Annotated in this window: 56 protein-coding genes (2 of these 56 running past the window's edge); 24 read left to right on the top strand and 32 right to left on the bottom strand. The window is 62.8% G+C overall.

Annotation, left to right across the window (positions count from 1 at the left end; translation table 11 throughout):
- The 3 genes from O0881_RS24420 to O0881_RS24410 form a co-directional block, all read right to left on the bottom strand.
- Positions 1 to 335: the 5' portion of an AAA family ATPase gene (locus tag O0881_RS24420; RefSeq protein ID WP_289913408.1), read on the bottom strand. 1,300 nt of this gene lie to the left of the window's left edge; the window shows 335 of its 1,635 coding nt (coding positions 1-335); it begins with the start codon at positions 333 to 335; its stop codon lies off the left edge, out of view.
- 51 nt (positions 336 to 386) lie between these two features.
- The gene (locus O0881_RS24415; RefSeq protein WP_289913407.1) at positions 387 to 911 is read right to left on the bottom strand and encodes a hypothetical protein; all 525 of its coding nucleotides are present in this window, start codon (positions 909 to 911) and stop codon (positions 387 to 389) included.
- Positions 912 to 1,141: 230 nt separating this feature from the next.
- The gene (locus O0881_RS24410; protein ID WP_289913406.1) at positions 1,142 to 1,429 is read right to left on the bottom strand and encodes a hypothetical protein; all 288 of its coding nucleotides are present in this window, start codon (positions 1,427 to 1,429) and stop codon (positions 1,142 to 1,144) included.
- Positions 1,430 to 1,777: 348 nt separating this feature from the next.
- Here O0881_RS24410 and O0881_RS24405 point away from each other — a divergent pair, with 348 nt between their 5' ends.
- From O0881_RS24405 to O0881_RS24355, 11 genes are all read left to right on the top strand, one after another.
- Positions 1,778 to 2,650 (top strand): BadF/BadG/BcrA/BcrD ATPase family protein, encoded by an 873-nt coding sequence (locus O0881_RS24405; protein WP_289913405.1) that lies wholly within the window; start codon positions 1,778 to 1,780, stop codon positions 2,648 to 2,650.
- Between the two features lie 2 nt (positions 2,651 to 2,652).
- Entirely contained in the window at positions 2,653 to 3,387 is a 735-nt protein-coding gene (locus tag O0881_RS24400; RefSeq protein ID WP_070282815.1) for a GntR family transcriptional regulator, read from the top strand.
- Positions 3,384 to 4,496: an N-acetylglucosamine-6-phosphate deacetylase gene (gene nagA / locus O0881_RS24395; protein WP_289913404.1), complete on the top strand. Its 1,113-nt coding sequence runs from the start codon at positions 3,384 to 3,386 to the stop codon at positions 4,494 to 4,496. The genes O0881_RS24400 and nagA overlap by 4 nt, the downstream gene beginning before the upstream one ends.
- Complete coding sequence (locus tag O0881_RS24390) at positions 4,486 to 5,499, top strand: SIS domain-containing protein (RefSeq protein WP_071079063.1); 1,014 nt, start codon at positions 4,486 to 4,488, stop codon at positions 5,497 to 5,499. The genes nagA and O0881_RS24390 overlap by 11 nt, the downstream gene beginning before the upstream one ends.
- A 132-nt stretch (positions 5,500 to 5,631) precedes the next feature.
- Positions 5,632 to 6,891: an extracellular solute-binding protein gene (locus tag O0881_RS24385; RefSeq protein ID WP_289913403.1), complete on the top strand. Its 1,260-nt coding sequence runs from the start codon at positions 5,632 to 5,634 to the stop codon at positions 6,889 to 6,891.
- A 7-nt stretch (positions 6,892 to 6,898) separates the two neighbouring features.
- Positions 6,899 to 7,768, top strand: a complete 870-nt coding sequence (locus O0881_RS24380; RefSeq protein WP_099665202.1) for a sugar ABC transporter permease — start codon at positions 6,899 to 6,901, stop codon at positions 7,766 to 7,768.
- Positions 7,769 to 7,780: 12 nt separating this feature from the next.
- Entirely contained in the window at positions 7,781 to 8,617 is an 837-nt protein-coding gene (locus tag O0881_RS24375) for a carbohydrate ABC transporter permease (protein WP_289913402.1), read from the top strand.
- 26 nt (positions 8,618 to 8,643) lie between these two features.
- Complete coding sequence (locus O0881_RS24370) at positions 8,644 to 9,966, top strand: MFS transporter (RefSeq protein WP_289913401.1); 1,323 nt, start codon at positions 8,644 to 8,646, stop codon at positions 9,964 to 9,966.
- 14 nt (positions 9,967 to 9,980) lie between these two features.
- Positions 9,981 to 11,114, top strand: a complete 1,134-nt coding sequence (ugpC, locus tag O0881_RS24365; protein ID WP_289913400.1) for a sn-glycerol-3-phosphate ABC transporter ATP-binding protein UgpC — start codon at positions 9,981 to 9,983, stop codon at positions 11,112 to 11,114.
- 161 nt (positions 11,115 to 11,275) lie between these two features.
- Positions 11,276 to 12,592 (top strand): hypothetical protein, encoded by a 1,317-nt coding sequence (locus O0881_RS24360; RefSeq protein ID WP_289913399.1) that lies wholly within the window; start codon positions 11,276 to 11,278, stop codon positions 12,590 to 12,592.
- An 81-nt stretch (positions 12,593 to 12,673) separates the two neighbouring features.
- Positions 12,674 to 13,867 carry a DUF5009 domain-containing protein gene (locus O0881_RS24355; protein WP_289913398.1) on the top strand — a complete coding sequence of 398 codons (1,194 nt, stop codon included), beginning with the start codon at positions 12,674 to 12,676 and terminating at the stop codon, positions 13,865 to 13,867.
- Here O0881_RS24355 and O0881_RS24350 read toward each other — a convergent pair.
- On the bottom strand, positions 13,864 to 14,985 hold the full coding sequence (locus O0881_RS24350) for a heparan-alpha-glucosaminide N-acetyltransferase domain-containing protein (protein ID WP_289913397.1): 1,122 nt from the start codon (positions 14,983 to 14,985) through the stop codon (positions 13,864 to 13,866). The two genes, O0881_RS24355 and O0881_RS24350, sit on opposite strands and share 4 nt — an antisense overlap.
- 249 nt (positions 14,986 to 15,234) lie before the next feature.
- The gene (locus O0881_RS24345; RefSeq protein ID WP_289913396.1) at positions 15,235 to 17,913 is read right to left on the bottom strand and encodes a TonB-dependent receptor; all 2,679 of its coding nucleotides are present in this window, start codon (positions 17,911 to 17,913) and stop codon (positions 15,235 to 15,237) included.
- A gap of 388 nt (positions 17,914 to 18,301) precedes the next feature.
- Here O0881_RS24345 and O0881_RS24340 point away from each other — a divergent pair, with 388 nt between their 5' ends.
- On the top strand, positions 18,302 to 19,042 hold the full coding sequence (locus O0881_RS24340) for a GntR family transcriptional regulator (protein ID WP_034781815.1): 741 nt from the start codon (positions 18,302 to 18,304) through the stop codon (positions 19,040 to 19,042).
- Positions 19,043 to 19,235: 193 nt separating this feature from the next.
- Here the strand turns inward: O0881_RS24340 and O0881_RS24335 are convergent, their stop codons facing one another.
- The 10 genes from O0881_RS24335 to rpsP all read right to left on the bottom strand — a co-directional run bounded on the left by O0881_RS24335 (position 19,236) and on the right by rpsP (position 26,645).
- Positions 19,236 to 20,705, bottom strand: coding sequence for a carbon-nitrogen hydrolase family protein (locus O0881_RS24335; RefSeq protein WP_289913395.1), 1,470 nt, complete (start codon positions 20,703 to 20,705; stop codon positions 19,236 to 19,238).
- Positions 20,702 to 21,520, bottom strand: coding sequence for an AraC family transcriptional regulator (locus tag O0881_RS24330; RefSeq protein ID WP_289913394.1), 819 nt, complete (start codon positions 21,518 to 21,520; stop codon positions 20,702 to 20,704). The genes O0881_RS24335 and O0881_RS24330 overlap by 4 nt, the downstream gene beginning before the upstream one ends.
- A gap of 100 nt (positions 21,521 to 21,620) precedes the next feature.
- On the bottom strand, positions 21,621 to 22,070 hold the full coding sequence (locus O0881_RS24325; protein ID WP_289913393.1) for a CBS domain-containing protein: 450 nt from the start codon (positions 22,068 to 22,070) through the stop codon (positions 21,621 to 21,623).
- A gap of 81 nt (positions 22,071 to 22,151) precedes the next feature.
- Positions 22,152 to 22,487 carry a DUF3579 domain-containing protein gene (locus O0881_RS24320; RefSeq protein WP_029496213.1) on the bottom strand — a complete coding sequence of 112 codons (336 nt, stop codon included), beginning with the start codon at positions 22,485 to 22,487 and terminating at the stop codon, positions 22,152 to 22,154.
- Positions 22,488 to 22,712: 225 nt separating this feature from the next.
- The gene (locus O0881_RS24315) at positions 22,713 to 23,672 is read right to left on the bottom strand and encodes a CobD/CbiB family protein (protein ID WP_099665209.1); all 960 of its coding nucleotides are present in this window, start codon (positions 23,670 to 23,672) and stop codon (positions 22,713 to 22,715) included.
- 97 nt (positions 23,673 to 23,769) lie between these two features.
- Positions 23,770 to 24,429, bottom strand: coding sequence for a CoA pyrophosphatase (locus O0881_RS24310; RefSeq protein ID WP_289913392.1), 660 nt, complete (start codon positions 24,427 to 24,429; stop codon positions 23,770 to 23,772).
- A gap of 78 nt (positions 24,430 to 24,507) precedes the next feature.
- Positions 24,508 to 24,891 (bottom strand): 50S ribosomal protein L19, encoded by a 384-nt coding sequence (rplS, locus tag O0881_RS24305; RefSeq protein ID WP_035825414.1) that lies wholly within the window; start codon positions 24,889 to 24,891, stop codon positions 24,508 to 24,510.
- A gap of 134 nt (positions 24,892 to 25,025) precedes the next feature.
- Positions 25,026 to 25,772 carry a tRNA (guanosine(37)-N1)-methyltransferase TrmD gene (gene trmD, locus O0881_RS24300; protein ID WP_251349893.1) on the bottom strand — a complete coding sequence of 249 codons (747 nt, stop codon included), beginning with the start codon at positions 25,770 to 25,772 and terminating at the stop codon, positions 25,026 to 25,028.
- A gap of 50 nt (positions 25,773 to 25,822) precedes the next feature.
- Entirely contained in the window at positions 25,823 to 26,380 is a 558-nt protein-coding gene (rimM, locus tag O0881_RS24295; protein ID WP_077400554.1) for a ribosome maturation factor RimM, read from the bottom strand.
- Between the two features lie 13 nt (positions 26,381 to 26,393).
- The gene (gene rpsP / locus O0881_RS24290) at positions 26,394 to 26,645 is read right to left on the bottom strand and encodes a 30S ribosomal protein S16 (protein WP_010395524.1); all 252 of its coding nucleotides are present in this window, start codon (positions 26,643 to 26,645) and stop codon (positions 26,394 to 26,396) included.
- A gap of 288 nt (positions 26,646 to 26,933) precedes the next feature.
- Here rpsP and O0881_RS24285 point away from each other — a divergent pair, with 288 nt between their 5' ends.
- Together O0881_RS24285 and O0881_RS24280 are read left to right on the top strand one after the other, a co-directional pair.
- Positions 26,934 to 27,368: an NINE protein gene (locus O0881_RS24285; RefSeq protein WP_289913391.1), complete on the top strand. Its 435-nt coding sequence runs from the start codon at positions 26,934 to 26,936 to the stop codon at positions 27,366 to 27,368.
- A 136-nt stretch (positions 27,369 to 27,504) separates the two neighbouring features.
- Positions 27,505 to 28,131: a glycine zipper 2TM domain-containing protein gene (locus O0881_RS24280; protein WP_099665213.1), complete on the top strand. Its 627-nt coding sequence runs from the start codon at positions 27,505 to 27,507 to the stop codon at positions 28,129 to 28,131.
- A gap of 86 nt (positions 28,132 to 28,217) precedes the next feature.
- Here O0881_RS24280 and O0881_RS24275 read toward each other — a convergent pair whose 3' ends face one another.
- The 6 genes from O0881_RS24275 to O0881_RS24250 all read right to left on the bottom strand — a co-directional run bounded on the left by O0881_RS24275 (position 28,218) and on the right by O0881_RS24250 (position 35,733).
- Positions 28,218 to 30,008, bottom strand: a complete 1,791-nt coding sequence (locus O0881_RS24275; RefSeq protein WP_289913390.1) for an acyl-CoA dehydrogenase — start codon at positions 30,006 to 30,008, stop codon at positions 28,218 to 28,220.
- 92 nt (positions 30,009 to 30,100) lie between these two features.
- Complete coding sequence (locus O0881_RS24270) at positions 30,101 to 31,033, bottom strand: FAD-binding protein (protein WP_077400542.1); 933 nt, start codon at positions 31,031 to 31,033, stop codon at positions 30,101 to 30,103.
- Between the two features lie 40 nt (positions 31,034 to 31,073).
- Positions 31,074 to 31,823: an electron transfer flavoprotein subunit beta/FixA family protein gene (locus O0881_RS24265; RefSeq protein ID WP_034759884.1), complete on the bottom strand. Its 750-nt coding sequence runs from the start codon at positions 31,821 to 31,823 to the stop codon at positions 31,074 to 31,076.
- Between the two features lie 256 nt (positions 31,824 to 32,079).
- A complete protein-coding gene (locus tag O0881_RS24260) occupies positions 32,080 to 32,307 on the bottom strand; it encodes a sulfurtransferase TusA family protein (protein ID WP_010395510.1) in 228 nt (75 codons plus the stop codon).
- A gap of 235 nt (positions 32,308 to 32,542) precedes the next feature.
- Positions 32,543 to 35,155: an alanine--tRNA ligase gene (gene alaS, locus O0881_RS24255; RefSeq protein WP_099665215.1), complete on the bottom strand. Its 2,613-nt coding sequence runs from the start codon at positions 35,153 to 35,155 to the stop codon at positions 32,543 to 32,545.
- Positions 35,156 to 35,274: 119 nt separating this feature from the next.
- A complete protein-coding gene (locus O0881_RS24250; protein ID WP_289899931.1) occupies positions 35,275 to 35,733 on the bottom strand; it encodes a transcriptional repressor in 459 nt (152 codons plus the stop codon).
- Positions 35,734 to 35,891: 158 nt separating this feature from the next.
- Between O0881_RS24250 and O0881_RS24245 the strand changes: the two genes are divergently transcribed.
- Positions 35,892 to 37,949 (top strand): TonB-dependent receptor, encoded by a 2,058-nt coding sequence (locus O0881_RS24245; RefSeq protein WP_289913389.1) that lies wholly within the window; start codon positions 35,892 to 35,894, stop codon positions 37,947 to 37,949.
- 137 nt (positions 37,950 to 38,086) lie between these two features.
- On the opposite strand, the gene ugpQ is transcribed toward O0881_RS24245, so the two are convergent.
- Positions 38,087 to 38,827, bottom strand: a complete 741-nt coding sequence (gene ugpQ, locus O0881_RS24240) for a glycerophosphodiester phosphodiesterase (protein ID WP_289913388.1) — start codon at positions 38,825 to 38,827, stop codon at positions 38,087 to 38,089.
- 197 nt (positions 38,828 to 39,024) lie between these two features.
- On the opposite strand from ugpQ, the gene O0881_RS24235 reads away from it, so the two are divergent.
- Both O0881_RS24235 and O0881_RS24230 read left to right on the top strand, forming a co-directional pair.
- Entirely contained in the window at positions 39,025 to 40,155 is a 1,131-nt protein-coding gene (locus tag O0881_RS24235; protein WP_289913387.1) for a histidine kinase, read from the top strand.
- Positions 40,152 to 41,033, top strand: a complete 882-nt coding sequence (locus O0881_RS24230) for a LytTR family DNA-binding domain-containing protein (protein WP_289913386.1) — start codon at positions 40,152 to 40,154, stop codon at positions 41,031 to 41,033. The genes O0881_RS24235 and O0881_RS24230 overlap by 4 nt, the downstream gene beginning before the upstream one ends.
- 5 nt (positions 41,034 to 41,038) lie before the next feature.
- Here O0881_RS24230 and O0881_RS24225 read toward each other — a convergent pair whose 3' ends face one another.
- Entirely contained in the window at positions 41,039 to 41,365 is a 327-nt protein-coding gene (locus O0881_RS24225; RefSeq protein ID WP_070257487.1) for a hypothetical protein, read from the bottom strand.
- Between the two features lie 168 nt (positions 41,366 to 41,533).
- Here O0881_RS24225 and O0881_RS24220 point away from each other — a divergent pair, with 168 nt between their 5' ends.
- Positions 41,534 to 42,187, top strand: a complete 654-nt coding sequence (locus O0881_RS24220; RefSeq protein WP_289913385.1) for a hypothetical protein — start codon at positions 41,534 to 41,536, stop codon at positions 42,185 to 42,187.
- A gap of 4 nt (positions 42,188 to 42,191) precedes the next feature.
- Here O0881_RS24220 and O0881_RS24215 read toward each other — a convergent pair whose 3' ends face one another.
- Positions 42,192 to 43,466: an MFS transporter gene (locus O0881_RS24215; RefSeq protein ID WP_289913384.1), complete on the bottom strand. Its 1,275-nt coding sequence runs from the start codon at positions 43,464 to 43,466 to the stop codon at positions 42,192 to 42,194.
- A 107-nt stretch (positions 43,467 to 43,573) separates the two neighbouring features.
- Here O0881_RS24215 and O0881_RS24210 point away from each other — a divergent pair, with 107 nt between their 5' ends.
- Positions 43,574 to 44,476 carry a LysR family transcriptional regulator gene (locus O0881_RS24210; RefSeq protein WP_077400521.1) on the top strand — a complete coding sequence of 301 codons (903 nt, stop codon included), beginning with the start codon at positions 43,574 to 43,576 and terminating at the stop codon, positions 44,474 to 44,476.
- Positions 44,477 to 44,504: 28 nt separating this feature from the next.
- Here the strand turns inward: O0881_RS24210 and O0881_RS24205 are convergent, their stop codons facing one another.
- From O0881_RS24205 to O0881_RS24190, 4 genes are all read right to left on the bottom strand, one after another.
- Complete coding sequence (locus O0881_RS24205; RefSeq protein ID WP_077400518.1) at positions 44,505 to 45,377, bottom strand: hypothetical protein; 873 nt, start codon at positions 45,375 to 45,377, stop codon at positions 44,505 to 44,507.
- Between the two features lie 19 nt (positions 45,378 to 45,396).
- Complete coding sequence (locus O0881_RS24200) at positions 45,397 to 46,197, bottom strand: hypothetical protein (protein ID WP_034781755.1); 801 nt, start codon at positions 46,195 to 46,197, stop codon at positions 45,397 to 45,399.
- Positions 46,187 to 46,699, bottom strand: a complete 513-nt coding sequence (locus tag O0881_RS24195) for a hypothetical protein (RefSeq protein ID WP_034781751.1) — start codon at positions 46,697 to 46,699, stop codon at positions 46,187 to 46,189. Before O0881_RS24195 ends, O0881_RS24200 begins: the two co-directional genes overlap by 11 nt.
- A gap of 96 nt (positions 46,700 to 46,795) precedes the next feature.
- Positions 46,796 to 47,089 carry a DnaJ domain-containing protein gene (locus O0881_RS24190; protein WP_010395442.1) on the bottom strand — a complete coding sequence of 98 codons (294 nt, stop codon included), beginning with the start codon at positions 47,087 to 47,089 and terminating at the stop codon, positions 46,796 to 46,798.
- Between the two features lie 161 nt (positions 47,090 to 47,250).
- Here O0881_RS24190 and O0881_RS24185 point away from each other — a divergent pair, with 161 nt between their 5' ends.
- The 3 genes from O0881_RS24185 (at position 47,251) to O0881_RS24175 (ending at position 52,014) form a co-directional block, all read left to right on the top strand.
- Positions 47,251 to 49,017 (top strand): glutamine--tRNA ligase/YqeY domain fusion protein, encoded by a 1,767-nt coding sequence (locus O0881_RS24185; protein WP_289913383.1) that lies wholly within the window; start codon positions 47,251 to 47,253, stop codon positions 49,015 to 49,017.
- A gap of 201 nt (positions 49,018 to 49,218) precedes the next feature.
- Positions 49,219 to 51,078 carry a CHASE domain-containing protein gene (locus O0881_RS24180; RefSeq protein ID WP_289913382.1) on the top strand — a complete coding sequence of 620 codons (1,860 nt, stop codon included), beginning with the start codon at positions 49,219 to 49,221 and terminating at the stop codon, positions 51,076 to 51,078.
- A 189-nt stretch (positions 51,079 to 51,267) separates the two neighbouring features.
- The gene (locus O0881_RS24175; protein WP_289913381.1) at positions 51,268 to 52,014 is read left to right on the top strand and encodes a hypothetical protein; all 747 of its coding nucleotides are present in this window, start codon (positions 51,268 to 51,270) and stop codon (positions 52,012 to 52,014) included.
- An 87-nt stretch (positions 52,015 to 52,101) separates the two neighbouring features.
- Here the strand turns inward: O0881_RS24175 and O0881_RS24170 are convergent, their stop codons facing one another.
- The 4 genes from O0881_RS24170 to O0881_RS24155 form a co-directional block, all read right to left on the bottom strand.
- A complete protein-coding gene (locus tag O0881_RS24170) occupies positions 52,102 to 52,341 on the bottom strand; it encodes a hypothetical protein (RefSeq protein WP_029496207.1) in 240 nt (79 codons plus the stop codon).
- 242 nt (positions 52,342 to 52,583) lie between these two features.
- Positions 52,584 to 52,808 (bottom strand): hypothetical protein, encoded by a 225-nt coding sequence (locus O0881_RS24165; RefSeq protein ID WP_251349881.1) that lies wholly within the window; start codon positions 52,806 to 52,808, stop codon positions 52,584 to 52,586.
- A 235-nt stretch (positions 52,809 to 53,043) separates the two neighbouring features.
- Complete coding sequence (locus O0881_RS24160; RefSeq protein WP_034759943.1) at positions 53,044 to 53,304, bottom strand: hypothetical protein; 261 nt, start codon at positions 53,302 to 53,304, stop codon at positions 53,044 to 53,046.
- A gap of 83 nt (positions 53,305 to 53,387) precedes the next feature.
- The gene (locus O0881_RS24155) at positions 53,388 to 54,305 is read right to left on the bottom strand and encodes an SDR family oxidoreductase (RefSeq protein ID WP_289913380.1); all 918 of its coding nucleotides are present in this window, start codon (positions 54,303 to 54,305) and stop codon (positions 53,388 to 53,390) included.
- A 12-nt stretch (positions 54,306 to 54,317) separates the two neighbouring features.
- Here O0881_RS24155 and O0881_RS24150 point away from each other — a divergent pair, with 12 nt between their 5' ends.
- Positions 54,318 to 55,343, top strand: a complete 1,026-nt coding sequence (locus O0881_RS24150; protein WP_251349880.1) for a CDP-6-deoxy-delta-3,4-glucoseen reductase — start codon at positions 54,318 to 54,320, stop codon at positions 55,341 to 55,343.
- Between the two features lie 77 nt (positions 55,344 to 55,420).
- On the top strand, positions 55,421 to 55,953 hold the 5' end (the start) of the coding sequence (locus O0881_RS24145) for an MFS transporter (RefSeq protein ID WP_289913378.1). 739 nt of this gene lie beyond the right edge of the window; only the first 533 of its 1,272 coding nucleotides appear in the window; its start codon is at positions 55,421 to 55,423; its stop codon lies off the right edge, out of view.

Genomic DNA, 55,953 nt, shown 5'->3' with positions numbered 1-55,953 from the left:
ATGGCGTCGACATAGCCTTTCACGCTGGCCACGCCGGGCGCCAGGGCGATGCGGAATTCCTCGCAGATCGACAGCAGCAACTCCTCGACGGACAGTTTCGGATTGAAGATGTAGGCGAGCTGGCAATTTTCCGGAATCTGTTCCATGAAGCAGCGGCACACGGTGGTCTTGCCTGCGCCGATTTCTCCCGTCAGCAGCACGAAGCCGCCGCCGCTGCCCACGCCATACAGCAGGTGCGCCAGCGCTTCGCGGTGGCGTTCGCTCATGAACAGGTAGCGCGGATCGGGGGCGATCGAAAACGGCGATTGCTTGAGCTGGAAATAATGCGTGTACATGGAGACCCTGCGGATGAAACGATCAAAATGCGCGGCGGCAAGCCGAACCCCTCATCGGGTGCGGGCGGGCGGCAACGGCTTGTATTTGGCGCAATACACTTTCGCCTTGCTGCGGAAGTAGACGATTTTACTGCCAGGCACGGAACCACGGACGGGAAAGGCGGAATTGTCGAGCTTACTGAAGCGCAGGCCCGAGACGCCGCGAATGGCCGGTTCCAGCTTTTCCGGCGTCGCGTCCGCCACCACGCCCATGAAGACGAGGGGACTGGTGTCGTCGCTGACGATCACGTCGGTAATCGGCGCGCCCCACAAGGTGGCGTCCGTGCGGAACCAGTAAGCGCCCCCTTCATGCTTGTAGGCGGGGCCGAAGGCCGTCAGCAGATACGCATAGAAAGCCTTGTTGTCGATCTGGTCGATGCACAGCACGGCATTGCCCACCACTTGCCCGAACGTGGATGGCGGCGGCTTTTGCTGCGCCAGCACGCCGGACACGGGCGTGCCCACGGCCAGCAGGGCGAACGCCGCCAGCAGGGCCGGCGCACGCCACGGGCGCGACAGTAAGCGACGCAGGCGCATGATCAGCGCTTGCGCTCTTCTTTCTTGACCTTCTTGGCTTCCTTCTTTTCCTTCATGGTCTTGGCCGGTTCCTTCTTGGCTTCCTTCTTGCTGTCCTGTGCCTTGCTCATTATCTACTCCATACCTGGGCGGAAATGCCTGGGCCATTATGACACTCCCCCATGAAAATGCCACCCGAAAAGCAAAACGGCCGCACAAGGCGGCCGTTCCAGTCGCGCGTCAGCGCACCATCAGTGCAGGCACAGGCGGCGGCGCGTCTTTTCGATCAGCGCCGCATCGTAGGGATACAGGTTTTCGATGAAGAACAATTCCGTTTCCGCTTCGTCGTCCAGGCACATTTCGATCATGACCGGGCCATCGCTTTCGCGGCCCAGGAAATCCTTCGGCCAGCGGTTCTTGCGGTGCGTGCGCATCATTTCCATGCCCAGCGCAGCCAGCGGCGCCGACACGCCAGCGGCCAGCGCCTCTTGCTGCCAGTCGTCCCAGTAATCGCTCTTTGCTGCCTTGTCGTTCATCATGCTCTTCCAACTCAGGTGTAAAAGGCGGACTTTACTCTTCATGGCGTCCCTTGCCAAGCATGCGCGGAAGCAACACTACCGCGCGCGGCACAGACCAGTCTGAAAAAATTGGCATTAAACAAGGCCAATTTCAATACCATTCGGCAAGTATAAAAATCCCTTTATTAACAATCACTTGCAATCACACCCTCGGGCATGCCGCGACAGCGCGCAACGCATTTGCTAATACCACTTAAATACCTGTTGACAAGCCATCGGGGCGACAATATAGTGCCTTCAGCTTTTTCGCCGCCCGACAAATAAAAGAACCGAGACAGGCGCAATCAACCAAACGCGGGACTGCACAACATGATCGAATACATAATCGGCGTCGACGGCGGGGGCAGCGGAACCCGCGTACGCCTGGCGCGCCTCGACGGCCAGGAACTGGCGCAGGGACAAAGCGGCCCATCCGGCCTGGGACTGGGCATCGAACGGGCCTGGACGTCCGTCGCGCATGCCGTCACCCTGGCCTTCCGCGCCGCCGCACTGGAACAGCCGCCGCTGCAGCGCATGGCCATCGGCCTGGGCCTGGCCGGCGTGCACAACAAGCAGTGGGCCGCCAGCTTCATCGAACACAATCCCGGCTATGCCGCCGTCGCGCTCGAATCGGACGCCCTGACCACCCTGCTGGGCGCGCATGCGGGCCAGCCGGGCGCCATCGTGGCCATCGGCACGGGCAGCGTGGGGGAAGTGCTGCACGCGGACGGCAGCCGCCATGAAGTGGGCGGCTGGGGCTTCCCCTCCGGCGACGAAGCGGGCGGCGCCTGGATCGGCATGCGCGCCATCAACCATGCGCAGCAGGTGGCCGACGGCCGCGTGCCCGGCAGCGCCTTCGCCACGGCCATCATCGATGCCTGCGGCGGCCAGCGCGACGCCATGCAGGTGTGGCTAGCGGCCGCCAGCCAGACCAATTTCGCGCAACTGGCGCGCTTGGTGCTCGAACACGCAGCCACCAATGCGGTGGCGCGCGCCATCCTGGTGGACGCGGGCCAGCAGATCGCCCTCATCGCCAGGGCCCTCGACCCGGCCGGTGCCTTGCCCGTGGCCCTGTGCGGCGGCCTGGCGGCGCCCTTGTCGAGCTACCTGCCGGCGGCACTGTTGCAACTGGTCGTGCCGGCACAGGGCGACTCGGCCGCAGGCGGCCTACGCCTGATACGCAAGCACTTGCAGGAGCAATGACCATGCTGGCCAAACTGTCCGCCTTCAAACCCAATCCGGCCAGCGACACGCCGCTCTATATGCAGCTGGCGAACATGCTGTCGGACGGCATCGCCAGCGGCGACTGGCGCGCCAACCAGGCCTTGCCTTCCGAGCGCGTGCTGTCGGACATCCTGGAAATCTCGCGCGTCACGGCGCGCAAGGCCATCGACATGCTGTGCGACCGGGGCATGCTGACGCGCAAGCGCGGCTCGGGCACTTATATCACGCCCAAGCTGGAGCAACCGCTGTCGCGCCTGACGAGTTTTTCGGAAGAATTGCGCCAGCGGGGCTTCACGGCCGGCTCGCGCTGGCTGCAGCGCGACATCGGCGCGGCCGCGCCGCTGGAACTGCTGTCGCTGGGACTGTCGCCGCACATGCCGGTGGCGCGTTTGCGCCGCCTGCGCACGGCCGACGAAGTGGTGATGGCGATCGAAACGACCACCATCCCCGCCCTGTACATGCCGGACCCGCAGCAGGTCACCGATTCGCTGTACGGCTACCTGGAGTCGCGCGGCACCATCCCGATGCGCGCGCTGCAGCATATCCGCGCCGTCAACGCCACGGCGGAACAGGCCAAGCTGGCCAATATCAAGACGGGTGAAGCCATGCTGCACATCACCCGTGTCAGTTATCTCGACAACGGCGCAGCGGTGGAACTGACCCACTCGTATTGCCGCAGTGATTATTATGAATTCGTAGCGGAGTCGCGCAGATGAGCAGCACTATCAAAGGCAATATCCTTACCCCCGGCGGCTGGATCCACGGCGCCATCGCCTTCGGCGAGCGGGTCGACAGCATCACGGGCGATTCGCTCCACCCGTCGGGCAACAGCGACGATTACATCCTGCCCGGCTTTATCGACCTGCACGTGCATGGCGGCGCCGGCAAGGACATCATGGAAGGCGGCGAAGCCGTCTACACCATCGCGGGCATCCATGCGCGCCACGGCACCACCAGCCTGCTGGCCACCACCATGACGGCGCCGCCGGAAGACATCGACATGGCCCTGACGGCCATCGGCATCGCCGCCAACCACCGCCGCCCGAACACGGCGCGCGTGCTGGGCGCCCACCTGGAAGGCCCGTACATCAATTCCGGCAAGCTGGGGGCGCAGCCGAACTACGCGCGCGCCGCCACCCTGGCTGAAATCGAGCGCCTGCAAACCCTGGCCAAGCTGCGCGTCATCACCGTAGCGCCGGAAATCGCCGGCCACCTGGAGCTGGTGCGCTCGCTGGCCGACGCCGGCGTGCGCGTGCAGATCGGCCACACGCTCGGTTCGTATGAAGACGGCGTGGCCGCGCTGGAACACGGCGCCATGGGTTTCACGCATTTGTTCAACGCCATGAGCGGCCTGCATCACCGCGAGCCGGGCATGGTCGGCGCCGCCCTGGCGCACGCCGAATACGCGGAACTGATCCCCGACCTGCTGCACGTGCATCCGGGCGCCATCAAGGTGGCCCTGCGCGCCATCCCGCGCCTGTACTGTGTCACCGATTCCACCGCCGCCACCGGCATGCCGGACGGCGAATACATGCTGGGCCGCCACGCCGTGCAGAAATGCATGGGCGGCGTGCGCCTGCCCGACGGCACGCTGGCGGGCAGCACCCTGACCCTGGACCAGGCGCTGCGCAATCTGGTGGGACTGGGACTGGACCTGGCCGACGCGTCCAAGCGCGTGTCGACCAACGCCGCCGATTACCTGGGCCTGGAAGAACGCGGCCGGCTGGCCCCCGGTACTTACGCCGATCTGGTGGTACTCGATCGCGATCTCAAACTCAAAGCTGTGTATATAGAAGGAGAAATCTGTGACCTCAATGATGCTTAAAGAAGCCATTTCCGCCGCCGAATGCGTCGCCCTGCAACTGGCCAGCGACACGGAACGCTACGCGGAACTGGGCCGCAAATTGAGGAGCACCTCGTTCTCGACCGCGCTGACCATCGCGCGCGGCAGCTCGGACCACGCCTGCAACTACGTCGCCTACCTGATCATGGCACGCCTGGGCCGTGTCGTCGCATCCCTGCCGATGTCGCTGGTGACCCTGAACAAGTCGCCGCTGGTGACGCGCGACACGCTGGCCATCTCGATCTCGCAATCGGGCCAAAGCCCTGACGTGGTCGAGCCGATCCGCTACTTCCGCGACGGCGGCGCCACCACCGTGGCCCTCGTCAACGACATCGATTCGCCGCTGGCGCACGCCGCCGAGTGGGCCATGCCCCTGCGCGCGGGCAAGGAACAAAGCGTCGCCGCCACCAAGAGCTTCATCACCAGCCTCGTTGCCGGCGCGCGCATGGTGGCGCAGTGGCAGAACGACCCCGAACTGCAGGCGGGCCTGGAAGCGCTGCCCGAAGCGCTGCTCGAAGCGACCCGCGTCGACTGGTCGCCCGCCATCGACGTACTGGCGCCGGCCCGCAACATCATGGTCGTCGGCCGCGGCATCAGCTTCCCCGTGGCGCTGGAAGCGGCGCTGAAATTCAAGGAAACCTCGGCCCTGCAGGCGGAAGCCTTCAGCGGCGCCGAAATCAAGCACGGCCCGATGGCCCTGATCGAAGACGGCTACCCGCTGCTCATTTTCGCCACGCGCGGCCCGACCCAGGCCGGCCTGCTGCAACTGGCAACCGAGATGCGCGGCCGCGGCGCCAAGGTCTTGCTGGCGGCCCCCGCCGACGTGGCCGAACGCGACCTGACCCTGCCCGTGGCGGCCACGCCGGACCTCGATCCGATCGTCGCCATCCAGTCCTTCTACGTGATGGCGGCCAAACTGTCGGCCGCGCGCGGCATGGACCCTGATGCGCCGCGTCACCTGAGCAAGGTCACCAAAACCAATTAAGCAGCAAGCGGCAGCTGCGCCCCCGGCACGGGGCGCAGCTGCCGTCCGTAGCACCCGAATATAAGCGACGGCAAGGGCATGTACCCGCGCCGCGGACTCATGGACATTGGAGCCTCGCGCTCCAGGATAAAAATGACGATCAAGAGACTGTTGGCGGTTGTTGCCTGCGCGGGCCTGCTCGCGCCGCAGGCATGGGCTGCCGAGAAAATCGAATTCTGGACCTTCAGCATGAAGCCCAAGTTCACGCCGTATTTCAATGCGGTGGTGGCGCGCTATGAGGCGCAGAATCCCGGCGTCAAGATCGAATGGATCGACTTCCCGTGGGACGTCATCCAGACCAAGCTGGTCACGCGCATCGTGGCCGGCACGCCGCCCGCGCTGGTCAGCCTGAACGTGCCCTGGGCCGACGAATTCGCGCGCGACGGCTTGCTCACGCCCGTCGATGGCCTGATCGCAGAGGCGCGCGCCAGCTACATTCCCAGCGCCCTGGCGGACTTGCGCTTCAAGGGCGGCACCTACGGTTTCCCCATGTACAGCAATGTCGCGGTGATCGCCTTCAATACCGCCATTTTCAAGCAGGCGGGCCTCACGCGCGGCCCCGCCAGCCTCGATGAACAGCTGGCGTTCGCGCGCCAGATCGCGCAACGCACGGGCAAGGCCGGCATCGCCCCCGCCCTGTCGAAAATCGACGGCCTGTTCATGCAGCAGGGCCTGGCCGTGATTACCGACAACCGGGCCGTCTTCAATTCGCCGCAGCATGTGGCGCTGGTGCAGAAGCTGGCCGACACCTACAAGGTGGGCGGCCTGCTGAAGGAAAGCCTGTTCGCCGAAGATAACTTCCCCGCCGTGATCGACGCCTACAAGGGCGGCCGCCTGGGCATGCTGCTGGCGCCGCCGACGGCCATGCAGCGCATCCGCGGCGACGCGAAAGACATCTACGCCATCACCGACGTGGCGCCCGCGCCGCTGGGCCCCACCGGCATCGCCGACGGCGGCTGGCTGGTGCACTTCGCCATTCCGAAAGGCGTGCCGGCGCGCCAGTTGCCATCGGTCGGCAAGTTCGCGCGCTTCCTGACGAACGACGAAAACCAGCTGGCGTTCGCGCGCCAGGCCAGCGTCTTCCCCACCACGGTGAAAGCGGCGGCCGATCCGTTTTTCCTCGCCACGCCGACCAACGCGGGCGCGGCCGAAAAGGCGGTCGCCGCCGGCGCCCTGTCGATGGGCCACTCGCGCACCCTGTACGTGGCCGGCATCGACGACTACGACGAGCTGCGCCGCTCGCTGGTGAAAGCCGTCGAGGCGGGCGTAACGGGCAAGCAGGACGTGAAGCAGGCGCTGGACCAGGCCGTCGCCATCTGGAACCGCAAGCTGGCCACCCTGCCGCGCCACTGAGGACACCATGACATTCTCCCACCGCCACACTCTGCAAGCCTGGCTGTTCCTGACCCCCGCCCTGCTGCTGCTGGCCGCCTTTTCCTTCTGGCCCGTCGGCTACGGCTCCGTGCTGGCCTTCACCGACTACAGCCTGATACGCGAGACGCGCTTCGTCGGCCTGGATAACTTCCGCTACATCTTCAATAACGAGATGTTCGTCTCGGGCCTGAAGAATTCACTAATGTTCCTGTTGATGGTGCCCTTCGTGCAGGTGGGCGCCATCACCCTGGCGGTCTTGGTGAACAACCGCCTGCCCGGCATCCGTTTGTTCCGCGCCGCCTTCTACGTGCCCGTGGTGACGACCGTGTCCGTGGTCGGCATCATGTGGGGCTTCATGTTCCACGAGCAGGGCGCGCTGAACTACGTGATGCTGACCCTGAAACTCGTGAACGCGCCCGTGGGCTGGCTGTCGAACGACAGCCTGGCCCTGTTTGCCGTCATGTTCGTCACCCTGTGGCGCGGCCTGGGCTGGTACATGGTGATGTACCTGGCGGCCCTGCAATCGATTCCGTCGGACATGCAGGAAGCGGCCATGCTCGACGGCGCCAACCGCTGGCAGCGCTTCTGGAAGATCACCGTGCCCATGCTGCGCCCCACCATCATGCTGTGCTCCATCCTGTCCGTGCTGGCGGCCCTGAAGGCGTACCAGGAAGTCGACGTGCTGACCCAGGGCGGCCCCATGAATTCCACCTTCACGGCGCTGTACTACGCGTACGACCAGGGCCTCAAGCACTTGAAACTGCCGCGCGCGCTGGCCGCCAGCTTCGTCGTGTCCCTATTTTGCATCGGCATCGCCCTGCTGTGCCTGCGCTACCTCAAACCCAAGCACCGTTGACCGGGAATGACCATGCAAAAACGTTCCCGTCCCCTGAAAACCCGCCTGCAGCTCATTGGCCACTATGCCGTGCTGTGCGCGATCGCCGTCGTCTGCGTCTTCCCCTTCTGGTGGACACTGGTGACGGCCATTTCCACGGAAGGCAATATCTTCGCCTTCCCGCCCACGTTCTGGCCGAAGGCGCCGTCCTTCGACAACTTCATCGAAGTGTTCAACGCGATCCCGATCTGGTCGTTCTTCAGGAACTCCGTGCTGATCGCCGTGTTCACCGTGTTCTGGAAACTGCTGCTGTGCTCACTGGCCGCGTATCCGCTGGCGCGCCTGAAATTCCGTGGCCGCAAACTGGTATTCGGCCTTATCCTGGCCACGCTGGTGCTGCCGTCGGAAGTGAACTTCCTCGTCAACTTCATCACCATCACGCAAATGAGCCTGGTCGACACCTACACGGGCGTGATCCTGCCCAACGTGGTGACGGCCGTCGCCATCCTGCTGCTCAAGCAGGCGTTCGAGGAAGTGCCGCAAGACCTGATCGACGCGGCCAGGGTCGATGGCGCCTCCGAATGGGTGATCTTCAGCCGCATTATGCTGCCTTTGATCACGCCGTGGCTGGCTACCGTCGGCATCCTGACGGCCGTCGAATCGTGGAATGAATACATCTGGCCATCGATCGTCATGAGCAAACCCGATGAATTCCCCCTGTCGGTGGGCGTGCTGTACTTGCGCGGCACCTTCGGCAGCAGCACGCGCGTGATTGCGGCCGGCACCCTGATCACCATCGTGCCGACCCTGCTCGCCTTCCTGTTTACCCAACGCTTCTTCATGCGCGGCATGGACGGCGCAGTCAAATGAAAACGTCTCTCGATAAGGAAGCCTCCATGCACGACCAGCGCACCAACATTGGCAAACGCAGCCCGATCACCTGGGTGCCGACCTTGTACTTCGCCCAGGGCTTGCCGTACTACGCCGTGGCCCTGGTGGCCGGCCTGATGTTCAAGAGCATGGGCGTGCCGAACGACCAGATCGCCCGCTGGACGGGCCTGATCGGCATTGCCTGGGGCATCAAGTGGATGTGGGGTCCCTTCCTGGAACTGGCGTCGAGCAAGAAGACCATGGTGGTGCTGTTCCAGTTCGCCGGTGGCCTGAGCCTGGGCCTGATCGCGCTGGCCCTGCAAACGCCGCTGTGGTTTGCCGCCTGCATCGCCGTGCTGTTCGTCGCCGCGCTGGCCTCGTCCACGCACGACATCGTCTGCGACGGCCTGTATATCGCCAGCCTGTCGGACAAGCAGCAGGCGGCTTACGCGGGCTGGCAAGGCGCCTTCTTCAACGCGGGCAAATTCATCTCGCTGGGCGGCCTGGTGATCCTGGCCGGCTACCTGGAGAAAAAAATCGGCATCAAGCCCGCATGGTCGGTGATCTTCCTGATCATCGGCGCCATGATGCTGTCGCTGGCCGCGTACCACCTGTGGGCGCTGCCGCAGGTGCGCAACGCGGCCGTGGCCGACAAGAGCGTGGCCGGCATCAGCCGCACCCTGTGGGACGTGCTGGTGGACTTCCTGAAAAAACCCGGCATCTGGGGCATGATCGCCTTCATCATCCTGTTCCGCGCGGGCGAGGCGCAAGTGCAGACCATCGGCCCGCTGTTCCTGCGCGAAGCGCGCGAACTGGGGGGACTGGGCCTGTCGACGACGGAAGTGGGCGCCGTGTACGGCACGGCCGGCACCGTCGCATTCCTGCTGGGCAGCATCGGCGGCGGCTACTTCACCTCGTGGCTGGGCCTCAAGCGCGCCATGTTCTTCCTGATCCTGGCCATGAATTTGCCGAACCTGGTGTTCTACTACCTGAGCCACAGCATGCCCACCGATTTGACCCTGATCACGGCCGCGCTCAGCGTGGAGATGTTCGGCTATGGCTTCGGCTTCGTCGGCCTGATCCTGTTCATGATGCAGGTGGTCTCCGTCGGCAAGTACCAGACGGCCCACTATGCGTTCGCCACCGGCGTGATGCAGCTGGGCTTCGTGCTGTTCAAGATGATCAGCGGCGACATCCAGACGGCGCTCGGCTACAAGACTTTTTTCCTGTGGGTGCTGGTGTCGGCCGTGCCCGTATTGATCCTGTCGCGCTTCATGCGCATCGGACCGAAGGATGCCTCCGGCCAGACTGACACGGGCGCCACGTCCGCGCCGGCCAGCGCCAGCTAGGATAGAACCACTTCATGGCACATATCGCGTTAAAGAACATCGTCAAGCTGTACGACGACAAGCACCCGGTCATCCACGGCATCGACCTCGATATCCGCGACGGCGAATTCGTCGTCTTCGTGGGGCCGTCCGGTTGCGGTAAATCAACCCTGCTGCGCATGATCGCGGGGCTGGAAGACATCACGGACGGCGAGCTGCATATCGGCGGCAAGCTGGCCAACGATATCGCGCCGGCCGAGCGGGGCCTGGCCATGGTTTTCCAGAGCTACGCCCTGTACCCGCACATGACGGTATTCGAAAACATGGCCTTCGCCCTCTCGCTGGCGGGGCACAAGAAGGCGGAGGTGCGCGCCGCCGTCGAGCGCGCGGCCGAGATCCTGCAGATCACGCCACTGTTGAAACGCAAGCCGAAGGACCTGTCGGGCGGCCAGCGCCAGCGCGTCGCCATCGGCCGCGCCATCGTGCGCAAGCCGCAGGTATTCCTGTTCGACGAACCGCTGTCGAACCTCGACGCCTCGCTGCGCGTGCAGATGCGCGTGGAAATCTCGCGCCTGCACCAGGAACTGAAAACGACCATGATCTACGTCACGCACGACCAGGTCGAGGCGATGACCCTGGGCGAACGCATCGTCGTCTTCAACGGCGGGCGCATCGAACAGGTGGGCAGTCCGCACGCGCTGTACAACAATCCCGGCAACCTGTTCGTGGCCGGCTTCCTCGGCGCGCCGAAGATGAACTTCATCGCTTGCGCAGCCGTCGCCAGCGGCCCCGGTTCGGTGGCCGTGCGCCTGCCCGGCGGCGCCGTGATCGACGTCGAAGCACAGGGCGGGAACGTGGCGCCGGGCGACCAGCTGACCCTGGGCGTGCGCGCCGAGCATGTCGTCCTGCAGGACGGGGACGCTGCAGGCGACAACGTGATCGACGCGGCCGTCAGCCATGTCGAATACCTGGGCGACGTAGCCATCGTTTACGCCAGCATGCCGGGCGTGACCGAGATGCTGGCCGTCAAGCTGCCCGCCGAGGAAGGCTTGCGCCAGGCGGGCGACGCCATGCGCCTGCATCTGCCGGCGCAGCGCTGCCTGCTGTTCGATGCCGCAGGGCAAGCCCTGGCGCGCACGTTTGCCGCACCCGCTCAGCCGTTTATGTGACAATAGCCGCTTCGTATCATGCCGCTTCTGTTTGACTTATGCAGGCAGACTGGCAGAATGTGTGTTTTTTCGAGCTTCCTTGCCCCTCTGGCAATGCCACTGCACGATGTTGCGGCTGCCAGTGCAGGTGCGTATTTTTGTTATTGATTGAAGGATTGACCATGTCCCAATTCCGTCTTGCCCGTCTTAGCCTGCTCCTGGCCGCCATCGGCCTGAATGTCCTGCCCTCCCTGTCGCACGCGCAGGATGCCAAGCCGGCCGCCGCTGCGGGTGCGCCCGCAGCCGTGCCCGCCGACACGGTACGTCCTGAAGTGTTCAAGCTGCTCGATCCGGCCGCCGTGAAGGCCTCGATGGATGCGAAAAACTACGCCGACGTGCAAAGCCGCATCGACCAGACTGCCGCCATTCCCGCCCTGACTCCCTACGAATTGTTCGTGCTGAACCGCCTGCGCGTGGCGCTGGCATCGACCACCAACAATGCGCCGATGGCCATGACGGCGCTGGAAGCGGTGATCGAATCGGGCAAGCTGGACAAGAAAGCCCAGGGCGACTTCATCCAGGCGTTGGCCAACTACCACTACAACGCCAAGGATTATCCGAACGCCATCAAATGGTTCACCCGTTACCAGACGGAAACAGGTGACATCGCTGGCGTGCGCCCCTACATCATCCGCGCGTATTACTTCAGCAATGATTTCGCGCGCGCCAAGCAGGAACTGCTGGCCGACGTGACGGCCAAGCAGCAAGCGGGCAAGACGCCGACCATCGAAGAACTGCAATTGCTGGCCAACACGGGTTCGAAAAGCAAGGATCCGGCCACCTACCTGATCGCCATGGAAAACCTGGTGCGCTACTACCCGTCGGATGACTACTGGACCGACCTGCTGGGCCGCCTGCAAGGCAAGGCAGGCTATTCCGACCGCTTCGCGCTGGACGTGCTGCGCCTGCAATTCAAGGCCGTCGGCACCATGCCGCCGCAAGATTACAGCGACATGGCTGAAATTGCCTTGCAAAACGCTTTCCCGACGGAAGCGAAAAAAGTGCTGGACGCGGGCTTTGCCAAAGGCGTGCTGGGCACGGGCGCGAATGCCGCCAAGCACAAGAAACTGCGCGACCAGGCCAACAAGGCTGCCGCCGACGATGCGAAAAACATCGCCAGCGGCGAAGCGTCGGCCATGAAGAGCAAGGATGGCACGGGCTTGATCAACCTCGGTTACGCCTTCGTGACGATGGACCAGTTCGACAAAGGTATCGACCTGATCCAGAAAGGCATCGCCAAGGGCGGCCTGAAACGTGCTGAAGACGCCAAGCTGCGCCTCGGCTATTCCTACGCCATGGCCGGCAAGAAAGACGACGCCATCAAGGTCCTGGAAACGGTCAAGGGCGGCGACGGCGTAGGCGACCTGGCCCGCTACTGGATCCTGTGGCTGAACCGTCCTGCCACGGCAGCGGCGGCACCGGCAGCAGCGGCACAGTAATTCCTGCGCCCTCAAGCAGACGCAAGGCAGTTCCCGGCTCAGGCCGGGGCTGCTTTTTTTTCGACCTTCTTTCATCCTTCCATGCCGCCAGCCACCGCCTCCGCCACCGAACGCCTGATCAGCCTGGACGCCTTTCGCGGCTTCGTGATCGTCACCATGATCTGGGTCAACTACCTGGCCGGCATGCCCGGCATTGCCTGGTGGCTCGAACATGCGGGTCCCCGCGCCGACGGCATCACCGTGCCCGACCTGGTCTTTCCCGGCTTTCTGTTCATGGTGGGCATGGCCATTCCGCTGGCCTTGCAGCGCCATTGCGGCCACGTCACGCCAGCCTTGCTGGGACGCCTGCTGTGGCGCTCCGCCAGCCTGATGCTGGCCGGCGTCGTGCTGGCGAATGCCTACCGCTACGATGCGCAGGCGGCGCTGCTGCCGCACGCCGTCTATTTCTTGCTGTTCTATGCGGCCATGATCCTGCTGTGGCGCCAGGGCGCGGGCCGGTTCGAGCTGGCCGCAGGCGGCGCCCTGATGCTGTTCCTGCTGGCGACGTTCCGCGGCGAATTGAATGCGGAATTTTCCAGCACCTGGCTGCAACCGTCGTGGTGGGGCATCCTCGGCATGATCGGCTGGTCTTATCTGCTGTGCAGCTTGCTGTACCTCGCGTGCCAGGGCAGCGGCACGGCGCTGATGGGTACGCTTGCCTTGCTGATCGTGCTGTACATGGGCGGCACGGCGGGCAGTCTGGATTTCCTGCCGGCAGGCGTGAACGCCTTCGTCAACGTGCCGCAGGTGCTGGGTTCGACGGCGGCCAATGTGCTGGCCGGCACGCTGGTGGGCCGGCTATTCCTGCGCGGCGCGGCCCTGAACCATGTCCAGAGGATACGTTTCATGGCGTGGTTTGCGCTGGGCCTGCTGGCCGCCGGCCTGCTGCTGCGGCCATATCACCACATCAACAAGATCGCGGCGACGGAATCCTACACGCTTGTGTGCAGCGCCCTCATCCTGGCCCTGTTCCTCGTGTTTTATGTCGTCATCGACGTATGGCGCTGGCGCGCCTGGGCGGTGGTGCTGTTGCCTGCCGGCACCAATGCCCTGTTCGCCTACATCGTGCCCGACCTGTGGCAGCAACTGGCGGCCGTGCTGCACCTGCCGCGCTTCTGGTGGCCCTACCTGGAGACGGGCGGCGCGGCCGGCCTGTGGAATGCCGGCGCCGTCACCGCCCTGATGCTGCTGTTCACCGCCCTGGCCACGCGTTACGGCCTGAAACTGAAGTTTTAGACCTTGATATAGATCTTGCGCTTGTCCATGCCGTAGGCGATCAGCCAGCACAGCAACATGAAGCTGACGGCAAACAGCATGGACCCCACGCGCGCCGGCGCCCAGCCCGTAAACCACTGCTGGTACAGCCACTGGTAGAGGTTGCCGCTGCCGATGCGCACGGTAAACGCGATAATCACCAGCACTTCCGACACCAGGTAGATGAACAGGGTGTTCTTGCCGAAGACTTCAAAGAAGTAGGTCCAGCCCGTCATTTGACGTACATCAATGATGAACATGAGCAGCGCCAGCAGCAGCAAGTCCAGGCCGATGCCCAGCATCACGTAAGAGCTGGTCCACAGCTTCTTGTTAATCGGAAACACCTCATTCCAGCACAAAGCCACCGCCACGCAAATGGCGCCGGCCACGGCCAGCTGATACAAGCTGGAGCGCAGCCGCGCCGGCGGCGCCTGGCGCAGGAAACTGCCCGCCAGGTAGCCGGCGATCACGTTGACGATAGCAGGCAAGGTGCCGAGGATGCCTTCCGGATCGAAGGCGATGCCTTCGCCGCGGTACAAATGGCTGTCGCCCAGCAGGATCAGGTCCAGCTTGGCCGGCGCGTTGCCGTGCAAGTTGTAGTCGCCAAAGCATGCCAGGATGGCCCAGTAGCCGAGCAAGGCGCAGGCGCTGAATGCCAGCGCCCCCCGCGTCTTCCAGTAATGCAGGATCAGCGCGGCGGCCAGGTAGCATACGGCGATGCGCTGCAGCACGCCGGGGATGCGCGTGTGCGACAGGGGCGACCAGGCGAACTGGCCCGCGTCGTCGATCTTGAAGAAAGGGAACCAGTACAGCAGGAAGCCCAGTAAAAAGATCAGCGCGCTGCGCTTGCACAGCTTGGTCAGCACGGCGCCATGGCCCAGGTTTTCATACTTGCCCAGCGCAAAGGCCAAGGCATTGCCGACGACAAACAAAAAGCTGGGAAAGACCAGATCCGTCAGGGTAAAACCATGCCATTCGGCATGCAGGAACGGGGCGTACACGCTGCCCCAGTCGCCAGGCGTATTGACGACGATCATCAGGGCCACGGTCAGGCCGCGCAGGACGTCGAGGGCGAGGTAGCGTTGAGGTGCAATAGTCATAATGATGCCATATAAAAAGATAAATATTCGCCCGCTGCTGGTAGAAGGGCTGTACCGCCGAAGGCTGGGTACGACGTACTGGCAACCACCGATGGCGTAGCCTGCCACACGGTGACTGTTACTGAGTGGCAATAACAGAAACAACTCACCCACTCAGCAAAAAAGGCAAGGCCCTGATGCAGGGACTTGCCTTGAAAAGACCGAGGAAGGCCAGGCCCAGCACGTGTGCGCCAGGCCGGGTCGTCTTGCTTACAGCTTGGCGCGCAGGCCCAGGTAGAAGGTGCGGCCATTGCTGTAGAACGCGCGTGGCTGATCGCGGTTTTCAGCGTACATCTTGATGGTCGTGTTCGTCAGGTTAAGCGCATCGAACGTGACCGTGAAATGTTCGTTGATCTTGTAGTTGAGCGAACCGGCCAGGCCGCCAGCGCCTTCGACGTGCTGGCTGGCGCCACGATCCACGCCCGCCTTGTAGGACGAACGGTAGTTGTAGGCCAGGCGAGCGCTAAGGGCATTGGCTTCGTAGAAGGCCGTGAGGTTATACGTGCTGCGCGATGCGTTGACCAGTTCATCACCGTTATCCAGCTTGCCATCGGCATAGGTGTAGTTGGCCAAAATACCGAAGTCGCCGAACAGCGGTTGCTGGTAGCTGAACTCCGCGCCCTTGTTCTTGCCGCTGGTATTGAATGGCGACGTGATCTGGTACACGGCGTCGGTACCGCGCTTGCTATTGTAATAAGTCCCGCTAACAGTTCCATTGGATACGACGGACTTCAAATCCATGTAGAACAGGCCCACCGAGAATGCCGATTTTGGCGCAAAGTACCATTCTGCGCTAATCTCAGCGTTGTCCGACTTGACAGGGTCAAGCTTGACGTTTCCGCCGACACCGCTCAATGCATCGTCGTTCAGCGATACCGAACCACCGAGCGCGCTGTAATCAGGACGGGCGATGGTACGGGCAACGGCGCCGCGGATGACCAGATCGTTGCGCACATCGAATTTGATGTTGGCGCTAGGCAAGTAGTCATTATAGGTGCGCTCAAACAAGTTCTGCGAGTACGGTTTCCAGTCGGAACCGACGATCGGGCCGCCGAGCTTGTTGACCAGGGTCGACTGCTTGGTCTGCACGGCACGCAGGCCGAAGTTACCGCTCCAGTTATCGCCCGTCAAATTGGCCATGGCATAGATGGCCGAGGTTTTTTCCTGCAGTTTGAATTCGTCTGTCCAGTTATGGCGTTGCACTGGATCGAGATTGCGGTTACCAGGGATCGCGGCCCAGGCGGCCAGTGCTGCACCGTCATACTTGAAGTAATTGCTCGACAGGTTGCCACCCAGATCCTTGCCGAAATCGCCAGGATACTGGGTACCATTCCAAACAGGGCCCGGATTGGAGATACCCAGAGGACCCGGTTTGGCATCAATCGGATGCTCGGCAGAACGCTTGTGATCGGTCAGGCGGCCGCCGAACTTGATCGAATCCCAGATGCCGGACGACAGGCGCAATTCCGCGTCGATCTGGGCATATTTTTCCTGGTCGACGGAACGCGATTCGCCACCGCCGATCCATGCCGTCGAACCTGGCTTGGTGGTGGTGCCGCCCGGATAGGAAACGCTGGCCGGGCTCATGCCGTTCAATTGATAGACCATGCCGCCATCGACGTTGTTCTGGTAGTAGACATCGTTGCGGTCATAGCCCAGGCCATGGGTCTTGCCCAGCTTGCCGGTCAGGGTCAGGTCCTTGGTGGCGCGGTACTTGAAGTTGAAATCGAGGTAGTACGATTCGCCGCCGGCATCAGGACGGTAGATATTGTCGACTTCGCCAGCGTTCTTGGCGAAGGTCGCGCCTGTCATGGTGCCGTTCCTGACCGTGTAGTTGGTCGGTATCTGGCCGTTCGGCACGCCGTCTTTCGTACTGTTGATCGAGTTGGCGGGCGCGGCCAGCCAGTTCGTGTTTTGATGCGGCGCCTTCAGTTGCGAATAGAAGCCGTTCACGTCCAGGGTCAAGTCCTTGCTGGGCTTGAATTCGATATCGAATGCGCCGCCTTCGCGGGTTTTCTTTTGCTCGAACAGGGTGGCGCCGATAAAGGTCGGCACTTTCACGCCGGCCAGTTCAGGACGGGCCTTGGCCGCAACGCTGTCTGCGGCAATCGGCGTGTAGCCGAGGATTTCCTGGCCATCGCGGCGCACGGTCGATTTTTGCGAAAAGCCCTGCACCATGATGCCCAGGGTATTGGTGTCGTTCTTCCAGTTTACCAGGCCGGAGAACTGCGGGTCGGTCTTGCCGGCCAGGTCATTGTGGAAAGCCTGGATCGAACCTTCAGCAGTGATCTGGTTCTTGAATTCCAGCGGACGGCGGGTGATCACGTCGATCACGCCCGAAACACCGCCTTCAGGCAGGTCTGCCGTGGCGCTCTTGTGCACGACAACGGAGCTCACCAGTTCCGATGGCAGCAAGGAGAAGCTGCTGCTACGGCCGACGTTGCCGCCGAATTGGTTCAGGACGAACCAGTCGCCCGTGCTGATGGCATGACCATTGAACAGGGTTTGCTGGAAGCTGGGGCTGGTGCCGCGCAGGCTGACGCGGTCGTTTTCGCCGAAGCCGCCTTCACCGCCGGCCGACGATTGGGTATTCACACCTGGCAGGCGCTGGATCGCGTCAGCCACGTTACGGTCAGGCATCTTGCCGATATCTTCGGCCGTCACCACTTCCACCACGGAATCCGCATTGCGTTTTTGCTTCAGCGACTTTTCCAGCGAGGCACGCACGCCGGTCACCGTCACGGTAGCCACGTCGTCGGCGGCTGCTTCCTGCGCCTGTGCCGAAAAAGCCAGGCCGGCGACCATCACGGCAACGGCCGCGGCGATCGGCGTACGGCTACGCGATCCGGATTTCACGACGGCAGCTGCAGGTGTCAAATTGCGTTTCATGTACTCCCCCTTGATTTAGGCTCCAGGATTGGAACCTTTTCATTTTTAACGTAGGTCTTCTTTCCAGCCCGCCCACTCTCGCCGGCATGCTGCAGACCCTTCGGCACAACCACTTACAAAACCAATTCAACGCCAATATACTACTATCCAATACCAGAACACTACCAGTTGCAACTTTTTTTTTATAACGTTGTTTGAATCACACAGACCACTTTATCTAAATCAATCCGTAGCCCGTATGAGCGGCTTAAATACGGGGGAAGCCAGGCATAAATTGTTGGCCTGATAATTCAAATTGGTTTTATAACGGCCTTTTTTGGTATTATCCAGCGACACAAAACAGATACAGAGCGCGTCTGCAACGCGCCGTAACGGAGACCCTCAGCGTATGACAACCCTCGCTCACATCATGCAAGGCCTGGGGCAGACGAGTAGCCTGCCCCTGTACCAGCAACTGCAGCGCGCGCTGCGCGAAGCGATCGACAAGCGCATCCTCGGCCCCGAGGAAGCCTTGCCGGCCGAGCGCCAGCTGGCCAGCGACCTGTCCGTCTCGCGCATCACCGTGCGCAAGGCCATCGATGGCCTCGTCAACGAGGGCTTGCTGGTGCGGCGCCCCGGCTCTGGCAATTTCATCAATACGCGCATCGAGAAAAACTTCGCCAAGCTGACTTCGTTTTCCGAGGACATGCGGGCGCGCGGACGCACGCCCCGCAGCGTGTGGCTCAAGCGCGCAGAAGGCACCGTCACGCCGGAAGAAGCCTTGCGCCTGCGGCTGTCGCCGGGCGCGCCCGTGTACCGCTTCCACCGCATCCGCTATGCGGACGAGGTGCCGATGTGCCTGGAATACGCGACCATCGTCGCCAGCTGCCTGCCGAACCTCGACGCTGTCGATATCTCCATGTATGACGCGCTGGAACAGGCGGGCAACCGGCCCGTGCGCGCCTTGCAGCGCCTCAGCGCCTTGTTGTTGACGGGGGAGCAGGCCAGCCTGCTGCAGGCGGAGGAAGGCGACGCGGGCTTGTCGGTGGAAAGGCTGGGCTTTTTGCGCGATGGGCGCGCCGTGGAATTTTGCCGCTCCTACTTCCGCGGCGATATGTATGACTTCGTGGCTGAATTAAGTACCAATTAATACCGGATGCGCGAATTTCTCAATACCAGATAACACCACTTATTGCAGTGCAATATATATGCCGGTATCCCACCTATAATATGCACGGCAATGGTGCAATTATCAACGGCGATTATGTGGCCGCCCGCGCAGAATATAAAAGAAGGCCGTGCAATACGGTTTTGCGCATTGCAACAAAACGGGGCGTTATGCGTCAAACGGCGGGCGCGGCGCGGCGGCCCACGCACAGCAGGATCACGCTTAGCGCCACGCACAGCCAGCCGAACAGCGGCCCCAGCCAACCGGCCCACGTGGCCACGGGCCTCGCTGCCGGCAGCGGCGCCAGCAAGGTGCTGCCCGGCATGGCGCTGCTGGCCCGCTCCGCCAGCACGTTCCCATACGCATCGCTGACCGTCAGCACGCCCTCGCGCGCCGCGCGCAGCACCGCATAACCGTTTTCCACGCCGCGCACCACGGTCATGCGTGCGCCCATCCAGGCGTCCAGCTGGAAATCCCAGGCCGGTACCAGCATCGTTTGTGCGCCGGCCACACCGTATGCCCGCCCCAGGGGCGCAAAATGCATGTCCTTGCAAATGGCCAGCCCCATGGCCTGCCCCGCCACCGGCTGCACGGCATACGCGCTGCCAGCAAGAAACTCGCGCTCGGGCGGCGCCAGATGATGCTTCTGATAGCTGACCGGCGCGGCGCCATCGGGCGCGAACAGCCAGGCCAGGTTGCGCCGCCCGGCAGCGTCCTGCACGCCGATACCGAGGATAATCCACGCGCCCGTGCTGCGCGCCAGCGCCTGGAAGCGTTGCCGCACGGCATCCGCCTGTGCGGGTGCCAACACGGCTATCTTTTCCGGCAACAGCACCAGCCGGGCGCCCTGCCCGGCCAGTTGCCCGACGTGGCGCGCGTACTGGTCCCAGACGGCTTGCGCGCGCGCGGGCGGCGTGGCCGGGCCGATAAAGTCATCGATGGCCACCAGCCCCGCCAGCGGCCCTGCCGGCGCCAAGGCCGGCGCGCCCTGCACGCGCCAGGCGCCGCCGGCGAACGCGGCCGCCAGCAGCAGCGCGGCCGCGCCAGCCGCTGGCGCATATGCGCGGCCGCCCGCCAGCAGCAAGGCCAGCGCGGATGGCGCCAGGCACAGCAAGAACAGCAGGCCAGGCACGCCCGCCAAGGCCGCCACCTGCAGCACGGCAAGGTTATCCGCCTGCGAATACGCGAGGCTGCCCCAGTTACCGTCCGGCAGCAAAGCCGCCATCAGGGTATCGATGGCCACCCACAGCACGGGATACGCCAGCACCGTCCAGCCGGAGCGGTAGCGCAGCACGAGGCGCCGCGTGGCCAGCACCACCAGCAGCCACAGCAGGGCTTTGACAGCGATCACGGCCAGCACGGCCGGCAAGGGCATGAGCAGGCGGAAATAGGCAAAGTTGGCCGACAGGCCCAGCACGGCTGCCACGAGCGTCATCCAGGCCGCATCGCCACGCGAGGAGCGCAGGGCCAGCCACAGCACGGGCAGCGGCGCGCACCAGGCCAGCCAGCCCAGCGGCTGCGGGGCCAGCACCCAGTACAGGGGCAGGCCCGCCGCCAGCGCGGCGGCGATTTGGGACAGGCGCTGGCGCAGCGCGGTACTGCCGGCGAACAGGGCCGGCGCAGGCAAGGTATCGGACATGCTCATGCTTTCAAGGGGAGCCAGATTTCCACGCCGCCGATGCCGCTGGCGGGATCGAAATGGTGGTCGTAGCGTTCAAAATCGGGAGCGTCGGCCACTTCCAGGCCGGACCGGGGCAGCCACTCGTTCCACACCGTATGCCAGGTGGCGCGGATGGTGGAAATATGGCCGCGGTGACGGAATACGGCATAGCGCTGCGGGGCGATGCGCAGCCGCGTCCAGCCATCGGGCGCCTGGGAAAAGTCGGCCACGGGCATGGCGCACAGGTAATCGAAATTGCCCGCGTCGTCATTGTTGCAGCACACGCCATACACCAGCTGGCCGGGCGCCACATGGGGCAGGAAGCGCTGCCACAGGGCGGGGATGCCGGCAGAAGTTTCCGCGCGATAGCGTTCCACCAGACCCGCCACCAGCATGGCGGGCCCTTGCTCGAAACGGGGCGCTTCCAGGGCCACGCCCGGCGCCACATCCATCCGGATGGCCGCGACCAGCGCGAGATTGCCCACGTGGCGCTGCGCCCGCACCATTTCCGGCGTGCGCTGGAACTGTTCGCGGAACGCGCGCGTAAACGCCTCGTGGGAACTGTAGCCGGCCTGCAGGGCGACAGCGAGGATATCTTGCGCGCCCTGTGCCAGCGCCAGGGCCGCCTCGCTGAGCCGGCGCGCCCGCACATAGCGCATCACGGAGTGGCCCGTGGCCAGGCCGAACGCGCGCGTCAGGTGGCACGGCGAGGCGCCGCCCACGTGGGCAATGTCGCCGAGCGAGATATTGTCCGCGTAATGCGATTCGATATACCACAGTGCCTTGGCCAGATAGTGCATGAACGCTTCCCGTTGTACGAGCAGCAACTGTAGCATTTTCAGGCGGCGAGGATTTGACTGGAATTGCGCAATGCGGCGCAATGCGGGCTTCAATGCAGGCTTATTTGCGCGTGCGCTTTTCATGCACCAGCTGGCCGCTGCTGATGCGGGCCAGCTCGGCCATCTCCTGGGCCAGGAAGGCCAGCAGGTCGTCGATGCTGACGATGCCGGACAGCGCGCCCAGGCTATTGACCACGGGCAGGCGGCGGATGCCGTTGACACGCATGCGTTCGATGATGTCGTAGACGTCTTCGTCTTCGCTGGCCGTGAGCAGTTGCGCGCTCATGATGTCGCCCACCAGCAGGCTGGCGGGGTCGAGGCCCAGGGCGATGACGGAAATGACGATGTCGCGGTCGGTGAGGATGCCGATGGGGACGCGCTCGCCGTTCGGCTGTTCGGCCACGATCAGGTCGCCCACGTGGTGCTGACGCATCAGCAGCGCCGCATCTTGCACGCTGGTGTCACGCTGGCAATGGATGGTGTGCAGGGTACAGATGTCGCCGATGCGCATGTCGCCACTCCGTTTGAGGCAGAGTGTCCACGCTACGCCAGCCCGCCGTGGCGGGCTTGAGGCAAATCAAGGGAGCGGTACTTACTTTTCTTCGGGGGGCGGCAGGAAGCAGGCTTCGACGATCTGCAGGTCGTTATCCTTGGCGAACTCGCGCACGAAGTGAAACGCCATCGGCTCGATTTCGCGCAGCTTGGTGTTGACGACCACCGACTTGACGCCATTGACGACCGTCGGACGCACGTAGGGCGAATACTGGAGGTGCGCATTGCGCCCGCCGCCTTCGGGATTGAAACAGGACATCACTCCGCAAAGGCGCTCGGCCCAATCGCTGGGTCGGAATTGCTTGCCATTGCTGGTGAGACCAAGGATGAAGAACTCGTCTGAGAGTTCCCCTGTTTTTTGAGATAACTCGGCCATGTGGCTTGTCGGGACTGGATTGCGTGAATGGCCCCGGCGGGTAAGCCGGGCTGGTAATTCAACTACGTTTGCTGCGGTAAGCCAGTATTATATCTTATAGAAGACTTGGGTTCTACCTCGATCTGCCCTGACGATGCAAACAGGGGCCGGCACGCGTAACGCGCCAGCCCCTATTTTAACCTTGTTCCACGCGCCAGGCGCATGGATGGCGCGTGTGCGCCCGCGTCAGCCGAGGAAAACAGCGCCCGACATCAACAGCAGCAACAGCATCCACAACAGCAAGGCGCGCCAGACCAGGCCCACCGTGCTCTGCAAGGCGCGTGCGCCCGGCTCTTCGCCCGGCAGGATATCGCTTTCGCTGTCGCTGTCGTCGACGGCCATGTCGGGCGTGACGACCACGCGGGCCGCCGTTTCCGCCGGCGTGCCCAGGCGCACGCCCATGGCGCCGCCGCCGGCCGTCAGGATGATGCCGATGGCCTCGTCCTGCCAGCGCTGGGCGAAATTGCGCCAGGCGTAGATGGCATCCTCGAAATTGCCGACCACGGCAAACGCCACGGCCGTCAGGCGCACGGGAATCCAGTCGATCAGGTAAAAGGCGCGCGCGGCGAACTGGCCGAACGCTTCATTGCGCATGTGCTCGGGCTCGTTCCAGGCGCGCGCCAGGTATTCGGCCACGCGGTACATCACGGCGCAGGCAGGGCCCAGCGGCATGAGGAACCAGAAGAACACGCCAAACACATTGCGATGCGTGGTGATCAGGGCTTTTTCCACGGCGATGCGGGCGATTTCGCTCGCTTCCATGCCTACCGTGTCGAGCTTGGTCCACTCGGCCAGCAAGGTCCGCGCGGACGCCTCGTCGCCGGCGCTCAGGGCCAGCTGGATCGACGTGAAGTAATGGCTGTAATGGCGAAAACCCAGGGTCAGGTAGACGATGAGGACATTCCAGACGAAGGCCAGGGGGGTCAGCTGGTAATGCCGCAAGAGCCAGTACACGCCGGCCGTCGGCACCATCAGCACGCCGATCATGAGGAACCAGCCCATGCGGCCGTGGTTGGCGTGGCCGGCATTGAACCAGGTCTCCATGCGCATTGCCAGGCTCTTGATTTCGGCGTAGATCGGATTGTCCGCGCGCAAAGGTTTGAGCTGCTCGATCAGCAATGCGCAAAGTATGGAGAGAAATGTCATCAATGGTCCTTTTTGTCTTTTTCAGCAATACCGCAATGCCCGCTACGATAGCGCAGTGCAGTGCTGGAATCAAACTTATTACGTGCGGGGTGCCATTTTACGCGCGCAAGAGGTGAAACAGATTGCGCAGCATGCCGGCGGTGGCGCCCCAAATGTAGAAGCGCTCGTAGGGCATGGCGTAGAACGAGCGCCGTCCGCCGGGCAATTCCACCGACAGGCGCTGGTGGTTGAGGCCATCCATGAGGAAGGCCAGCGGCACTTCAAAGATTTCCGCCACTTCCGACGGGTCGGCGCGCAACTCGAACGGCGGCATCACCAGGCCCACCACGGGCGTGACCTGGTAGCCGGTGCCCGTCAGGTAGTCGGGCAGGCAGCCCAGCACTTCAATGTGTTCGCGCGCCAGGCCCACTTCTTCTTCCGTTTCGCGCAGGGCCGTGGCCACGGGCGAACCGTCAAACGGTTCGCTGCGCCCGCCAGGAAAGCTGACCTGGCCCGCATGGCTGCTCAGGTGGTCCGTGCGCATGGTCAGCAAGATGGTCAAGCCCTGTGGCCGTTGCACCAGCGGAATGAGCACGGCGGCGCGCACGGGCACGGCGCGGACGGACAGGAAATCCTGGGTAATCTCGGGTTGCCAGTCGGGCTGTTCGGCCAGGCGCCGGCGCAGCCAGTCCGGCGTCAGGCGTTCGGCGTCCAGCGCCGCCTCGCCGGCGATCGAATCGATGGCGAGTTGTTTGGGATCAAATGCGACGGTGGCCATGGCAGCTTGCCTCAATAGCAATTCAGAATAAAAAAGGGGCGCCGAGAGGCACCCCTTTTCCCAACGCAGACGCTGATATTACGCGCTTGCTTTCGCCACAACGCGGCGATTTGGCAATTTTTCTTTGATACGCGCCGATTTACCCGAACGCTCACGCAGATAGTACAGCTTGGCGCGGCGAACATCACCACGGCGTTTCACTTCGATCGAAGCGATCAGCGGCGAGTACAGTTGGAACGTACGCTCAACGCCTTCGCCGGACGAGATCTTGCGAACGATGAAGTTCGAGTTCAGGCCACGGTTACGACGGGAGATAACGACGCCTTCGTAAGCCTGGGCGCGCTTGCGCGTGCCTTCGACTACGTTGACGCTGACGATAACGGTATCGCCTGGTGCGAAGTCAGGAATCGATTTACCCAGACGGGCGATCTCTTCTTGCTCTAATTGTTGAATCAAGTCCATTTTTATAACTCCGAAAACCATCATGCCGGCGCACTGTGGATAGCGTGCTATCCGCCCGGTAGAGGATGGGTATTACCAATTTGGGCAACATGCCCGGCACTGCAAAGCCACCCTGCTGGCCGTCCGAGGACGGTTTACAGGCTGGCCAGGAATTTTTCGTCGGTCTTGCTGAGCAAGCCGGCGGCGCGCGCACTGACCAGCAGGTCAGGCCGCTTTGTCGCGGTCGCTTCCAGCATGCGCTGGCGGCGCCACTTGACGATCTCGGCATGATTGCCACCCATCAAGACGGGCGGCACGGCCATGCCTTCATAGCTTTCCGGCCGCGTGTAGTGCGGCGAATCGAGCAAGCCATTGACGAAGCTGTCCTCGATGGCCGATGCCTCGGTGTTCAAGACACCCGGCAACAGGCGGATCACCGCATCCATCAGCGCCATGGCGGGCAGCTCGCCGCCCGACAGGACGAAGTCGCCGACGCTGATTTCTTCGTCGACGCAACGGTCCAGCAAACGCTGGTCCACGGCTTCATAGCGGCCGCACAGGATCACCAAACCGGGTTCGGCTTTCAACTGCGTGACGCGCTCGTGCGTCAGCGGACGGCCTTGCGGCGACATGAACACCACGCGGGGCGCCGCCAGGCCGAGATCGGACTGACGTTGCTTCGCGGCATTAATTGTCGCTTCGAGGGGACGGGCCATCATCACCATGCCAGGGCCGCCGCCATACGGGCGGTCATCCACGGTACGGTGATTGTCGGTGGTGAAATCGCGGGGATTCCACAGCGACAAGCCACATTTCCCCTGCTCGAAGGCGCGCCGGGTCACACCCGACTGCGTCAGCGCGGCAAACATTTCCGGGAACAGGGTCACGACATCAAATTGCATCGCTCACCATCCTGCAAAGTTTGCCCGGCGCAAAGTTAAGCGCAGGCGGTTTAATAATCGAGGCCCCAGTCGACCGTGATCTTGCTGGCAGCCTTGTCAACGTTAATGACAAACTGGCCAACAAACGGGATCAGGCGCTCAGGCGCCTTTTCAACGGTCTCATCGGCAGTGGCGACGGGCGTAACGCGCAAGATCGACTGCGGACCATTGCTCATCATGTCGTGCACTGTGCCGAGGCACTCGCCTTGCAAATTCTCGACTGTCAGTCCGATCAGATCGGACCAATAAAATTCATCGGCCGACAGCGTCGGGAAATGGCTACGCGGAATTTGCACAGAGACGCCTTTCAGCGCTTCTGCGGCATCCCGCCCGACCACACCCACCAGCTGGGCCACGACGTCGCCGCCGTGTAACTTCGCTTGCCTGACTTGAACATCATGCAAGGTCGGTTTATCAAACCACCAGGTTTTGACGCTTAATAATGCATCCGCGTCGTCGGAGAAAGGAGTGATCCTGACCCCGCCAGCAATGCCATAAGCACCGGAGACATAGCCTACCTGTACCAGGTCATCGGGGACTTTCACCCCGGATGCAGTCTTGACCGTCAAACCAGTGATCTAATTAAGCTGCTGCTTTGTTGTTGCTAGCTACCAGGCGAGCAACGGTTGGCGACAATTGTGCGCCAACGCCTTGCCAGTAGGCCAGACGGTCTGCGGTGATACGCAGTGGAACTTCGCCACCTTGCGCCATCGGGTTGTAAAAACCGATACGCTCAATGAAGCGACCATCGCGGCGATTGCGCGAGTCAGTAGCGACGATGTTGAAGAACGGGCGCTTCTTGGCGCCTCCACGAGCTAAACGAATAACGACCATAATATTTCCAAAAAGTGTGCTGAGGCGGAAAAAGCCGCAAATTATAGCGCGCTTTACCGCCAGGCAGCAAGCGTTATGATGACGGGCGTGTAATTTGGGCTAATCAAACATTATGACCAGTCATGGCCGAAGACGCAATAGGCGCGTGCGTCTATCGTGCCTGCCATGCCACGTCCAGGCGTTGATATTGCACGACAGCATCGCCTGAACGCTGCCGGAAAGTGCTATCGTTGCGGCAAGCAATGACCGATACTGGCAATCTTTACCGATGAGCAACTCTGGAATCCCATGACCACCGCTACCATTTTGCAACAGTCGCACAAGAACAAGGCCTTCACGACACTGCTGGCCTTCCTGCTGGGCATGCTGGGCGCCCACCGCTTCTACCTGCACGGCGCCAGGGACCGCTGGGGCTGGCTACACCTGGCCGCCCTGCCCGCCTCGCTGCTGCTGCGCCAGCTGTTTCCCGAAGCGGACTGGTTTTACCAGATATTGCCGCTGACCCTGTCCGCCCTGGGCGGTTTCCTGGAAGCGCTGGTGCTGGGCCTGATGCCGGACGACAAGTGGGACGCGCGCTACAACGCCACCTCCAGCCGCCAGTCGGACACGGGCTGGCCCCTGGCCGTGGTGCTGGTCGCTACCTTGATGCTAGGCGCAGGCGTGCTGATCGCCACCATGGCGCGCCTGTTCGACTTGCTGTATACAGGCGGCGCCTACGGTTAATTTCCACCCGGAAATAGCATCGGATCGCGCCTGCCGCACGCACATGTAAGTGTTGGTAAGCAATCATGATTTTCCTCTATACTGCATTCACAATGCCGACATTACTGGCACATTCAACACCCCCTAGGAGAAGATCATGATTCGTCGCCCACTCATCCTCGCAGTCGCCGTCACGGCCCTGTTCAGCACCTCCGCCTTCGCGCAAAACCTGTCGCCGAAAGCGCAATACGCCTACGACACCAAGCAAGCCAACACGCGCTATGCGGACGACAAGAAACTGTGCGCAGAAGAAACCAGCTCGAAAGCCCGCATGCAATGCCTGCGCGACGCCAAGGGCGAATACGACCAGGCCATCATCAATGCCAAGGCCGCGCAAAAGGCGGGCAATTCGTATGCGGGCCAGAACAGCAAACCAGCCCAGCAACAGATCTGCGCCGAGTGCGGCAAGGTGCTGGCAGTCAACGTCGCTGAAAAAGCGGGCGAAGGCGGCGCGCTGGGCATGATCGGCGGCGGCGTGGCCGGCGCCCTGCTGGGCCGCCAGGTTGGCGGCGGACGCGGCAAGGACCTGGCCACCCTGGCCGGCGCCGCCGGCGGCGCTTTCGCGGGCAAGCAAGTCGAAGGCCACATGAAAAACAGCAAGGTGTGGACCGTTACCGTGCAGTACGAAACGGGCGCCAAGGCTGACTTCGCGTTTGACCAGGACCCTGGCCTGGCCGCTGGCGACCTCGTACGCAATTCGGGCAACGGCATCGCCAGAAGATAAGCTTTTGAAAGAGTAAAAAAAAGCGCTGGAGAGTGATCTCCAGCGCTTTTTTGCATTCAGCCAGCTTGCGCCGGCCAAGTTTCAACTTAAAACTGCTCTTCCGACAAGGCCATCACGCCCGCGCTGCCATCGATGATGGTGGCGCGCAAGCCTGGCGCCTGTGACAGGATGTGGTCGGCAAAGAAGCGCGCCGTGGCGATTTTTGCCTTGTAGAACGAAGCGTCGCCGCTGCCCTCACCCAGCTTTTGCTGCGCCACCACGGCCGCACGGGCCATTTGCCAGCCGCCCAGCACGATGCCGGCCAGTTTCAAATAGGGCACGCTGCCCGCGAACACGGCCTTGATATCCGTCTTCATGTTCGCCACCACATACTCGACTACGGCTTCCAGCGCGGCGCTGCCTTCGGCCAGGTGGCGCTGCATGGCCTGGAAGTCGGCGCCGGACAGTTCGCCCAGCTGGGCTTCCGTGGCGCGCACCTGGGCGATGATGGCTTTCGCCACGGCGCCGCCATCGCGCACCGTCTTGCGGCCCACAAGGTCGTTCGCCTGGATGGCCGTCGTGCCTTCGTAAATGGTGAGAATCTTGGCGTCGCGGTAATGCTGGGCGGCGCCTGTTTCTTCAATGAAACCCATGCCGCCATGCACTTGCACGCCGTCGCGCGTGACGTCTTGCGACATTTCCGTGGCCCAACCCTTGATGACGGGCACCAGGTATTCATACGTCGCCAGGCTTTCCGCACGCACTTCCGCGTCCGGATGGTGGTGCGCCACGTCGCTGATGGCCGCGCCCACGTAGGCCAGCGCGCGCGCCGCCTCCGTTTGCGAGCGCATCGACATCAGCATGCGGCGCACGTCCGGGTGGTGGATGATGGAGACGGGACCAGGCGAACCGGCCAGGTCGCGCGACTGCACGCGGTCCTTGGCGAACGCCACGGCTTGCTGGTAGGCGCGCTCGGCCAGGCCGATGCCTTGCAAGCCCACGCCGAAGCGGGCCGCGTTCATCATGATGAACATGTATTCGAGGCCGCGGTTTTCCTCGCCCACCAGGGTGCCGATGGCGCCGCCGTGGTCGCCGAACTGCAATACCGCCGTCGGGCTGGCCTTGATGCCCAGCTTGTGCTCGATCGACACGCAATGGGCGTCGTTACGTGCGCCCAGGCTGCCGTCAAGATTGACGAGGAATTTCGGCACGATGAACAGCGAAATGCCTTTCACGCCGGCGGGCGCGTCCGGCGTGCGGGCCAGCACCAGGTGGACGATGTTTTCCGCCATGTCGTGTTCGCCATACGTGATGAAAATCTTCGTGCCGAAGACTTTATACGTGCCATCGTCCCGCGGCACGGCGCGCGTGCGCACGGCGGCCAGGTCGGAACCGGCTTGCGGCTCCGTCAGGTTCATGGTGCCCGTCCACTTGCCCGACACCAGGTTTTCCAGATACACCGCCTTTTGCTCGTCGCTGCCGGCCGTCAGCAGCGCTTCGATGGCGCCGTCCGACAGCAAGGCCACCAGGGCGAACGAGATGCTGGCCGAGTTGAGCATTTCGATGCAAGGCGTGGCCAGCAGCTTGGGCAAGCCCTGGCCGCCGAATTCCGTCGGATGCTGCACGCCCTGCCAGCCCGCTTCGCCATACGCCTTGAACGCGTCCTTGAAGCCTTTCGACGTCGTGACCTGCCCGTCGTGCCAGAAGCTCGGCTCCTTATCGCTGGGGCCGTTCAAGGGGGCCACCACGCCGCCGCAGAACTTGGCGTTCTCTTCCAGCACGGCTTCGGCCGTGTCGGGCGTGGCGTCTTCGCAGCCGGGTAAGGTGTGGATTTCGGCCAGGCCGGCCAGTTCGTTCATCACGAACAACATGTCTTTCAGCGGGGCTTGATAGCTCATCTTCTTTTCTCCAAGAAAAAAGCCACGCGCGGCTCGCCGTGTGGGGCGGGCCGGCGTGGCTTTGTCAGTAACAAAACCGAAAGGGGTGTGACTTAACCCAGTTCTTTGACCAGTTGCGGCACGATCTCGAACAGATCGCCCACGATGCCGTAGTCGGCCACGGCAAAGATCGGCGCTTCCGGATCCTTGTTGATGGCGACGATGGTCTTCGAATCTTTCATGCCGGCCAGATGCTGGATCGCGCCCGAGATACCGACGGCGATGTACAGCGATGGCGCGACGATCTTGCCCGTCTGGCCCACTTGCCAATCGTTCGGCACGAAGCCGGCGTCGACGGCGGCGCGCGAAGCACCCATGGCGGCGCCCAGCTTGTCGGCCAGCGGTTCCAGGATGTGGAAGTTTTCCGCCGAACCCATGCCACGGCCGCCCGACACGATGATTTTCGCGGCGGTCAGTTCAGGGCGGTCGGACTTGGCCAGTTCGCGGCCCACGAAGGCGGACTTGCCGGCGTCGGCGACGGCGGCAACGGTTTCCGTGGCAGCCGAACCGCCGGTGGCGGCAGCGGCGTCGAAACCGGTGGTGCGCACGGTGATGACCTTGACCTTGTCGCCAGATTGCACGGTGGCAATGGCGTTACCGGCGTAGATCGGGCGCTCGAAGGTGTCCGGCGAATCGACCTTGGTGATTTCCGAGATTTGCGCGACGTCCAGCTTGGCGGCCACGCGCGGCAGGATGTTCTTGCCGTAGGCGGTGGCTGGCGCCAGGATGTGGCTGTAGTTGCCGGCGATGGCCAGCACTTGCTCGGCCACGTTTTCGGCCAGGCCGTCGGCAAAATATGGCGCGTCGGCGACGATGACTTTCGTCACGCCGGCGATTTGCGCGGCGGCAGCGGCAGCAGCCGATGCGTTCGAGCCTGCGACGAGCACGTGCACGTCGCCGCCGCACTGGGCAGCCGCGGTCACGGTGTGGTGGGTGCTGCCCTTTAAGGTAGCGTTGTCGTGTTCAGCAATAACTAATGCGACCATGATATGTCCTGTAATTGTTCTGGGTAGACGGCAAAGCCGCTTAGATGACTTTGGCTTCGGTACGCAGCTTGGCGACCAAGGTAGCGACGTCCGGGACCTTGATGCCGGCCGAGCGCTTGGCTGGCTCGACGACTTTCAGGGTCTTCAGGCGTGGCGCAACATCGACGCCCAGGTCTTCCGGCTTGACGGTCTCGAGCGGCTTTTTCTTGGCCTTCATGATGTTCGGCAAGGTCACATAGCGTGGCTCGTTCAGGCGCAGGTCCGTGGTGATGATCGCTGGCAAGGTCAATGCCAGGGTTTCCAGGCCGCCATCGACTTCGCGCGTGACGGTGACTTTACCGTCTTCCAGCACGACTTTCGAGGCGAACGTGGCTTGCGGCCAACCCAGCAGGGCTGCCAGCATCTGGCCGGTCTGGTTGCTGTCGTCATCGATGGCTTGCTTGCCCAGGATGATCAGTTGCGGCTGTTCTTTCTCGGCCAGGGACTTGACCAGCTTGGCCACGGCCAGCGGTTCCAGTTCAGTCGTCGTTTCCACCAGGATGCCGCGGTCGGCGCCGATGGCCATGGCCGTGCGCAGGGTTTCCTGGCACTGCGTCACGCCGCAGGAGATGGCGACCACTTCAGTGACCTTGCCGGCTTCTTTCAGGCGCATCGCTTCTTCCAGCGCGATCTCATCGAAAGGGTTCATCGACATTTTGACGTTGGCGGTATCGACGCCAGTGCCGTCACTCTTGACGCGGACTTTGACGTTATAGTCGACCACGCGTTTGACGGGTACCAAGACTTTCATAGCTATGCCTTTGGGAAATTATAAAAATGACGGATCAAGTGCTGATTGTGCGTTCGATTATAAGAGAAATTTGAATCTTGAACCGAATTTAAGCACGATCGTGCGATTTTTTGTTAGAGCAATCCATCTAAACTGTCCAGCTTTGACGATTTCAGGGGAGTCCGCCGCTACGCTGCAAGGCAGCAAAAGGGCACGAAAGTGACGCACACGGCAGGGTATTCACCAGGCCGCGCCACGGCGGCCCCGGCTGGCAGAATTATTTGCGTTGCATCAGGAAGACGAATTCGGTACCCGTCTGCACATGCGACAGCAGGGCATTGCCCGTTTGCTTGGCAAAAGCCTGGAAGTCGCGCACGGAACCGGGATCGGTTGCCATGATGCGCAGCACTTCCCCGCTCTGCAGCTCTGACAAAGCCTTTTTCGCCTTCAGAATCGGCAAGGGGCAATTCAAGCCCCGCGCGTCGAGTTCTTTATGAAATTCCATAATCTCGGTATCAAGTAGTGTGTCGCTCATCATCAATATCCCGCCATTTTTGTTGTACTGATTTTCGACATACTACTCTAAATCAGGGGCATTGACGCGCTGCACCAAAATAGTTCATCGGCTGTTGTGGTGTCACAACGAGATTCCACACGGCAAAACGGCCCGCAAACACCGTCTGCGGGCCGTTTTCAAGGGGCTGTGGGGCGAAAACCCCGCATGGAGCCTAGCTTACGCCTTATTTCGCGCGTTCGCCGACCCAGGCCGGCACGCCGGCCAGGGCGTTCGCCAGGCCGCTCGGATCGGTGCCGCCCGCTTGCGCCATATCGGGGCGTCCGCCGCCTTTTCCGCCCACTTGCTGTGCAACGAAGTTCACCAGCTCGCCCGCTTTGACCTTGCCAGTCGCGTCGGCCGTGACGCCGGCGATCAGGCTGACCTTGCCGTCGGCCACGCTGGCCAGCACGATGGCGGCCGTTTTCAGCTTGTCCTTCAGCTTGTCCATGGTTTCGCGCAAGCGGGCCACGTCGGCGCCGTCCAGCACGGCTGCGAGCACCTTGATGCCGTTGACATCGACGGCTTGCGTGACCAGTTCATCGCCCTGGCCCGACGCCAGTTTCGATTTCAAGGCAGCCAACTCCTTCTCCAGCGCCTTCACGTGGTCCTGCACCTGGCCGATGCGGGCAGTGAGCTCTTCCGGCTGCGCCTTCAGGGCATTGGCCGCCTCGACCAAGCGGCGGTTGATGGTTTGCACCAGCGCCAGCGCGCCCTCGCCCGTCACGGCTTCCACGCGGCGGATGCCGGCGGCCACGCCGCTTTCGGCTATGATCTTGAACAAGCCGATGTCGCCCGTGCGCTGCACGTGGACGCCGCCGCACAGCTCTTTCGAGCTGCCGATGTCGAGCACGCGCACTTCGTCGCCGTATTTCTCGCCGAACAGGGCCATCGCGCCATGCTTGACAGCATCGTCAAACGACATCAGGTGCGCTTGCGTGGCGCGGTTTTCCAGGATCTCTTTATTGACAATGGTTTCCACGGCGGCGATTTGCTCTGCCGTCATCGGTGCGTTGTGGCTGAAGTCGAAACGGGTTTTATCGGGGTCGACCAGCGAACCCTTTTGCGCCACGTGGCTGCCCAGCACTTCGCGCAAGGCCTTGTGCATCAAGTGCGTGGCCGAGTGGTTGCGGATGGTGCGCGCGCGCTTGGCCGTGTCGACTTGTGCCGAAACGGCGTCGCCCACCTTCAGCGCGCCCGATTCCAGCACGCCGTGGTGGCCAAACACGTCGGCCTGGATTTTCAGGGTGTCGCTGACGGCAAAGCTGCCCGCGCCCGAGGAAATCACGCCCTGGTCGCCCACCTGGCCACCCGATTCCGCGTAGAACGGCGTGGTGTCGAGCACGACGATGCCCGCTTCACCGGCTTTCAGTTCCTGCACGGGCGTGCCGGCCGCGTACAGCGCGACGACCTTGCTGCTGAACGTCAATTGATCGTAGCCGACGAAGGTGTTTTTCTCGCCCGTGTACTCGACCTTGCTGTCCTTGTGCGTCTTGCCGCCCTTGCGCGACAATTCCTGGCTTTCCTTCAGGGCCGCGTCGTAGCCGGCCTGGTCGAACGTGATGTCGCGTTCGCGGCAGATGTCGGCCGTCAGGTCCGGCGGGAAGCCGTAGGTTTCGTACAGGGTGAAGGCGGTGGCGCCGTCGATGCCCGTGGCATCCTTGGCCAGCTGCGCTTCCAGCACTTTCATGCCCGTTTCCAGAGTTTCGCCGAAACGCTCTTCCTCGGCCTTCAGCATGTTGGCGACGTTGTCTTTCGCTTCTTCCAGCTCCGGATAGGCACCGCCCATCTCGATGGCGAGGTCAGCCACCAGCTTGTAGAAGAACGGTTTCGTCTGGCCCAGCTTGTGGCCATGGCGCAAGGCGCGGCGGATGATGCGGCGCAATACATACGCGCGGCCTTCGCTGCCCGGGATGATGCCGTCGACGATCATGAAGGCGGCGGCGCGGATGTGGTCGGCGATCACGCGCAGCGACTTGTTTTCCAGGTCGGTGGCGCCCGTTTCGCGCGCGGCAGCCTTGATCAGGTGCTGGAACAGGTCGATTTCATAGTTCGAATGCACGTGCTGCAGCACGGCGGCCAGGCGCTCCATGCCCATGCCCGTGTCGACGCATGGCTTCGGCAACTTGTGCATGACGCCCGCTTCATCGCGGTTGAACTGCATGAACACCAGGTTCCAGATTTCAATGAAGCGGTCGCCATCTTCGTCAGGCGAGCCCGGTGGGCCGCCAGGAATGTCGGCGCCGTGGTCGTAGAAGATTTCCGTGCATGGACCGCATGGGCCCGTGTCCGCCATCTGCCAGAAATTGTCCGACGCGTAGCGCGAGCCCTTGTTGTCGCCGATGCGGATGATGCGCTCGGTTGGCACGCCAATTTCTTTCGCCCAGATATCGTACGCTTCGTCATCTTCGATGTACACGGTGACGGTCAGCTTATCGGCCGGCAAGCCATATACCTTGGTCAGCAGTTCCCACGCGTATTGAATCGCGTCGCGCTTGAAATAGTCGCCGAAGCTGAAGTTGCCCAGCATTTCAAAGAAAGTGTGGTGACGCGCCGTGTAGCCGACGTTTTCCAGGTCGTTGTGCTTGCCGCCGGCGCGCACGCAGCGCTGCACGGAAGTGGCACGCGTGTACGGACGGCTGTCCGTGCCCGTAAACACATCCTTGAATTGCACCATGCCGCTGTTCGTCAACAGCAAGGTCGGATCGTTGCCTGGCACCAGGGAGCTGGAACGGACGATGGAATGGCCCTTGGACTCGAAAAATTTGAGGAACTTGTCGCGGATTTCAGTTGATTTCATGTTTTTTTGGCAAAGAGTGGCGGCAGCTTTAAAGGGAAGATTATACGTGATATGGGGTACGGCAATGACGGCGGGCCAGGGCATTGTTGCGCCCGTGCCAACATCGACAACCTGCCCGCTCAGGCCGGGTCGTGGTGGCTGGCGCAGGCGTGCACAGTGGTGGCAACTACGGCGCTCCCCGCCGTGGCCGTGGCGCCGGCGGCCGCATTGCAGTCGGCGCAGCGGCCGTACAGGGTCAGTTCGTGGCGCTCGACGACAAAGCCTTGCGGCGCCATGCGCTTCAAGTCGCCTGGGCAATCATGCACGTCGAACACGCGCTGGCACGTGGTGCACTGGAAATGGTGGTGGTGGTGATTGGCGGCCGTGTTCGACTCATAGCGCGGATTTTCACCCGGCAAGGTCACCACGTGCACCTTTTCTTCCAGCACCAGCGATTTCAAGTTGCGGTAAACGGTGGCGATGCCCAGCTGCGTCACTTGCAAGCTGGCCTGTTCGAGGATTTCCTGCGCCGACAAGGGGCGCTGGGCCGACTCGATGGCGGCTTGAATAGCGGTTTTTTGACGTGTTGTGCGTTCCATAGCCGACAGAATACACCATCCGCCTGACTCCCCTGCCCGGAAAAACTGTCACACAGTAATGATAATGGGTTATCATTATCATCTTCTGGCAGCCACCCCATCCGGCAATGGCCTGCCCCGACCCGTCAAACCGATCGCCGATAAAGGAATTCTTGCCCATGTCCGTCCGTCCTCACCAACCCACTCCCCTCGCGCTGGCCATCATGCTGGCCTTTGCCGCCCCTGCCAGCGCCGTGGCGCAGCAGGCGACAACCTTGCCCGCCGTGACCGTCTCGGCCAGTGCCCTGGCCCTGGGCAGCGACGACATGAGCACGCCCGTCACCGTGCTCGAAGGCGAGGAACTGGTGCGCGCCCGCGAAGCGACCCTGGGCGAAACCCTGGCCGGCCAGCCCGGCATCACGTCCAGCCATTTCGGCGCCGGCGCCAGCCGTCCCATCATCCGCGGCATGGATGGCCCGCGCGTGAAAGTACTGTCCGACGGCGCCGAGGTGCAGGACGCGTCGACCATCAGCCCCGATCATGCCGTCGCGGCCGAACCGATGCTGTCGGAACAGATCGAAGTCTTGCGCGGCCCGTCCGCGCTGGCCTACGGCGGCGGCGCCGTCGGTGGCGTCGTCAATGTGATCGACAAGAAAATCCCCACGCGCGTGCCGGCAAAAGGCTTTGAAGGCAGCGCGGAAGTGCGCGCCAACTCGGCCGCGCGCGAAAGGGCGGGCGCCTTTGAAGTGACTGGCGGCTCCGGCAACATCGCCTTCCACGCGGAAGGCGTCAAGCGCGACGCGAAGGAATACAAGGTCGGCAGCGGCTGGGAAGGCGGCTCGAAAGTAGGCGGCAGCTACAACAAGACGGACACGGGCAGCGTGGGCGTGTCGTGGGTGGGACAGCGCGGCTTCCTGGGCCTGGCCTTCACGAGCCAGCATGCGGAATACGGCTTGCCTGGCCACAACCACGAATTCGAAAGCTGCCACCCGCACGGCACGCATCTGCATTGCGGCGGCCACGAAGGCCACGGCCATGGCGATGAGGAAGAACACGACCATGACCACGAAGATGGCGCCGTTCCCTACGTGAAACTGAAAAGCGAGCGCTGGGACGTGCGCGGCGAATTGCGCGACCCCGTGCCCGGCTTCGCCAAGCTGCGCCTGCGCGCTTCGTTTACCGATTACAAGCACGATGAAATCGAAGGCACGGAAATCGCCACCACCTTCAAGAACAAGGGCCACGATGCACGGCTGGAAATGGAACACCATCCCGTCTTCGGCTGGCGCGGCGTGGTGGGCCTGCAAACGTCGAAGCGCGATTTCTCCGCCCTGGGCGAAGAAGCGTACGTGGCGCCGACGGTAACGAAGAAACACGCAGCCTTCCTGGTCGAGGAATACAAGCTCGACCAATGGCGCTTCGAAGCGGGCTTGCGCCACGAATGGCAAGACATCACCGTCGACAGCGCCACCCTGCAAGACCGCAGCGCCAAGGGCACGTCGATCTCCCTGGGCGCCGTGTGGAAATTCGCGCCCCAGTATTCGCTCGGTTCGACCATTTCCCGCACGCACCGCCTGCCCAGCGCCGAAGAACTGTATGCGCACGGCGTGCACATGGCGACAGCCACGTATGAGCTGGGCAATCAAAACCTGGGCAAGGAAACGTCGAACAATATCGATTTGACCTTGCGCAAATACGCGGGCGCCACGACCTTCTCGGCCAGCGCCTACCGCAACAAGGTGGATAATTACATCTTCGGCTCCACCCTGGACAGCCACGAAGGCTTCCAGCTGATCCAGTACGCGCAGCGCGACGCAACCTTCACGGGCGTGGAAGGCCAGATCCGCCAGCAATTGAACCCTATGTTCGGCGCCAGCGTGTTCGGCGACTACGTGCGGGCCAAGCTGGCCGACGGTGGCGGCAACTTGCCGCGCATCCCGGCCCAGCGCGTCGGCGTGAAGGTCGACGCCAACTGGCAGGCATGGAGCGGCGTGGCCGAGTTCTACCGCGTGGGCAAGCAGGATAAAGTGGCAGCGTTCGAAACGGCCACGCCGGGCTACAACATGCTGAACCTGTCCGCCAACTACGACACGCGCATCGGCACGACGCCGGCCCAGTTCTACATCAAGGCGAACAACCTGACGAATGAACTGGCGTACAGCCACACCTCGTTCATCAAGAATGCGGCGCCTTTGACGGGGCGCAATATTGCAGCAGGCGTGCGCGTGACGTTCTAGTAGCACCTGACATAAGCTACTACGCGTCGTGACATACGGCCTGCGATGCTCACTGTGCTGTAGCACAGCTGCGCTTCTCGGCCATATCTCACTTCCGCTCGCTACGCTTCTGTCAGGCGCTGTTGAGCTGAATGTTGTCAGCTTGCCTTGATCAGATCGATCCTGTCCGTACAAAACCCGTCCACCCCCCAGGCCAGCAGCTCGCTGGCCCGTTCCGGGGTGTTGACGGTGTAGCAAAACAATCCCAATCCCTCTTCCTTCACGGCAGCCGCCAACTCCGGCGTCAGCTGCTGGTGGTCGCAATGGAGCGCCACCACGCCCAGTTCGCGGGCCGTCCGCGCCCAGCCATCCGGTATCTGTTCGACCAGCCAGCCGCGCGCCAGTTCCGGGGCCGCCTGGCGCGCCGCCTCCAGCGCCGCAATGCTGAAAGAAGACAACAGCGGCAATAATTCCCCTGCAGCAATTTCCTGCGAAAAATGATCACGCGTGGCCAGCGCCACGGTCTTGCCTGTCGGCATGTCGAAGCCGGGCGCCGGCTTGATTTCGATATTCATCCAGATGCGCTGCGCCTTGCAGTAATCCACCACGGCAGCGAAGGTGGGCACGCCTTCGCCCGCGAAAGCGGTGCCGAACCAGGCGCCCGCCTCCATCGCCCCCAGCTGCGCGGCCGTGTAATCGTTGACAAGGCCGCTGCCAGCCACGGTGCGGCCCAGTTCGGGGTCGTGCACGACGACGGGCACGCCGTCTGACGCCAGCATGACGTCGAATTCCACGGCGCGGTAGCCGTAGGCCAGGCCGCAACGCAGGGCGGCCAGGGTGTTTTCAGGCGCCAGGGTGCCGCCGCCGCGGTGCGCCAGGGTGCGTGGATAAGGCCACATGATGCTTCCTTTATAGCAATTCCATGGATATGGACTGTCTTGCCATACTATTGCGTGCCTGCCTTGAAAAGTAAAGCGGCCCCGTTTGGCGATCCTCCGCCGCGAATGGCGGCGCGCCAGCCCCGTTTCGTCGCAGCCCGGTTGCGCCCAGGCTTGCGCTGGCACACAATGCTCCATCGCTACCAGCAGACAACGACATGAAAACCGACGCTCCATCCGCCGCAGCGCCAGCAGCCAAGGCCAGGTCTCCGTACTACCGCATGCTGCCCGACGCGCGCTATGCGCTGGCGCTGAACGTGATTTGCGCGCTGGTCATTACCTTCATCCTCAATCCGGGCAGCCATTTCGGGCAAAACCTGATCGCCTCGATGTGCATCGGCACGATCGCCTTCTTGCTGATCGACGGCATGCGCCTGACCCTGTGGGGCGAAGGCCAGCGGCCGAAATTCCTGCCCTTCATGCTCATCATCCTCATTTCCGTGCCCGTGGCGCAAATGCTGGGCCTGACCCTGTTCAGCTGGCTGACAGGCGTGGACGTGGGCGGCTTCGAAAGCCTGCTGCCTACCCAGATGATCAGCACGCTCGTATTCACCCTGCTGGCCACGGGCGGCGCCGTGCTGTTTTTCTCCAGCCGCGAAAAAATTGCCCGCCTGCAAATGGAAGCCGCCCAGGAAAAAGCCCGCGCCGAATCCGTGGCGCGCCAGGCTATGCAAGCCCAGCTGCAGCTGCTGCAGGCGCAGATCGAGCCGCACATGCTGTTCAACACCCTGGCCAACCTGCAGGGCCTGATCAGCTTTGACCCGGAGCGTGCCCAGTTGCTGCTCGACCAGCTGATCCAGTATCTGCGCGCCACCCTCTCTTCCTCGCGCGCCGGGTCCACCACCCTGGAGCAGGAATTTTCCCTGATGCAAGCCTACCTGGGCCTGATGTCGATACGCATGGGCGCGCGCCTGCGCTTTACGCTGGACTTGCCCGACACTTTGCGCCAGATCAAGGTGCCCCCCATGCTGCTGCAACCGCTGGTGGAAAACGCCATCCAGCACGGCCTGGAACCGAAGATCGAAGGCGGACACATCCACGTGCAGGCATCCACGGACGCTGGCGTGCTGCTGCTCACCGTCAGCGACGATGGCCTGGGCCTCGACCATCCGGGCCAGACCAAGGGTACCCACCTGGGCGTGGCGAATATCCGCGAACGCCTGCACGGCATGCATGGCGATGCCGCCAGCCTGTCGCTGACCGCCAACCATCCGGCAGGCGCGACCGCCCGCCTGACACTTCCCCTTCCACCCACCATCACACCCACCATCACGAGCCACCTCGCATGAGCCCACATACCCCACGCGCGCCGCGCGCCCTGATCGCCGAAGACGAACCCATCCTCGCCGCCGCCCTCGCGCACGCCTTGCAACGGCTGTGGCCGGAGCTCGATATCGTTGCCACTTGCCCCAACGGCGTGGAAGCCTTGCGGCAAGGCCTGGCGCTGCAACCCGACATATTATTTCTCGACATCAAGATGCCGGGCAAGACGGGCCTGGAAGCGGCCGAGGAACTGGCGGAACAGTGGCCGGACGGCGTGCCTTTCCCCCACATCGTGTTTGTCACCGCCTACGATGAATACGCGCTGGCCGCCTTCGAACACGCGGCCGCCGATTACGTCTTAAAACCCGTCAACGATGCGCGCCTGGGCAAGACGGTGGAACGCCTGCAGCAACGCTTGCGCGACAGCGGCAGCGGCAACAACAACGCTACAGCTACGGCTACGGCTACGGCAAGCCCAACGCCAGCGACTGCGCCAGCCGCCACGGCAGCCGAGTCCGCCAGCGACGGCAACATGGCCCGCCTGCTGAGCCAGTTGCAAGCCATGCTGCCGCCCGCGCCGCGCCTGCAAATGATACGGGCCGCCGTCGGCAACAGCGTACGCATGATCGCCCTGGCCGACGTCGTGTATTTCGAAGCGCTGGACAAATACATCAACGTCGTGTGCCAGGACAGCGAAGCGCTGATACGCACGAGCCTGAAAGAGTTGCTGCCCCAGCTGGACCCGCAACAATTCTGGCAAATCCACCGGGGCACCATCGTCAACGCCAGCGCCATCGCCACGGCCGTGCGCGACGATGCCGGCAAGCTGTCGCTGACCCTGCGCCAGCATCCGGCGCAACTGCGCGTCAGCCCTCTATATGCCCATTTGTTCCGCCAGATGTAAAACCGTTAATGCAGCTGGTGCTTCAAGTCCGATAATTCATCATGCACCTTGAGCACGGCGCTCTTCATTTCCGGCGTCACGCTGGCCGCCGTGCCGCATGCCCGCTTGGCGCGGTCGCCCAGCGATTCCATCTGGTCGACGGCTTGCCGGATGCGCGCATCATCCTGCGTGTCGATGGCTTGCCGCACGGCGTTCTTTTGCTGGTCCAGCTGGTTGATGCAATCCTTCAAGTCCATCGGCATGCCCTGCTGCTTGCCGCACAGCTGGGCCGCCTGGCCGATCGCATGTTCAATGGCGCCAAAGCGCCGTGCCACTTCCTTTACTTGCATCATGATGATCTCCTGTTCGCGTGGTGTCCGGGGTTGGATCACCAGACTGGCGCAGGGTTCCCCGCCAGCCGCCATGGCATCGAAATTTCCACCTGGCACTTTTTTGTAAGCACTGGTGACATTTTAGATAATTATCAAATCCTTCAGATACATTGGCGTACCTGAACCACCATGTCCTCCATGACCTCGCCAACTACCCTGCCCCGCCGCGCTCCCAGCCTGCTGCTGATCGTCCTGCTGCACCTTGGCTTTGCGTATATCGTCTGGCAGTCGCGGCCCCGCGCCGTCATGGATGAACACTTGCCGCAGGGTCCGGCCATCGCCTGGCTGCGCCACACGCTCCCGGTGCCGCCCAAGCCGGTTCCCGTACCGTTGCCCGACGCAAAACCGGCCGCCGCACGCCCGCCGCGCCTGCCCATGCCGGCGCCCGTCAGCCGCCCCTTGCCCGTTCCCGCCGCCGAACAGGCGCCGGCGCCCGCAATGCCGGAAGCGATCACGGTCGTCGCGCCGCCCAGCGCGGCCGACATCCTGGCGCAAGCCAAGCGCGACGTGGGCAAGATCGACAAGGAGCTACGCAAGGAATTCCCGCAACGGGGTGGGGAGAAATTCGACGACACGGGCTTCAAGCGCATGCAGCAGGGATTTGCCGAGGCCTACGCGGCCGTGCCGCCGAAATGGTACGAGGCCTCAAAAATCGAGGAAGTGGGCGCGAATGAGGCCAAAGGCAGCCGCACCTATAAAATCACCAGCGCGCTGGGCACCTTGTGCGTGACCACGCGCGCGGGCAAGCAGGGGGAAACGATGATCGGCATGTGTCCCAAATAACCGCTCAGCCGACGGCTTCGCGCGCGCCCAGCGGCTGCAAATGGCGCAGGCGCAAGGCGATCAGCACGCCGCCGCCCAGGCACAGGCCCAGCATGACGACCACGCCCGTCCAGCCGTCGAAGCCCCACATCATGCCCGAGGCGGACCCGATCAGGCTGGAACCCAGGTAATAGAACAGCAAATAAAAGGCCGAGGCCAGCGCCTGCGGCGCGCGGGCGCGGCGGCTGACCCAGCTGCTGGCGATCGAGTGCGAGGCAAAGAAGCCGAAGGTGGCCAGCGCCATGCCGATGACGATCAGCGGCAGCGAGTCGAACAGGGTCAATACAATGCCGGACAGCATCACCGACAGCATGATCCACAGCACGCCCCGGCGCCCCAGGCGGTCCACCAGGCGGCCCGCCCAGACGGAGCTGAAGATGCCGATCAGGTACAAAAAGGCCAGCAAGCCGACCGTGCTCTGGCGCAAGCCGAAGGGCGCGGCCAGCAGGCGGTAGCCGATGTAGTTATACAAGCTGACGAAACAGCCCATCAGCACGAACGCCAGGCAGAACAGCCACGGCAAGCCCTTATCCGAAAAATGCTGCCTGATCGCGTGCGGCAAGGCATTCCAGCCCTTGGTGCTGGGCACGAAGTTCTTCGACGCGGGCAGGCTGCGCCAGAATTCCGCCGCCGCCAACACGCCGGCCACGCCCAGCACGCCCAGGGCCCAGCGCCACGACAGGAAATCGCTGAGCATGGACGCCACCAGCCGTCCCGACATGCCGCCAAACGCGCTGCCGGCGATATACAGTCCCATCGACAGGCCCAGCGACGGCCCTTCGATTTCCTCGCCCAGGTAAGCCATGGCCACGGCCGGCATGCCGCCCAGGGCCACGCCCAGCGCGGCGCGGATCGCCAGCAGCTGCGCATAATCCTGCGCGAAGGCGGACAAAATGGTCAATATTGCGGCGGAAAACATCGACGCCACCATCAGCGGCTTGCGTCCCACCCGGTCCGACACGGCGCTCAGCAGCACCAGCGAGATGGCCAGCAAGCCGCTCGACACGGACAGGGACCAGCTGCTTTGCGCCGGCGTCAGATGGAACTGGTGCGACAGCAGCGGGAACAGGGGCTGGATGCAATACAGCAAGCTGAAGGTGGAAAAACCGCCGAAGAACAGCGCGCGGTTGCTGCGCTTGAATTCGATGGAACCCTTGGCGATGGCCGTGCGGGGAGCGGGAGCGGCAGGCGAAAGCGCCGGAGTGGCGGCGGAGGCAAAGGCAAGCGATGAATCAGACATGGCCGTGTTCGTGAAAGAAGCGAGTCTTCATCTTAGGATTGCCAACTCATATCGTCCAATATATATTTAAGACCCAACTCATACTTTAAAACGATTACTGGACGAATATGGAACTGCGCCACCTGCGTTACTTTGTCGCCGTCGCCGAGGAGTTGCACTTCACGCGCGCGGCCGAGCGCCTGCACATCGGCCAGCCGCCGCTAAGCCAGCAAATCCAGGCGCTGGAGGCGGAATTGGGCGCCCAGTTGTTCGAGCGCAACAAGCGCTCCGTGCGGCTGACGCAAGCGGGCACGCTGTTCCTCGACGATGCGCGGCGCATCCTGGCCCTGTCGGAGCAGGCGGCCGTGACGGCGCGCCGGGCGCAGCGGGGCGAAGCGGGCGAATTGCGCATCGGTTTTACCTTTTCCACGCCGTTTACGCCGTATTTCGCCACCGTCATCAACCGCTACCGCCAGCTCTTTCCGCACGTCACATTGACCCTGCACGAAATGGCGACATTGCATCAGCTGGAAGCGATCTCGGGGCGGACCATGGACCTGGGCTTCGTGCGCCCGCCGGAAACGACGTATCCCTCCGATATCAAGCTGACGCAACTGCGCCAGGACCCGCTGTTCCTCGTGCTGCCCGTCGCCCACGCGCTGGCGGCCAAGGAGGCCATCGCGATTGCCGACATGGCGGGCGAAGGTTTTGTCATGTATCCCAAGGATGCGGGCACGGGGATTTATCCGCAGATCTTCCGCCTGTGCAAGGCGGCCGGCTTCGTGCCCCAGGTGGCGCAGGAAGCGGGCGAGGCGTCGACCATCATCGGCCTGGTGGCGGCCGGCTGCGGTATTTCCGTGCTGCCCGCCTCGTTCGACCGCATCCGCATGGATGGCGTGTGCTACCGCCCGATCGACGACCCGCAGGCGACGACCAGTCTGTTACTGGCGCAAAGGGAAGAAGAAACGTCGCCGCTGGTGGCGGCGTTCGTGAAACTGGCCGAGGAAGCGGCGCTGGAAGGGGGAGCGTAGGCCGGCAGGCGCCAGCCCACGTACTGCATTACGAGTAGTCGGCGTCCAGCTCCGAACCCGCATAGTTTTCCAGGTCCTCGAACAGGCTCTTCATGCTGGCCCGCGTGAGGATTTTATGCACGACGGTGCAGCTGCGGCGGTACGAAGCGATGCGGTCGAGCAACACCGGGTGATGCTGCACGGGCACCTTGGCCACCAGGGCGGCCCAGCCTTCCTCGAAGTCGGGCTTGTTCTTGCGCACGGAACGCACGAAGCGCTCGAACTCCTTCTGCCCCGTGCGCGCGATGACGCGCCCGCCGCCTTCGATGGCGAAGATGATGGCCAGGGCGATGACGCCCTCGGCATTCAAATCGCTGTCGCTGACGGGGCCATTGTCGTGGTGGCGGCGCAGCCAGCCGGCCAGGCGCACGACGGCTTGCACTTCCTTGCGCTGTTGCAACTGCAGCGCATACTTTTCATAGCCGGCCCAGTTCTGGTTCGGGTCGGCCTGGCAAATATCGATGAACAGCTCGCGCAGGCGCCGCTGCAGGTAGACGGGGTCCTGGTCGTACTCGCCCACGAGGGCGTCTTCCGGCAGCTGCGACAATTCCTTGATCAGGCGAAAGCCCACCTGGAACGCGTGCTCGGCGCCGTGCTCGACGAGGAAATCGAGCGCGGCCTGGTCGCCTTCATGTGTGACGGCCTGTTCCAGGCCCAAGGACACGCCGCCCACCGTCAAATACAGCGCTTTCTGGATGCCGTCGGCCGTGCGTTCATTCGTGAACTTCTCGGCCACCATGGCCGTGATGCCCGTCAATTCATCGGCCAGGTTCAGGGCCGCGTCTTCGCGCGGGTCGCCCGGCAACAGTTTGATGGCGCGCACCAGGCGCGGAAGATTCTCTACAACAATTGCTGGCAGCATTAGACGTTCCCTGCTTTCATTACGAGAAAATGCCCGTGCCCAGGCTGCGGCGCGTGCTGGAACGCGGCGCGCTGCGCGTGCTCGGCACTTGCTTGCGCAGGCGGTACAGCAATTCCTTGGTACTGCGCTGCAACATGGTCGGCTCTTCGTCCGGGTCGTCCGAGTATTCCGCGTCGGCCAGGTCGGCGCTGTGACGGAAATCGGGGAACAGTTCGAACAACGAGCGGTCCCAGCCGTCTTCATTCGCTTGCGCCAGCTCAATGGCCAGCGGCACGACGTCGTTGTCGGACGAGGTCACGCCCGTCACGTACGGTCCCTTGATGACGATCTCGCCCGCCACTTCGAGGATTTCCTTCGGCGCCATCGAGAACAGGATGGCGAACGCCGTGGCGCCCCAGTCGGTGGCGGACGCTTCGAGCAGCAGCTCGCGGCGGCGCTCGGCGTCGTCGGTGGAAAACACCACGCCGTGGATGTGCGCGAACAGGGCTTCGGCGATGCGTTCCGGATCATCCTCGATCTGGTCGTCGCTCCAGGTGGCGGCGATGAAGGCCAGGCTGTCGGCCCAGGCCTTCGGCGGTACCAGCAAGGTCGCCAGCGACATCTTGCCCCCGTCGAAGCCGGCCAGGTGCAGGGCCGTCACTTGCGGCGGGATGGCATTCAGCACTTCCACCACGGCAAGATCGCCGTACTGGTCGGCCGCGTCGGCAAACGCCTGCTCGGCGTGGCCCAGCGAACCGGACAGCACCAATTCCGTGACTTGTTTCGTCAGCGCGGGAAGATTGCTCTTTTGATCCGCATTTTGCTTGTCATTATCTGCCATGGTCATCTCCATCCTGGTCAAACATCTGGGCGAAATCGTCGGTCGCTTCGTCTTCATCGTGCTCGTCGTCGCCGTCGTCATTGGCGGCCAGCTGGTCCAGCGACTGGTCGTCGTCGTCCCACAGGCGGGGATTCTTGTGCAGGAAGGCCGTGATGATGGCCTGGCGCGCCAGGTCGGGGAAGCTTTCCTCGATGGCGGCGTACATCTTCGCCGCTTCCGGCGCAGCGCAGGCGGCCATGGAAAACACGCGGGCCGTATCGCCGAATTCGTAGTCTTCGCTTTCGGCCAGCAAGCCTTTCGGGTCGCTGAAGGTGATGTGGTCGACCAGCGCGAAGGCCAGCATGTTCACGTCTTCGATGCCGCCGCCGCTCGCGTATTCGCCCACCAGCGCGTCGACCATGCTTTTATAGTTCTTGCGGTTCGGCGGGTCGCCGAGGATGCCTTCGATCTGGCCTTCCAGCTCGCGCGACTGATACGCGAATTCAGGGTGTACTCTTCTCATGCTGTGCTTTCCAATGTGATGCGCGGCGCTGGACTAACAGCGCCGTTGTTGTTGTTTTTCAAGTAATTCTGGCCGGCTGATGCGGGCCGCATCGATTTAATCGGCAGGTAATACTGTACCGTGGAGGCGGAACACGCCGCACCACAGGGCATAGGCTTCCGCTTCCGGATCGATGATGATGCGGTGGTTCACGCTCTGGTCGTATTCGGCGCGCTTGGCCGGGTCGGCCAGGATTTCATACGCCTTGGTGACGCTCTTGAAGCGCGCCTCGGCGCCGGGGGCCTGGTTGCGGTCGGGGTGGAAGCGCATGGCCAGCGAACGGTAAACCTTCTTGATTTCATCGTCGCTGGCATTGGGCGCGACACCGAGGACGTTATATAAATTTTCCATAAAAGGCTCCGGGGTCACGTTTTTCTACTAATTAAAGGCGAATTATCCTATAGAACGGCGCCCGCGTCGCTTGCATGCTGGGAAATGGGGGCAAATACGTGCTTATAAAGCGCTTGCGGTACGGTAAAATGCTTTTTACTGTCACTCTTCCGCATTGATCAATGAGCAACGATAAACCGAATAACGCCGCGCCGGCGCTGGCGCCCAATTTCTTGCGTAACATCATCGAAGCCGACCTGGCTGCCGGCGCCCATGTGCGTCCCGGCCTGCCCCAGGTGATCACGCGTTTCCCGCCGGAGCCGAACGGCTACCTGCACGTGGGCCACGCCAAGTCGATCTGCGTCAACTTCGGCCTGGCGCGCGATTACGCCGGCCAGTGCAACCTGCGTTTCGACGACACCAACCCGGCAAAGGAAGAGCAGGAATACGTCGACACCATCATGGACAGCGTGAAATGGCTGGGCTTTGACTGGGAACCGAAGCATGCCGATGGCCAGAGCCACCTGCACTATGCGAGCGACTATTTCGACCAGCTGTACGCGATGGCCGAATACCTGATCACGGCCGGCTTTGCCTATGTGGACAGCCAGAGCGCCGAAGACATGGCCGCCAACCGGGGCAATTTCGGCCAGGCGGGCAAGAATTCGCCGTTCCGCGACCGTCCGCGCGACGAATCGCTGGCCCTGTTCCGCGCCATGAAGGCGGGCCAGTTCAAGGATGGCGAACACATTCTGCGCGCGAAGATGAGCGAAGATGCCATGAGTTCGCCGAACATGAACTTGCGCGACCCGGCCATCTACCGCATCCGCCATGCGCACCACCACCGCACGGGCGACGCCTGGTGCATCTATCCGATGTACGACTACACGCACCCGATCTCGGACGCGCTGGAAAACATCACGCATTCGATCTGCACCCTGGAATTCCAGGACCACCGCCCGTTCTACGACTGGCTGCTGGAAACCCTGTCGGCCGGCGGCTTCTTCCAGCAACCGGTGCCGCACCAGTTCGAATTCTCGCGCCTGAACCTGACCTACATCGTCACCAGCAAGCGCAAGCTGCGCCAGCTGGTGGAAGAAAAAATCGTCGACGGCTGGGACGACCCCCGCATGCCGACCCTGGTGGGCATGCGCCGCCGCGGCTACACGCCGGAAGCGATTCAATTGATGTGCGAACGCACGGGCGTGACGAAATCCGACGGCTGGATCGACTACAGCGTGCTCGAAGGCTGCCTGCGCGAAGACCTGGACCCGAAGGCGCCCCGCTCGGTGGCCGTGCTGCGTCCGTTGAAACTGATCATCGACAATTTCCCTGAAAACGACAGCGTGGAATGCACGGCGCCCGTGCACCCGCACTTCCCTGAGCGCGGCTTGCGCACCTTCCCCATCTCGCGCGAGCTGTGGATCGAGGAAGACGACTTCATGGAAGTGCCGAACAAGGGCTACTTCCGCCTGTATCCGCCGATCGACGACAAACCGGGCAGCAAGGTGCGCCTGCGCTACGGCTACGTGATCGAGTGCACGGGCTACGACAAGGATGCGGACGGCAAGGTCATCGCCGTGCATTGCACCTACTTCCCGGACAGCAAGTCGGGCACGGAAGGCAGCGCCAACTACAAGGTCAAGGGCAATATGCACTGGGTCAGCGCGCCGACGGCCATTCCCGCCGAAGTGCGCCTGTACGACCGCCTGTTTACCGACCCGCAGCCGGACGCGGGCGGCAAGGACTTCAAGCTGGCCTTGAATCCGCTGGCCAAGGAAGTGGTGCAGGCGTGGCTGGAACCGGGCACGGAACTGGCCCAGCCGGAACAGCGCTTCCAGTTCGAGCGTCACGGCTATTTTGCGGCCGACCGGGTCGACAGCCAGCCGGGCAAGCCCGTCTTCAACCGCATCGTCACCCTGAAAGACAGCTGGCAGCCCGCCAAATAAGGGCTGGACGGCACACGAAAAAAACCGCTGCGGCGGTTTTTTTTCGTTTCAAAGAGAAATATTGCCTGTTGACTATATTCACGATAGTTTTGTATATTAGGCAGCTATTGAGCAATTTGCAATTTCAATAGTCCTTGTGCAACTGAGTACAGCCACCACCACACAGGCGGCACCCGATTCCTCTTCCTGATGCGGATGGCGATGTCTTCTACTGCCGGCGAACACCCCTTAGCTGCTGAAAAAAGACCGCTGTGGCTGTTCGGCTTTGTCGTGTCGACGATGGTGGGCCTGCTGTTCTACATGGCCGCTTCGCTGTCGATCGAAAGCGATGCCAGCGAACAATTCAACAATCTGGCGCGCAACACCCAGAAAAACATCGAATCGCGCACCAAGTCGTATGCCAACCTGCTGCGCGGCACGGCCAGCCTGTTCCAGGCCAACGAACACGTGAGCCGCGAGCAATTCCACCGCTACGTAGCTAACATCGCCCTGCAACAGAACTACCCGGGCGTGATGAATCTCAATTACAGCCAGGAACTCGACGAGACGCAGCGCGCCGCCTACGAAACGGCCATGCGGCGCGACTATCCGCCCGGGCGCGACGGCTATCCGGCGTTTGCCATCCATCCGCCCGGCCCGCGCGCCCAGTATTCCGTGCTCGTATACATCGAGCCGATCGCCAGCGCCCCGGAAAAGTATGGCTACGACATCGCCTCGCGCCCGCAGATCGCCGAAGCGCTGGCGCAGTCGCGCGATTCCGGCCACATCAGCAATTCCGGCGTGCCCGTGCCGATGGACGGCCGTCCCCAGCTGACGGGCATGGCCATGCGCCTGCCCGTGTACCGCTTCGGCATGCCCGTCGATACGGTGGAGCAGAGGCGCGCCGCTTACCAGGGCTCCGTCGGCATCGGCTACGACCTGGTGACGATGATGCGCAGCGCGCTGGCCGACATGCCGGTACGCAACGTCCGCCTGACCCTGTTCGATATCGGCCCGCAGGCGCTGCAACAGCGGGACGTGCCGCTGCAGTTGCCGCACGACATGCGCCCCATCTTCGACAGCACGGCGGCGGGCATGCATGCGCCATGGTGGCAGCCCGGCAGTTCGGGCCGCTACCTGAGCAGCACGCTGCTGATCGAGCACAATGGCCGCGCCTGGCAAGCGCTGTTCAGCGTGCGCAAGAGCGACCTGTATTCGCGCTTCGACGCCTTCCTGCCGTGGCTGGCCCTGCTGATCGGCTTTGCCAGCACCATGCTGCTGTACGTGCTGTTCCACACCCTGGCGTCGTCGCGCCGGCGCGCCATCCAGATGGCGACGGGCATGACGGAGGAGTTGCGCGCCAGCCAGATCCGATTGCAGCTGTCGCACCAGAAACTGCGCCGCCTGGCCGCGCACGCCGACCAGATCAAGGAAGAAGAGCGCAAGCGCATCGCGCGCGAAATTCACGACGACCTGGGACAGAACCTGCTGGTCCTGCGCATCGACGCCGACATGCTGGCCTCGCGCACGCAGCGCCGCCACCCGCGCCTGAATGCCCGCGCCCGTTCGACCCTGGAGCAGATCGACGCCACCATCAAGAGCGTGCGGCAGATCATCAACGACTTGCGCCCTACCGTGCTGGACCTGGGTGTGAATGCGGCCGTCGAATGGCAGGTGGCGCAATTTCGCCAGCGCACGGGCATCGCCTGCGAAGTGAGCGAAAGCCATGACGACATTTGCCTCAGCGACCAATGCGCGACGGCCCTGTTCCGCATCCTGCAAGAGTCGCTCAGCAATATTTCCCAGCATGCGAATGCCAGCCGCGTGCAAGTCAAGCTGGAAAAGTGCCGCGATACGGTGTCGATGAGCGTCAGCGACAACGGCGTGGGCGCGGCCATCGACGGGCGCAACAAGCTCGGTTCGTTTGGCCTGGTGGGGATAGAGGAACGCATCAAGTTGCTAGGTGGCACTTTTTACATCGAAAGCAGCCCCGGCGCCGGCATGAGCGTGCACGTCAGCGTGCCGCTGGGCGCGGACGCCACCGCGTTTCCCTACGAGGAAGAAAGCCGGGCCAGCGGCTGACCGGCACGCGCCCCGCATGAATCAAGCTCAGCTTGCATATTTCGTAATAAGATGCAATATTGATGTAGAACAACTTAGCGCCTGCCCGCCATGGGCAAGGCATTCCTCGACTACTTGCCAGGAGTACACACCCGCCGCTTTCCCTTGTTTCACCGTATTTCCCACAACGCTCTTTACCAAAGGACATTCATGGATACGAACGACAGTTTCAAGGCTATTGCCGATTTGAATTTGGACGCGATCAAGGTCAAATTGATGCACCGGGAGTCAGGCGAAGGATGGAGTCTGGAGAAGGCCAACGCGGTGGAATTCGAATACCGCCGCTTCCTGATCCTGATGAAACAGTTTCCGCAAGAAGAGACGGCGCCCCTGATGGATGTCGATACCTTCTGGCACTACCACATCCTCGATACCCTGAAATATGCGGCCGACTGCGAACAGGTGTTCGGCTACTTCCTCCATCACTTCCCCTACATCGGCTTGCGCGGCGAAGACGACGAAGCGGCGCACCATCGCGTGGGCGAGCGCATGAAACAGTTGTATGAACAAACGTTCGGGGAAGATTATATCCGCGCTGAAACGGCGTATTCGGGACGTGCGGTGCAGGAGACGGCTTACTCGGGCCGCGCCGTGCAAACGGCATTTTCCAGTGCGGCGGTGCAAGCGACGGCTTACTCGGGCCGCGCCGTGCAAACGGCGTTTTCCAGTGCGGCAGTGCAAGCGACGGCTTACTCGGGCCGGGCCGTGCAAACGGCGTTTTCCAGTGCGGCAGTGCAGGCGACGGCGTATTCGGGCCGCGCGACCGGGGCTGCCAACACCGCATTTTCCAGCGCCCCTGCCTCACTGGCCGCAGCGGTGGTCAAGTCGTCCTCGACTGGCCTGGAAATGGGGCGCTTCTATGTCGATCGTCCGGTGCTGAACCGCGACCCGCAATAGAAAAGCGGAAAACAGATGTGGCTGCCGCACGCGGCAAGCCTGACGTACCCAGACGGCACCTCTCAGTTTGCCGTCTGTCAGGCGCTCTTAGGCAGCCATCAACTCGCGCAGTTCACGAATGCTGAAATCGCTGATTTCATGCATGCGGATGAGGATCGTGGCGCCGATCGGCAAGGTATTGTGACGAATCTTGCTGATGACCGGTGGCGCCACTTCCAGGGCTCGCGACAAGGCGGCATCGTTTTTCAGTTGCAGCTTGTCGATGATCGCATCGAGGACGCGATTCGGGTTGTAGGTAGGCAAAGAGGTAATTTGTTTGAGAGACATGATCGAAAATCCGTACTTGTTGTATTAGAGCAAAAAGAAACCGAATGTCTCTTCTGCAATAATTCAGGGTAAACACACTAAAAAGCGCCATCACTTATGCGGCTTTTACGCCGCAAACAATATAATACACGCTATTGTTGATTTTTGCGTAACTTAACGCAAAATTGTGATAATTGAAGAGAATTGACGCACTTGGAATGTGCTAGAGGATAACTCAAATTGGAAAAATTTGCTGCAAGTCATCAATTTTTACGATGAGCAACACCGCTATGCATGAGCCAAGCTATGGCCATGAGGGCGCTCAGGCGCGCCATTTCGGCAGATAGATGCCAGCCTTGCGCGGCCACGCCGGCCGGGGTGGCAAGCGGGCACGTACCCGAAACGGCATCCACGCGGCACCAGGCCAGTTGCCGGCGGATTTCATCGGGCGGCGGCGGCGGCTGCAGCGCACGTTCGCGACGGCGCATGTAAGCGCGTACCTGTTCCTTGCTGGGGTGACTCGTAGCTCGCATGGCTCGCTCCTGCTGACGGGAAACAGCGTCACGCTATGCAGAGCCCGCCACAAGAGCCCAGACGCGTGACGACATTGCTCACCATATCGCCAGCGCGCCATGACGCGTTTGCGCTGCGTCAAAGGTCACGGCCCCGGTGTTGCGCCGAGACCCGTACTGCGCCATGGCCCCAGCGGCCAGGCCCATATTCTTATTTCTTTTGCTGGCGCACGCGCTGCTGCTGCTTTTCCTGCGTTTGCTGGCGATTCTGCTTGCGCTCGAACAAGGTGACCGCATCTTTCTTGGCTTGTTCGACGGTACGCATTTCCTCATGCGCATCGTGCGGGACAAAAAATTCGGCGTCCTGCGCGGCCACGACGAGCTTGATGGCGGCCTCGTCGTCGAGGTCGTACAGTTCCGTCAGGACGGTGGTGACCTCGTCCAGGTATTCTTCGTAAGTGAGGGTGCTCATGCTGTAGTCCTTAAGTGAGTGGCGCAGCGCGGGAACGGCGCGCTGCGCGCCGGCCCAGCAAAGTGCGCAGATAGCCGGCCATTTTACCCGATGCCGGCGCCATCGGCTGCCATCGCCTGCAAGGCATCGGCCACGCGCGCGTAGCGCAGGCGCACGCCCAGCTCGCGCTTGAGGCGGGTATTGTGCAGGCGGCGCGATTCAGACATGAACGACAGCAGCATCGGCGTGACCACTTGCCGCAGCTTGGCCCGCGGCAGGCGCGGCGGGCGCGGCAAGCCGAACGTATCGGCCACGGCATCGAAATACTCGGCCATCCTGAGTTCGCTGTCATCGCTGGCGTGATACACGCGACCCGGCTTGCCCCGCCACAAGGCCCGCTCGATGACGCGCGCCAGGTCATCGGCATGGATATGGTTGGTGTACACATCGTCGCTGGCTTCCAGGGCTGGCGTGCCTTCGCGCAAGCGCTTCAGCGGCAGGCGGTCTTGCGCATAGATGCCCGGCACGCGCAGGATGGCCACGCTGGCGCCGCGGCGCGCGCCCCAGCCGCGCAAGACCTGTTCGGCGTCCACGCGCCGCTTCGCGCGCGCATTCGCCGGCGCCGTCGGCCGCGTCTCATCGACCCAGGCGCCGCCGCAATCGCCATACACGCCGCTGGTACTCACATACACCATGCGTGCATGCTCGGGTAAAATGGCGACCAGATTGCGCGTGCGCCGGTCCAGCAAGCCCGACGACATGGGCGGCGCCAGGTGCACGACCATCGTCGCCAGTCCCGCCAGCCGTTTCAGGCTGGCGCGCTCGTCGAGGTTGGCCACGATGGGCACGGCGCCGGCCGCCCGCAACTGCGCGCAGCGCGCCAGCTGGCTGGTGACGGCAAAGACGCGAAAGCGCGCGCGCAGCAGGGGCAGCAGCCGCATGCCGACGTCGCCGCAGCCCAGGATCAGCAAGCGCGGCAAGCCTGACGGCTTGCGCAAAGAGTGCATTAACATATTTTTCATCTCAAGGATTGTATGACTTTTCAAATTACTGTTCAGCCCAGCGGCCACCAATTCAGCTGCGAAGCGGACGAAACCGTCCTGTCGGCGGCGATACGCGCCGGCGTCGGCCTGCCGTACAGCTGCAAAAGCGGCGCCTGCAGCTCGTGCAAGGGCAAGATCGTGTCCGGCAGCGTACAGCATAAGCCATACCAGGCCCGCTCCCTGACGGAAGATGAAGCGGCGGCCGGCTACTCGCTGCTGTGCTGCGCCGTGCCCCAGGGCGACCTGGTGGTGCAGGCGCGCGAAGTGGCGGGCAGCAGCGACTACCCGATCAAGAAAATGCCGTCGCGCGTGACCACCATCGAAAAAGTCGCGCCCGACGTCGTCGTGCTGACCCTGCAATTGCCAGCCAGCGAGCGCCTGCACTACCGCGCCGGACAGTATATCGAAATCATGCTGCGCGACAACAAACGCCGCAGCTACAGCATGGCCAGCGCGCCCGTCGAAGGCGGCCCCGTGAGCCTGCACGTCCGCCACATGCCGGGCGGCCTGTTCACCGACCAGGTGTTCGGCAGCATGAAGGAGCGCGACATCCTGCGCTTCGAAGGCCCGATGGGCACCTTCTTCCTGCGCGAAGATTCCGACAAGCCCGTCGTGCTGCTGGCCTCGGGCACGGGCTTCGCCCCCTTGAAAGCCATCGTCGAGCACATGATCAACGAGCAGTCGCCGCGTCCGATCACCCTGTACTGGGGCGGCCGCCGTCCGCACGACCTGTACATGGATGCCCTGTGCCGCCAGTGGGCCGCCGACTTGCCGCAGTTCACCTATGTGCCCGTCGTGTCGGACGCGCTGCCGGAAGACGCGTGGCAAGGCCGCACGGGCTTCGTGCACCAGGCCGTCATCGCCGACTTGCCGGACATGTCCGCGTATCAAGTGTATGCCTGCGGCGCACCGATCGTCGTCGAGTCGGCCAATCGCGATTTCGTGCAATTGTGTCAATTGCCGGCCGACGAATTCTACGCGGACGCCTTCACCACGGAAGCCGACCTGGCCAAGTAAGCATCCAGACAGCGGGGTGCTGCTGGCGCGGCATCCGCTGCCGCCACCGCTCCACCCCGCTGTTTCCTGGAAATTTCATGTCTCTCGCCTCTGCCGGCAACGGCTTCAGTATCCTGCGTCACCGCAACTTCGCCTGTTATCTTTCCGCCCGCGTGCTGGGCACGGTGGCCGTGCAGATGCAAAGCGTGGCCATCGGCTGGCAGGTGTACCAGATCACGGGCAGCCTGTTCGACCTGGGCTTGATCGGCCTGGCGCAATTCGCCCCCTTCCTCGTGCTCATCTTGCCGGCCGGCCACGTGGCCGACCGCTACAACCGCCGCAACATCATCGCGTGGTGCCTGGCGGCGCAACTGGCGTGCGCGCTGGCCCTGCTGGCGTTTACGTTAAGCAATATTTCCATCGTCTGGCCCGTGTTTGCCGTGCTGGTGCTGTTCGGCAGCGCGCGCGCCTTCATGATGCCGGCCACGCAAGCCGTGCTGGTCAACATGGTGCCCACGCAACACTTCAGCCGCGCCGTCGCGCTCAGTTCGTCGAGCTCGCACGTGGCCATCATCCTCGGGCCGACTTTGGGCGGCTTGCTGTACTACTTCGGCCCCAAGGTCGTGTATCT

This window comes from Janthinobacterium sp. SUN100 (genome assembly GCF_030397705.1).
Classification (GTDB): domain Bacteria; phylum Pseudomonadota; class Gammaproteobacteria; order Burkholderiales; family Burkholderiaceae_D; genus Janthinobacterium; species Janthinobacterium kumbetense.
Note: the sequence above shows the minus strand (reverse complement) of the source record. Positions and strands in the feature narration are given on the sequence as shown.

Coding starts and splice junctions, on each gene's coding strand:
- O0881_RS24415 (WP_289913407.1), bottom strand. CDS start 911: ATGCGCCTGCGTCGCTTACTGTCGCGCCCGTGGCGTGCGCCGGCCCTG.
- O0881_RS24410 (WP_289913406.1), bottom strand. CDS start 1,429: ATGATGAACGACAAGGCAGCAAAGAGCGATTACTGGGACGACTGGCAG.
- O0881_RS24405 (WP_289913405.1), top strand. CDS start 1,778: ATGATCGAATACATAATCGGCGTCGACGGCGGGGGCAGCGGAACCCGC.
- O0881_RS24400 (WP_070282815.1), top strand. CDS start 2,653: ATGCTGGCCAAACTGTCCGCCTTCAAACCCAATCCGGCCAGCGACACG.
- nagA (WP_289913404.1), top strand. CDS start 3,384: ATGAGCAGCACTATCAAAGGCAATATCCTTACCCCCGGCGGCTGGATC.
- O0881_RS24390 (WP_071079063.1), top strand. CDS start 4,486: ATGATGCTTAAAGAAGCCATTTCCGCCGCCGAATGCGTCGCCCTGCAA.
- O0881_RS24385 (WP_289913403.1), top strand. CDS start 5,632: ATGACGATCAAGAGACTGTTGGCGGTTGTTGCCTGCGCGGGCCTGCTC.
- O0881_RS24380 (WP_099665202.1), top strand. CDS start 6,899: ATGACATTCTCCCACCGCCACACTCTGCAAGCCTGGCTGTTCCTGACC.
- O0881_RS24375 (WP_289913402.1), top strand. CDS start 7,781: ATGCAAAAACGTTCCCGTCCCCTGAAAACCCGCCTGCAGCTCATTGGC.
- O0881_RS24370 (WP_289913401.1), top strand. CDS start 8,644: ATGCACGACCAGCGCACCAACATTGGCAAACGCAGCCCGATCACCTGG.
- ugpC (WP_289913400.1), top strand. CDS start 9,981: ATGGCACATATCGCGTTAAAGAACATCGTCAAGCTGTACGACGACAAG.
- O0881_RS24360 (WP_289913399.1), top strand. CDS start 11,276: ATGTCCCAATTCCGTCTTGCCCGTCTTAGCCTGCTCCTGGCCGCCATC.
- O0881_RS24355 (WP_289913398.1), top strand. CDS start 12,674: ATGCCGCCAGCCACCGCCTCCGCCACCGAACGCCTGATCAGCCTGGAC.
- O0881_RS24350 (WP_289913397.1), bottom strand. CDS start 14,985: ATGACTATTGCACCTCAACGCTACCTCGCCCTCGACGTCCTGCGCGGC.
- O0881_RS24345 (WP_289913396.1), bottom strand. CDS start 17,913: ATGAAACGCAATTTGACACCTGCAGCTGCCGTCGTGAAATCCGGATCG.
- O0881_RS24340 (WP_034781815.1), top strand. CDS start 18,302: ATGACAACCCTCGCTCACATCATGCAAGGCCTGGGGCAGACGAGTAGC.
- O0881_RS24335 (WP_289913395.1), bottom strand. CDS start 20,705: ATGAGCATGTCCGATACCTTGCCTGCGCCGGCCCTGTTCGCCGGCAGT.
- O0881_RS24330 (WP_289913394.1), bottom strand. CDS start 21,520: ATGCACTATCTGGCCAAGGCACTGTGGTATATCGAATCGCATTACGCG.
- O0881_RS24325 (WP_289913393.1), bottom strand. CDS start 22,070: ATGCGCATCGGCGACATCTGTACCCTGCACACCATCCATTGCCAGCGT.
- O0881_RS24320 (WP_029496213.1), bottom strand. CDS start 22,487: ATGGCCGAGTTATCTCAAAAAACAGGGGAACTCTCAGACGAGTTCTTC.
- O0881_RS24315 (WP_099665209.1), bottom strand. CDS start 23,672: ATGACATTTCTCTCCATACTTTGCGCATTGCTGATCGAGCAGCTCAAA.
- O0881_RS24310 (WP_289913392.1), bottom strand. CDS start 24,429: ATGGCCACCGTCGCATTTGATCCCAAACAACTCGCCATCGATTCGATC.
- rplS (WP_035825414.1), bottom strand. CDS start 24,891: ATGGACTTGATTCAACAATTAGAGCAAGAAGAGATCGCCCGTCTGGGT.
- trmD (WP_251349893.1), bottom strand. CDS start 25,772: ATGCAATTTGATGTCGTGACCCTGTTCCCGGAAATGTTTGCCGCGCTG.
- rpsP (WP_010395524.1), bottom strand. CDS start 26,645: ATGGTCGTTATTCGTTTAGCTCGTGGAGGCGCCAAGAAGCGCCCGTTC.
- O0881_RS24285 (WP_289913391.1), top strand. CDS start 26,934: ATGACCACCGCTACCATTTTGCAACAGTCGCACAAGAACAAGGCCTTC.
- O0881_RS24280 (WP_099665213.1), top strand. CDS start 27,505: ATGATTCGTCGCCCACTCATCCTCGCAGTCGCCGTCACGGCCCTGTTC.
- O0881_RS24275 (WP_289913390.1), bottom strand. CDS start 30,008: ATGAGCTATCAAGCCCCGCTGAAAGACATGTTGTTCGTGATGAACGAA.
- O0881_RS24270 (WP_077400542.1), bottom strand. CDS start 31,033: ATGGTCGCATTAGTTATTGCTGAACACGACAACGCTACCTTAAAGGGC.
- O0881_RS24265 (WP_034759884.1), bottom strand. CDS start 31,823: ATGAAAGTCTTGGTACCCGTCAAACGCGTGGTCGACTATAACGTCAAA.
- O0881_RS24260 (WP_010395510.1), bottom strand. CDS start 32,307: ATGGAATTTCATAAAGAACTCGACGCGCGGGGCTTGAATTGCCCCTTG.
- alaS (WP_099665215.1), bottom strand. CDS start 35,155: ATGAAATCAACTGAAATCCGCGACAAGTTCCTCAAATTTTTCGAGTCC.
- O0881_RS24250 (WP_289899931.1), bottom strand. CDS start 35,733: ATGGAACGCACAACACGTCAAAAAACCGCTATTCAAGCCGCCATCGAG.
- O0881_RS24245 (WP_289913389.1), top strand. CDS start 35,892: ATGTCCGTCCGTCCTCACCAACCCACTCCCCTCGCGCTGGCCATCATG.
- ugpQ (WP_289913388.1), bottom strand. CDS start 38,827: ATGTGGCCTTATCCACGCACCCTGGCGCACCGCGGCGGCGGCACCCTG.
- O0881_RS24235 (WP_289913387.1), top strand. CDS start 39,025: ATGAAAACCGACGCTCCATCCGCCGCAGCGCCAGCAGCCAAGGCCAGG.
- O0881_RS24230 (WP_289913386.1), top strand. CDS start 40,152: ATGAGCCCACATACCCCACGCGCGCCGCGCGCCCTGATCGCCGAAGAC.
- O0881_RS24225 (WP_070257487.1), bottom strand. CDS start 41,365: ATGATGCAAGTAAAGGAAGTGGCACGGCGCTTTGGCGCCATTGAACAT.
- O0881_RS24220 (WP_289913385.1), top strand. CDS start 41,534: ATGTCCTCCATGACCTCGCCAACTACCCTGCCCCGCCGCGCTCCCAGC.
- O0881_RS24215 (WP_289913384.1), bottom strand. CDS start 43,466: ATGTCTGATTCATCGCTTGCCTTTGCCTCCGCCGCCACTCCGGCGCTT.
- O0881_RS24210 (WP_077400521.1), top strand. CDS start 43,574: ATGGAACTGCGCCACCTGCGTTACTTTGTCGCCGTCGCCGAGGAGTTG.
- O0881_RS24205 (WP_077400518.1), bottom strand. CDS start 45,377: ATGCTGCCAGCAATTGTTGTAGAGAATCTTCCGCGCCTGGTGCGCGCC.
- O0881_RS24200 (WP_034781755.1), bottom strand. CDS start 46,197: ATGGCAGATAATGACAAGCAAAATGCGGATCAAAAGAGCAATCTTCCC.
- O0881_RS24195 (WP_034781751.1), bottom strand. CDS start 46,699: ATGAGAAGAGTACACCCTGAATTCGCGTATCAGTCGCGCGAGCTGGAA.
- O0881_RS24190 (WP_010395442.1), bottom strand. CDS start 47,089: ATGGAAAATTTATATAACGTCCTCGGTGTCGCGCCCAATGCCAGCGAC.
- O0881_RS24185 (WP_289913383.1), top strand. CDS start 47,251: ATGAGCAACGATAAACCGAATAACGCCGCGCCGGCGCTGGCGCCCAAT.
- O0881_RS24180 (WP_289913382.1), top strand. CDS start 49,219: ATGTCTTCTACTGCCGGCGAACACCCCTTAGCTGCTGAAAAAAGACCG.
- O0881_RS24175 (WP_289913381.1), top strand. CDS start 51,268: ATGGATACGAACGACAGTTTCAAGGCTATTGCCGATTTGAATTTGGAC.
- O0881_RS24170 (WP_029496207.1), bottom strand. CDS start 52,341: ATGTCTCTCAAACAAATTACCTCTTTGCCTACCTACAACCCGAATCGC.
- O0881_RS24165 (WP_251349881.1), bottom strand. CDS start 52,808: ATGCGCCGTCGCGAACGTGCGCTGCAGCCGCCGCCGCCGCCCGATGAA.
- O0881_RS24160 (WP_034759943.1), bottom strand. CDS start 53,304: ATGAGCACCCTCACTTACGAAGAATACCTGGACGAGGTCACCACCGTC.
- O0881_RS24155 (WP_289913380.1), bottom strand. CDS start 54,305: ATGAAAAATATGTTAATGCACTCTTTGCGCAAGCCGTCAGGCTTGCCG.
- O0881_RS24150 (WP_251349880.1), top strand. CDS start 54,318: ATGACTTTTCAAATTACTGTTCAGCCCAGCGGCCACCAATTCAGCTGC.